Below are 57671 nucleotides of genomic sequence, written 5' to 3'. Positions count from 1 at the left end.
GCTAAGCTACTCGAGGTGACAATATCCACCCGACCATCGGCATTGACATCCCCGATGGCCAACGCGTTGGAGCCACCTCCGACGGCTAAGTCCGTACGGGCGTAGCCGCCAGTTGGTTGAGCCAGTAAGACGCTCACCCGGCCACCCGTGCCCAGTGGGGTCACCGTCACAATATCGAGTCGGCCATCGGCGTTGACATCACCTACCGCAACATCATAGGGCCCGTCGGCTACGGCATAGTCAGTAATTGAATAGCCTCCACCGGGCAAAGCCAGATGCACCCGCACTTTATCCTCGTCCAGGAGGGTCGTTACCAGATCCATTCGCCCATCAGTATTGACATCTGCACTTGTTACATCACCGGAGCGGACATTCTGGGTGATGTCGGTAGGTAAAAAGCATTGAGCCCGCAATGGTTGATGAGCCATCGTTAGCAACAACAGACTTGTCAGCAGCCAGTATTGATACCTGGAGCACTGGGAAGGGAAAACGCCTGAATAAGTCGGAATCTGCCTGACCCAGTGTCGATACAGGGACAGGCGCTTCCGATTGGCGAGCGCTCTCAGTAGGCCGTGTGAGGTTCTTTTTAACGGGTAAACGTGTTGCATGTTAATGCGGACAGAGTAAAAATGGCTAAACAGAAATCCGTTGATCAATTAATAAGGGCAGAGGCTTAAAAAACTGCACAAAACTAAGCGGGCCTGGCCCCGGGGGGTTATAACAGGTGTTCCAAATACTACCACGCTTGTGCCATTTTTGACCACAATCCACGTTTTTACCCGTTAGCTACGAGACCAACGAGTGGTAGGTGAAGCCCTGCTGTCTCAGGGAGGTGGCTTTCGTGCGATCTTATAGTTAAACCCCATATGACGGGAACACGGTTAACCTAAGTACCACAGGATTGGAGACGGTAAGCCCCGTTCTTATATCAGTCGCTTTGGGGGGACGATAAACGTCAGTATGCTAACGGTAGTCAGCCGTGGTACAATTTGCCCGGATCAAGGCTGTATTTTCCTCAAAACAATAATGCTGAGTCGGCAGTAGGTAAGCAGGGATAGGTAATTTAGACGGGAGGCTAACCAATCAGAGGAGCTTCAATATCATCCAGTACAAATTGCTTACCTTGAAGAATAAAAAATATGCTTCGATAGAAGCACAAACAATTACCATTTGGCATAGCGGCAGTCCTGCCATGTTAACCGAACAGGTAGCCAGTAAATACGGTCTAAACAGAGGTCAACAGGTTACCCGGCAGCATAGAAGCCCAGCGAAACGGCGAAGAGTGTGTAGCCCTTTCTGACTTACTTTCTCCTGATGGAATCGCCTTCGCCACGCACAGTAATTTCAGCTCATGTTAAACAACATAATTCCTGGACCAGTTATAAAGCCGTTCATCATTATTCATTCACTAATAATACGAGTAGCAATGAGAAATTATCTGGCAGGTATGCTTTTGCTGGTGGCCATTTCAGCTTCAGCCCAGGAGTACAAACCTTTTAAAGTAAACGTATCCGTTGGGTATGCCAAGCCCTTTAAGGCTGGGGTGTCGGGTGGCTTTCTGGCTGCCGTCGAACCCAAATACGGTCTTTCCGACCATTTCGACCTGGGTCTTCGACTGGAACTGGCGTCGGTGGCACGAGGCATTCAGCAAAACGGTAATGTGGTCACGGGTGATGTAGGCACTTATACGTCTTATCTGCTGACCGGCAACTATCTGTTTACGGCAGGGAGCGTGCGGCCTTTTCTGGGCATAGGGCTCGGGTTGTATACGATTGGCGCAGCCGGTACGGTCGTTATTAGCAACAACGGGCAACCTAACCAGAATATCCAACTGGTGAGCGACACAAAATTTGGCGGACTAGCCCGGGCCGGTCTTAAAGCGGGCCATTTTGTCGCTTCGGTCGAATTCAACATCATACCGAGTTCCGATAATCTGTCCAATGTGCAAATCACCAGCGAAAACGCTTATCTGGGTATAAAAGTCGGTGCCGATATCGGTGGAGGCCGTCGCTAGGCGAATGCCAGCAGGATTCAGGCGCGTATGCTGGCGACAGCATACGCGCTTTTTTGTAAAGGCAGTCTGAACCGAAGCAGTCCCTCCAGCGGCTTCGGTTCAGACTGCCTTTACAATTTGGGGACAATTGCTGTCAGATTTAGGTCATTTGGTCAGCCTTCCGCAGGAAGCATCCTATATTTAGGCCGTATAAGGTGCTTTAGTCACTCCGCTCATTGCTTTTACGTTCATCTATTCCATTCCTCTTAGTCTGTAACGAAAATGATACACAAACCAATTGTCCGGTATTTGACCTGGGTATTCATCGCAATAGCGCTACTGGATTGTTCCGATCACCGGATACCAGCCGTCACCCCTGGGGCATCGGATGTCCGTCTTCGGGTCAAAACGATCACTCATGTGCTTGGTCTGGGCAATGATCAGGTAAAGGTCAGTGCGTTTCAGTATGACCTTCAGGGACGACTTGGTTCGATCGTCGCTTATCTGATTCCCGATAGCAGCCAGGGTCCTGTCGAGCGTAATACCTACCAGTACGACGCGCAGAACCGCCTGGTTCTTCATCAACGCACGATTACCCGACCCTCATTCTATCGCGGCACGACGGAGCAACACAAGATAACGTACAACGCCAATGGGCAGGTTGAAGCTATAAAATATTATAATGACAGCGATTCGCCGGGTACGCCTATTTTAACGTATACGGCGCTTCCTCAGTTTACGGCTCAGAATAAGCTGCAAAATTACCAGAAACAGCTAAGCCCTACTTTTCTCACCGGCTCAGGCGTTGTTCGCCGAGACGATCTGACCTTAAGTAACATCGTTTTCACAGGTGACAACCTAACAGCTTTTCATCGCCAGCGTACAACCAATGACATTGGCAGTTTTATTTCCACCGTCGACTCAGACGATTCGTTTACCTACGATGATCAGTTAAATCCGTTTTACGGGTTGTACTTTATCCCTGAACCGCTGGGTTATATCATAGACATTCGGCAACAGCTTCCTACTAATCAGATCTATTACTATGGCGGGCTGGACAACTGGCTCAACCTGAGCCGAAACAACATACTGACCTATACAACCTCGAATGCCCCATCGGTAACGACCTATCAGTACAATTACAACGCGGCTCATTTACCCATTTCGCGCACGATCAGTACGTCGAATACGATCTTGGAGCGGATCACGTACCAGTATGAATCCTATTGATCGGCGTACGAAACGTTTTATTTCTGTCCACTTCGCGACTGCCGGTTATCGATCTGATAATCGGCAGTTTCGCTTTAATCCACAATCTATTTCGAGTTCACCTCCCCGTCGGACCGGTGCTTCTGGCTGAAAGCCTGAGTAAGTAACGTTCACTTTATCCTTTCTTTCAGTGAACACTAACCCTATTCATCGCTCTTCCGGGAGGTAGGGCACACTACTAATTATGTCTTTCCATGTTTCAACAGTAGGCCTACTCCTGTGGTTTGCCACGACGGCTGTTCAGGCTCAACAGCTCAACACCCTATCGGCACAGGAAAAAAAGGAGGGCTGGAAGTTATTATTCGATGGCCATGATCTTAAAGGCTGGCACACCTACAACGGCAAGGGCGTGCCCGCATCCTGGAAAATTGAACAGGGGGTATTACACTTGGACGTACCGGCCACGGCAGGCGACAAACCGCGCGACGCCGGTGACCTGGTGACAGACGCCACCGTTTCGGGTGATTTTGAGTTCAAAGCCGAGTTCAAGATCGAAAAATATACCAATAGTGGCTTCTTTTTCTTTGTCCAGGAAGCTCCGCAGTATCCCAAAGTGTATACCACGGCGCTGGAGGTTCAGGTTGGCGACGACGCGCTATATCAGAAAGCGGTAGAACATGGGCATAGCTCCGGCGATCTTTTTGGCATAGCGGATGTGCGCATGCAGGAGCCCAAACCCCTGGGTAGCTGGAACCAGGTAGATGTTATGGTGAAAAAAAATAAGCTGACGGTTACCCTGAACGGCTTTGTGGTTCAGGAACATGACCTGACCAGCACCGACTGGAAACGGCGCGTGGCCGCCAGTAAACTGAAAGATGCTCCTTTCAGTAAGGGCAAATTGGCCGGGCGAATTGGTTTGCAGGATTGGAATACCAATGTCTGGTTCCGAAATATTAAACTGCGTACGCTTTAAGCGTGTGGCTGTCAGTTGATACGTGCTGTTCAACGAACGTGTAACCTTATGGCAAAGCCATCGACCGGCTAGCGACTCTAATCAGCATATCCCCTATCAGACAAGCCAGCCCAGGTCGACCTGGGCTGGCTTGTCTGATAAAAAGACCGTTCAGTCAGTGCAGCGAATTGGTTTTCCGGGTCAGCTCCCTGCGAACTTTGTCGGCTGCGGCTAAATCGGTCAGGGTTATGTTAAGCTGATGGCGCAGGGTCGGCGAAGCCGATAAAATTTCGCTGGCCATCTGAATCAGCATTGCGGCCGTGGCGGCTCCATCGACCTTACGGCGGGTAGCACGGGCGGGCTTGGCATAAGCTGTTTGCGAAAGGTTAAGTGACTCCATTATCGCTTGTTGTATGTTGTTTACGTTCTACCAATAGAACAAAAAAAAGTCTGTTTTCATCGCAGAAATAACGCTTTTTGGGCAGTTTACGGCTGTTTTTTTTCGATTAGCCGGCAGAAAATTCGCCTTTCAGCTAACAGAAAAACGGCCTCGTCAATCGCGAATGTCGAACGAATAAGAGCCCGAAGTCAGCGGTATGATAACCTGGTCTCTTTCCTCTTTTACCCCTTTCCATTGCCGGATGGCTCTGCCTTTTTCTTTGACCTGCCCGATATCCTTAGCTGGTAAAAAGAGCGTGGCCGTCGTATTGGCCGGAATGGTCGTTTGATACGTCCAGCCATTTCCTGTGAGTTTCCATGCACTGCTGATGCGGCCATAAATGGAATCGTAATACCCCTTCGCAAACGTCATTTTTTTGGTTGGATCGGGCGTCGGTTTCAGGACGATTTCTTTGAAACCAGCTCGTTGCGGATGCCGCTGGATACCGAGCGAATAATTGTACATCCAGGCGGCCACCGCCCCAAACGAATAGTGATTGAAGGAGTTCATGCTGTTGTTGCCGCCAAATCCGTTCTCAACCGTATACGAATTCAGGCGCTCCCAGATGGACGTTGCCCCATTTACTACCGAATACAGCCAGGACGGGTAATCCTGCTGTTGCAGCAGCCGGTAAGCCATGGCCGACTGGCCCGATTCAGAGAGCGCTTCAGTGATCGAGGCTGTTCCGATAAAGCCCGTCATCAGCGAATAGGCGGGCCGCTCTACTCCACCATCATCTTTGTTTTTCCGCTGGACGGATTCAGCTAAATACTGGGCAGCAAACGGCTTCGACTCGTCGTCGAACACGCCCAGCGCCAGCGGAATGGCATAGGAAGCCTGCGTGTCGATCGGTTGACCCTTGTCTGATGGCTGGTTCGGTGGCTGCTGGCTGGGCGGCCCCATAAACCCCGTCTTCATGCCCGACTTAACGGTTTTGTGGGTCTTTTTATCAACATAAATCTCGTTCCAGGCGGACTTAATCTCCTGGTGTCGTTTCCCGAACTGAACAGCGTCCTGCTGTTTACCCAACAGCGTGGCTACCCGGGTCATGATGTCCAGATCGTAGGTAAAATAGGCCATCCAGAACAGGGTGTTGTCGTTCTTAGCTCCTTCGGGGCTCAGCCAGTCGCCCAAAGGCCCCTCGTTCAGGATACCGGTCTGCCTGTCGATTTTGGTTTCCAAAAACTGGATGTACTGTTTCATGGCCTCGTAATGCTCAGTTAGGAGTTGTAGGTCGCCATATTGGCGGTACGTTTCCCAGGCTACGACAATACCCGCACTGCCCCAGAGCGTGCCGCCAAAACCACCGCCTATGGGGGCCACGTCGGTAAAACGGCCATTTTCGGCCTGCACGTCGCGCATGGCCAACAGGTGTCTTCTCAAAAACGAATCGGCATTGGTCAGGTAGGTGGCACTTTTCGAAAACACGGAAATATCTCCGCTCCAGCCCATGCGTTCATTGCGGGCGGGCGTATCGGTCGGGATCGAGAGAAAATTACTGCGAAGCGACCAGGTTATGTTTTGCCATAGCTTATTGACCAGCGCATTGGAGGTTTTATACTGCGACGCCAACGTGGATACAGAACTGATAACCAATCCTTTAATATCAGCTACGGGAATGGCCTGCTCAACCCCGGTCAGTTCCAGATACCGATAGCCGTGGAAAGTAAACCGGGGCTGTATGGTTTCCTCCCCCCCTTTCAGCACGTAGGTATCCTGCGTCAGTGCCGCGCGGATGTTTTCGAGCATGATCATACCCGTGTTACCTTTATAATCTGCCAGGTCCGGGTATTTTATTTCGGCATAGCGCATCGTAATGACCTGCCCTTTCTTACCTTTCCGAATCAGAATCCGGGGGAAACCGACCATATTCTGGCCCATGTCATACACAAAAACCGCTGGCCGAACTTCCGTTACACTTTGCGCCGACAGGCTTTTCACAATTCCGGCATTATTGCCCAATTGCCCGATCAGCCGAAAATCGGTATAGTCCAGCGTCGATTTCCGGCCCATAAAGTCGGTGAAGGTTCCTTTGTAAGCGGTTCCGTCCAGAGGCACCTCGACGGCGGGTTTCCAGCCAGCATCATTGTAGCCGACTGTGGTCCAGTTTTGTACCAGCGCTTCTTTCGTCGCATCGTAGACCTCACCCTGAAAAAAAGACCCGTATCGGATAGGCCCATCCGTAAAGATCCTCCATTCCTTCGGGTTCGAGGTAACGATCTGCTCAGTCCCGTCTGCGTACGTAATCACCAATTTGCTCAGCAGCGACTGTCGGTCGCCGAAATAATTCCAGCTTTCGCCACTATAGGTGATGTTGCCGCTCCACCAGCCTTCGCTGAGCCAGGCCCCCAGCGCCTGTTTCTGCCCCGATTTCAACGCGTTCGTCACGTCGTAGGTCTGGTACATGTGGTGTTTGTTGTATTGGGTCAGTCCCGGATTGAAATAATCATTGCCGATGCGAATTCCGTTCAGATACAGTTCGTAGATACCGCGGGCCGTAGCATAAAGCCGGGCTTTGGCGATGGGTTTAGCCTGCGTCGTGAATGTACTTCTGAGCATGGGAGCCGCATTTCGGCTCGGGTCGGCCGTGGTCAGCATCGGCCCTTTGATGGTGTAATGGCCATCGCCGACGGATAGATTGCCCGATTTAAAAATACCGTTGTAAGGCTGACTACCCAGGGTTTCGGTAAATAAGGCATTGGCCGGAAAGCGGAAGTTTCGGATTTCGACTTGCGAGAAATAGGCTGTCTGGTTGGCGTCAGCTTTAAACCCGACATCGGCTACCATCGGAAAACTAATGAAATTATTGCCGCTACCGACAGGATTGAGGTTAATACCGCGCGGACCAAAAGGCGACTGAGGCTCCATTGTTTTTTCCCGGAGTTTGTTGGCTTCTTCTTTACCATCCACCCAAATTTCGAACAAGCCAAAATTGCATTCGATCAGCACGGTATGTTTGTCGTATTTATTGGTATTTGAGATCAGTTTCTGCGGAATGTCGAGGCTTTTCACGGGAACATCCGCCCGATCGTCTTTTGTATACCCAGCCCGGTATAGATTGAGTCGGGCCACCCCTTCGCCCGATTCACTAACCCCCGATATATCGAGTTCAACAGCGATGTAGCTTTGGTTCCTGGCATTCTGAACACCCATTAGGTTTAGGTCTTTGTTCATCAGCCGGCGGTCATTGGCTCCCAAAATAAAAGCGGCTTTCGTCGAGTTTGTCGCTTTATCGAGTTGTAGTCCATACTGAATTTTAAACACCGACAGGTAGTGCGAATAAAAGACCAGATCGTCGTTACCGCCCCCTATCCAGGTAGCTCCCGACCAGGCCGATATCGCCGGGTTCATCAGGCCCGTTTCGAACCACGAGCCACTGGTAGCCAGCTTGTCTGAGTTGTCCCAGACCGACACGGTCCAGTCGTAACGGGTGGTAGGCCGGAGAGCATTGCCCGCGTAGGAAATGCCATGCGACAAACCCGAATTTATTTTTCCGGAATCCCAGACAAGCTGCTTTTTCGAATCTCTGACGACAAGGCGGTAGGCTTTCTGATAGTATCCCCGCTTGGCATCGAGCGCGTTCATCTGCCAGGAAAAATGTGGATTAGGCTGGTCGATCCCTAGCGGAGTCGGCTGATAATCGACGGCCAACCGATCGATCGAAACATCGGCAAGCGCCGGGTAAAGCAGGCTCATCCAAAGGAAAGTAAGCAGGAGTAGACATTTCATGGATTGTTGTATGGTTTACTGATGTAGGTTATAAGGCCAATTTTAACTTACTGGTGTGCGACAGTTATCTTTGTAAAAGTCCTTAGCGTACTGGTTTCCGGCCCGGTCGTCCGTTGATTTTTTACCCGATGCCATCCACTCAGACAATTGCCTTTTTACGGGATGCCAGCCAGACACCGGTGGTCCGGAATTACTACGAAAACTGGTCCATCCGCTCCTTCTGCCTCGATTTGTCTTCGGCCAGCAATTATCTTTCGCCCAACCGGCGGGACTTTTATAAAGTGCTGATGCTCACAAAAGCAAACGGTCTGTATACCGTAGGCACCAACACGTATGCAATTCAGGAACCCACGATCCTGTTCATTCCGCCTTCAGAAATCATCTCCTGGCAAAGCCGGAGTAATCAGTTTTTATCCTACTACTGTCTGTTCAGGAAATCCTTTGTAGACGAGTATCCGAACCTGCGGACCACGCTCGACCGCTACCGGCTCTTTGCAGACCCCGCCAAGCATGTTATCCGGATCAGCACCAACGACACGCCGGTGCTGATCCGGTTGTTTGAGCAAATGCATGAAGCCGAACAAGCGGGCGGACCACTCATGACCGATGCCATGCAGGCTTACCTGCAACTGATCCTGATCGAAAGCATCAGGGTCGGTAATTTTCCCACTCCCGATGCCGTCACGGACGATTACAAGCGTATACATCAGTTCTTCGATCTGCTGGAAAAAGAAACCGCTAACCTGCATTACGCCCATCCGGTACGGATCAGAACAGCCCGGGAATTTGCCGACGATCTGGGCGTATCGCCTAATCACCTGAACGCCCTGCTGAAAAAACATACCGGTCAGCCGGTCAGCGCACACATAAAAAACCGACTACTGGACGAAAGTAAAGCCCTGCTGCTCCAGACGGACTGGACCCTACAAGACATCGGCTATACGATCGGCTTTGCGGATCAGCCTAATTTCAGCGCCTTCTTCAAGCGAGCCACCGGGCTGACCCCGGCCAGTTTCCGGAAACAGCACCATCGTTGATTTTCATATAAACCCCGTTGGTTTTCTTATAAGCCCTTCGCTCCTTCCCTGGGACCTTTGTTTTGTTAAAGCAACCCAACATGGATAAGTCAACGAAAACCGTTTTAATTACCGGTACATCCTCCGGCTTCGGCAGAGCCGCCAGTAAACTGTTTGCCGCGAATGGCTGGAATGTTATCGCGACTATGCGTTCGCCCGAGCAGGAAAACGAACTAACCCAATTCAACAACGTACTCATTACCCGGCTGGATGTGCAGGATCTGACCTCCATCGAACAGGCTGTTAAAGCAGGCTTTGACCGCTTCGGCAGCCTGGATGCGCTGGTGAATAATGCCGGATATGGCTCCATCGGCATTTTTGAAACCGCCAGCCGCGAGCACATTCAACGACAGTTCGACGTCAACGTATTTGGGTTGATGGATGTCACACGCGCGGTGCTGCCGTATTTCCGCGCTCAGCGAAGCGGAGTAATCATTAACCTGTCGTCATTTGGCGGCCGGGTGGCATTACCGACCGGGACCCTGTATAATACCTCCAAATTTGCGGTGGAAGGCTTTTCCGAATCGCTGGCGTACGAGTCATCGGCCATCAATGTTCGGGTAAAGCTTATCGAACCGGGGGGCGTGTCAACCAATTTCGGTGCCTCACTCGATTTCATCACCAACACCCTGCCCGAATACGAAGACGTACGCACACGTTTTTTGAGCCGGTATGCTTCTCCCACAGCGCACCTGCAGCGGGCTACCGCCAACGAAGTTGCGCAGGCCATTTACCAGGCAGCTACCGACGGCACCGACCAGTTGCGCTATGTCGTCGGTCAGGATGCGGAGTTTTACATCAACACCCGGCAACAAAACCGCGATCAGGACTTCATCGACCAAATGCGCGCTTATTTTATCGACTGATCGGGCAGGTCGGCCGACAGAAGCTGACGTCTTGTTCCTGGCTCAGCTTCTGTCGGGAGTTTGCGGCTAAGCGTTTAGAGCATTCCGGCAAAAGTTTACGCATTTTTTCACCTCGGCCACCGCGTTCGATCCCGATGGAATCTGGTACTCCAGCTCGACCGTAGCCGGAAACGTATATTTCTGTTCGCGCATCAGCTTCAGCACCTGGGTCAACGGCGTATCGCCCTGGCCCCAGGGCAGGTTGCCTTTGCCATGATCGGCGGTCTGCCGGTCTTTGATGTGCATGCTGGCAATGCGGTCGTGCTTCTGCTTGATGAAAACCAGCGGATCGGGATTGCCAGCCGCTACGTAATGCCCCAGATCGAAGTTGATGGCGTTGGCCGGTGACTGCGCCAGGGCCGTATCCCAGAATGTGGGGGTTTGCTGCTCATGCCCATGGTAAGCAACCCGAATGCCGTGTTTTTCAGCCATCTTCCCCAGTTTGAGCGTGTGGGCATCGTTGCCTGGGTGTTCGAGCGTAACCTGATTGGCGCCGAGCAGCTTTGCCGCCCGCATACCGTATTCGATTTCAGCGTCGGAGCTTTGTACACCAAAGGCATCGGGTTTGAAACCGTAAATTTTCACCCCGGCCTGGTTATACATCTTGCGAACCTGCTCGAATTTGGCCATCGGTGCCGAAAGTCGCCACTTAGCCACTTCGGCCCGGTACGCTTTCATTTGTGCATCCACATCGGCGAGCTGTTTTTTCTCATCTTCGGTTAATTCCTGCTTCTGGAATCGTTTCCGCATCAGAGGGGAAACCGCTTTCATATCGACCGTATTTTTTGGGGCACCCACAAACGATTCGGCCGGACCACCCATGAGCTCGATGGCGCTGACGCCACTGTCCAGCACATACTGCAGAGTAGCTTCGGCGCTTTGATCGGGCATATCCCGGAACGAATAGGTGATGACTCCAATCTGCACTCCGTCGATCAACGAATTAGGCTTATCCAGTTGGCGAATGATGGCTGGCGCTCCGAAAAGCTTGTTACTACTCATGACCGCTCCCGAAACGAGTGTTGCCGTAGCGCCCAGAAACTGGCGACGTGTTGGCTGATTTTTCATGGCTTGAATGCTGTTGGTTTTATAGGTTATAGGAATATGTACTACCAGATGCGACTCGATCAGACCGATAAAGATAGTCGGCTGATTTTAAATTAAAAGGAGAAGCACAGCGCCGGGCCGGTATAATCGTCAGACACGCCGTGATTCCAGATGGGTAACCGATTTTTACCGACGAAGGCCGGTATCCTACGCAGATCCCGGCCAGTACGCTAACGCCTTGGTAGCATCGGCAGGGATAGCGTTGGTTATGAGTAGGCAGGATCTACGTTTCGTTCTGTTTCCGTAAAGCAAAAAAATGTTATTTTGCTAGCTATACCCAAAAGTACCCCGTGAACGTCCTCAACGATAAAAAATTACGAATAATCGGCCCGCTGGTTTTGTTCCTCGTGGGCACGTTGTTCTTTCGGCTGGACTGGTACTTTGAACTGTCGGCCGGTAAGCTGGTCCGGTCAGACCTTATTGCCCTGACGGCAGGCTACATCTGCTGGAATGTGGCTCGCTGGGTGGCGCTCCGGCTGCAAAACCGGTATCCGGGCTTAGCCAACACCCGTCGACGACTGCTCCGGATGGCTCTGCTCCTGCCGGTACTGGTCAACTTTGCCTGGCTGATCCGGCAGATAGCTCACGTGATCGTCAACGATGAGCTTTATATAAGCCAGTCCTTATCCGATTACACCTACGCCATCGGTATTCAGCTTTTTTACCACAGCATTTATTTCCTGATCTACGAAGGGAGTTATGTGCTCGACGCCTGGCAGCAAACATACGAACATAATGAACGGCTGAAGCGGAACAAACTCCAGCACCAGCTCGACACCTTGAAAAGCCAGATCAATCCGCACTTTCTGTTCAACAGCCTGAACTCGCTATCGATGCTGATTTACGATAATCCAAAGCAGGCGGAGAAGTTTGTGGATGAACTGAGCAGCGTTTATCGATACCTGCTGCGCGCCAACGACCAGGAATTAACTACGCTGGATCGGGAACTTCAGTTTATTCGCTCGTATTATCAATTGCTCAAGACCCGCTACGGTGTCGGAATCGAACTGCGCGTAGCCGTCGAGGACTGGGAGTTGGCGTATCGGATTCCCCCGCTGACGCTACAGCTACTGGTTGAGAACGCCGTTAAACACAACGTTATTCTGCCCAACCGACCGTTGATCATCGAGATTCTGACCCGCGATGGGCGTCTCATCGTGCAAAACAACCTGCAACGAAAAACGATAGCCGTTCCCTCCGACAAGGTTGGTCTAACCCATATTGCGGCCAAATACCGGTTGCTGGCCCACCGCGACATCACGATCGAGGAAACGAGTGGCCAGTTTGTCATTACCCTACCGCTGCTGGCCACCCAGCCCGAATCTGAAACGGCGCCATGAAATCCTTCGACGACCTCCGACTCCGTTTACTCGGCCCGGTGGGGCTCTATATCTTCGTGAGCGTTTTTTTCCGGCTCGACCTGTATCTCAACCTGTCGTTTCACAGGTTTCTGATCAATGTTACGGTAGCGGTCACCTCCGGAATTATCTGCTGGCAAATAGCCCGGGAAGTTGTGCTCAGACTTCAGCAGTACTACCCTGGCCTGGCCAACACGCGCCAACGGCTGTGGTGGCTGCTGGCTTCGCTGCCCGTATTGGTGGGGTTTGCCTGGTTCCTGCGTCATGTGGTGCGCTTCCTGATTCAGGGAACGTTTCAGTACTTCAGCACGCCCGTCGAACTGAGCCGAAATCTGGGTATCCAGATTTTCTACCATTTCATTTATTTTTCCTTGTACGAAGGCTGGTACGTGTTGCGGGAGCTCCAACGCGAAACGGTAGAAACCAGTATGCTGGAAAAAGTATCGCTGCAAAGCCAGCTCATGTCGCTACAACAGCAGGTGAATCCGCATTTCCTGTTCAATAGCCTCAATTCACTCTCGTCGCTAATCGGCGACAATCCTGTTCAGGCCGATGCGTTCCTGAACGAGTTGACGGCGGTTTTTCGCTACCTGCTGCAGGCCAGCGAACACCGGCTGGTGCCCCTCCGCAACGAGATTGCCTTTATTCGGTCGTATTTTCATCTGCTTCAAACGCGCTACCAGGCCGGTCTTGTTCTGGACTTAGCCATCGACCCAGCGGTCGAACAGGGGCTTATCCCTCCGCTGACGTTACAGGTACTGGTCGAAAATGCCGTTCGTTATAATGTGATTCTGCCCGGCAAACCCCTGCATATTCGCATTTACACCACACCCGATCAGCGACTGTTTGTAGCCAATACACTCCAGCGTAAAATTCTGCGTGTCGAAGTAGCCGGAGCAGGGTTAGGCAACCTGGCTACCCGTTATGAGCTGCTCAACGAAGGCAAACTGGTTATTGAAGAGCAACCCGGATGGTTTGTAGTGAGTTTACCCCTGGTTAGCGAAGGCCGCCTGGCCGAAGTGGGAGAACGTGATGCGTCTGATCATGTATCCATTGGCTAAGGGAAACAGAGTATTACTCCACCGATGACTCACGAATTTTCGTTCTGATCCCCTCAAGCCAGATCCATCGCCGGGCAACAATCAGCAAGTCATACTCGCCCGGTTTTTGGGTTGGCCGGACAAAGCTCGACGTATTGATACTGGCATGCTGAAAAAACAAATTAGCCAGCAGATGCGTGGGGTTGCTGTGGGTAGCCGTTTTGGCGGCACCGATAAGTCTGATATCCGTTCCCTTTAGCGATTCTTCTTTCCAACCGCGCACATTCCACACCCACATACGAACCGCTTCAACTGGAAAAGTTGATTCGGAAATCCACAAAAATGAGTGCTGACCCATCAATTCGGTCAGGGTGCGGTAGAGGGACATACCTTAATCGAACCTCCGGTTGAAAGCTCTAAGCTATCATTTATAAATGAATTATTTACTGTTTTATTCATGCTTTAGTATGGCATAGCTATCCTATCATTGCGGCCTTATACAGAATGTTTCTTCTTCTGTCGGTTTGTATCATCCTGCTCATTGAGTCGTTCCAACGTTATGGTATATATACTGTTTTCGAGATCATAAGGACCATCGTTTCGTGACATTACCATTCATTCAGCGTTATAGAGGTGATAGCATTCAGAGCACAAGTCCGCTATTCGTCAAGCTTATGCCTAAGAAAACTATATCCGGAGTGATTCTATTTTTAGTGAGCCCGTTTACTTTTGCTCAGCAAGTGGCCAATTACTCATACGGAAAACCCGGTAGCGACACGTACGAAGAAATAGGCTTCTGGGTCCGCAGCAATAAACCTTCTGACATAAACTACCTGTACGGCAAAGATCGAAAAGAAACGAAGCTGCGGTATGCAGGCAAAGGGCGCTTAAACGGTGAGGCCGGTTTTAAGGTAAGGTTCCCGAATGGCCTGACTCTTTATGTCGTTCCTAAGAAAGCGGATCTGTTGCTTTCCGATTTAGCCGGCAAGTACGTTAGGCGGTTCACCTGGCATTACGAGGGGCCAGTCGATGGTATAGGCACGTTTTGCCAACCCTGCGCTCCCGACCAGAAAGCGGCAATGAACCTGATGAGGCACTACTTTCTCAACTGAGTGAGGCAGGAAAGCATCGCAATTCCGGCTTTGGGAAAATCAAAAATCAGCCTCCAACCAACAGGGAGTTAGTTTGGGGCTGATTTTTGATTTTTCCAGATGACCGTATCGTTTATTGCTGGAAGTAGTCGATTTTGTCGGCGTCGCTGTTGTTATCGAACAATACTTCGCCCCCGCTACCCGCCTTAATGACAACACTTGCAGTCAGTGTACCGGTTGTAGCACCGGGCGTCAGTGCACCCGTCAGACCGAAAGAAAGATGCTCTCCGGCAGCAATGACTTGATTGGTTGTCAGGACATAGAATCCGTCGGACAGTCCGGCGAAAGTCCAGCTACCGTTCTGTACCGGACGCCCGCCTACCATTGTCAGCGTATTGTCGAAGCTCAAAGCCGTTTTAGCGTCCTTGCTGACCCGGACGGTGATCAGACCGTTGGTAGCCACGCCGTTCAATTCAAACACATCGATTACGTAGGAAATAGGCGTCGTACCCGAGACTGTGGACGGACGGGCATAAATAATCGGGGTCAGATCCGGTACGACGAAGAAAGGCATGGTGACCAGGGCTGGTGGGCTGTCTTTGCCTGCGGCATCCCGCTCGGAGTAAGTGAAGGTCACACTCACCGGACCGTCGGCCGGATCGACCGTCAGCAGGCTGGGATCGTAGGCTGGAATCACCTGGCCGACCGTCACTGCCGTACTGTTGTAGTACAGAGTCCCCGTCGATCCGGTCGGCAGCGTCTGGATGACGACCGTGTTGGTTTTGCTGGTGCCCGTGTAGGTGCCGTCCTCAGGATCCGAACCCGTCAAGGTCGGTACCGTTACTGTATAGTCTTCCTGAGGGTTTGCCTGGCTGGCCGCCGTTTTGGGATCGGCCGTTGGCAGCCGCTCTACGCCAAAGTTGACATTGGTCACATTCGATGTACCAACCGCCACGGCGATGACTCCGTTGGGCAGCCCGTCGTTGCCCGCTGTGGCACCGATGTTCTCTCCCGTGTTGATCACTCCCCCCGTCAGGGCTGCGCTGGGTGGGGTAACCCCTACCGTGCCCGGCGTGTTGCTCAGCACTACCGAGTACGAGCTGTTCTGTGTAACGCCCGTAAACGTAAATGTTCCGTTGGTCAGTAAGGTCGTAGCAACGACGTTGCCGGTACTGCCGCTTACCAGATTGGCCGAGAAAATATTTCCCGAAAGGACACTGACCGGTGTGCCGTTGATGGTATTATCTACCAGGCCGTTGGCATCGTTGAAGACATTACCAGTAATAATGACCGTAACGGGCGCTGGATTGATAAACGTGATGGTGACCAGGGCTGGTGGGCTGTCTTTGCCTGCGGCATCCCGCTCGGAGTAAGTGAAGGTCACACTCACCGGACCGTCGGCCGGATCGACCGTCAGCAGGCTGGGATCGTAGGCCGGAATCACCTGGCCGACCGTCACCGCCGTACTGTTGTAGTACAGAGTCCCCGTCGATCCGGTCGGCAGCGTCTGGATGACGACCGTGTTGGTTTTGCTGGTGCCCGTGTAGGTGCCGTCCTCAGGGTCTGAACCCGTCAAGGTCGGTACCGTTACTTTGTTAGTACCTCCTGGATTCAGTTGACCCGATAAGGTTTTGGGATCGGCCGTTGGCAGCCGCTCCACGCCGAAGTTGACGTTCGACACACTCGATGTACCAACCGCCACGGCGATGACTCCGTTGGGCAGTCCGTCGTTGCCCGCTGTGGCACCGATGTTCTCTCCCGTGTTGATCACTCCCCCCGTCAGGGCTGCGCTGGGTGGGGTAGCCCCTACCGTGCCCGGCGTGTTGCTCAGCACTACCGAGTACGACGTATTTTTAGAAACACCCATAAACCCATACATGCCATTGGTCACCAAGGTGGTCGATACGACTTTTCCTGTGCTGCTATTGACCAGACTGGCCGAAAAATTATTGCCGGCCAGGCTGCTCACCAGGGTACCATTGACGGTGTTGTCCACCAGACCGTTGGCATCGTTGAAAACGTTCCCCCAGATTGCCACCAGTGCATTGGTCAGCGACAGGTCCGCATTGAAGGGGTAATGGTGCATTTCCCCACCGGAATGAACGAAGGAGTTGGCAATCAGCTGACCTTCGATATTAGCCTGATTGCCCGTTTTGATCACATCGGCCAACGGAGCGAGGAGGCTCCCCTCGATCGTCGCACTTCCTGCAATCGTCAGTTGGGTTGTATTGTAGAAGTTCCACAGTATAAAGGGTGCATTGCCGCCCCCAACGCCACCAAGGCTGGGTGTCGTCCAGGTAAAGGCACCGGCGGCATCGACATTGATTACCAACACCTGGGCGGAACCCGGAGAGTCTTTGTAAGTTAAATTCTGAATCTGATTCAGATCGGCACCCGTTACATTCCAGACGTTGATTCCCGAATACAACCCGATTTTAACCTGACTAGGCAGGTTGGTGCTGCCGATGGGTTGTTCGTTGGCATTCAATAATTTAACCCGAGCGGCCAGTTGAGAGATACTGATTGAATTATTCTTTAGGGTAGTAAAAGCGCTGGCAAAGTCGACGACGTTCGACTGGCAGACCAGTCCAGCGTTTTCGATGGCGGCATTCGCGTTCTTGTTGATGAGGATATTCGGCGAATCGCCGTAGCCAGCCGCTGCTTTCGTAATTCGGATAGTCGAGTAGGTGTTGTTATTATCTTTATACCACACCTTCAGCGCATCGGTGGCGGCATTGCCCCCACAGGCACCGATCTGTGCCAGCGTACTACTGTTCACCTGAAGCGTGCCATTCTGAAGTTTTACGCCCCCCCCTACCAACAGGCCAAGTGTGTTGCCGCCAATCGTAACCCCACTGTGTGTAGCTACCTGATAATTACCGTTGACGGTCAGGTTGCCACCTACACCGACAGCCCCGTCGGTTTCATTGGTAGTCAGTGTCGCATCGTTGGCCAGAAACACGTTGAAGTTCTTTGCTTCAACGAGCGGGTTCTGAGCCTGAATCGTCTTCGATTGGCTCAGCAGAACCAAGAAACTGAGTGATAGAACCCGAAGTAAAATCTGATTGAACTTCGCTATGGTTACCGTACTAAAATCTAGATAACAAACCGATTTAGTAGTGAATAGAGGTAGTTTATTTGTTTTCATCAAGACAGTTTGTACTGAGTAAGACCAAGTTTACAGAACCCTATTAGGCATTCATGTTGATTCTGCATTTGCAATAATTGACGTCAAATTCAGCTTGAAGTCACTATTAATTCAAAAAAAACTGTCCTGTTTTATTTCTATTTCGCAAAACATGATATTTATACCTAAGTATTTAATAATCAATGACCTGAAAGTATACAGAGCGTAGCTTATGACAAGAAATTGTTATAAAAACTGCTATAAATTATTATTGTGTTTAAAGCTTTTATATATCTTAAACTTGATACAGGCAGGAGGTTAAAAGAATGCAAAAATGTTTTCAGCTCAGTATAGCGTTTTAAAAAGCCTATTCTTGTTTTTCACTTATTTTATCGCGATATATTAGTACATTTACCTATGTCAAATCTGATTTACTCATTGTAGTGTCGATCCACTTGGGTTTATTCTTAAACTTTTATTTTGCGAAAAATTTTTCAGTCAAAACATAAGCGTTCGCTTAGCGAAAGTCAGTCCTGTTTCTATGGCTGCCCTAGTTTGCCTGTAGACTGATGCTCTGCCTGCCCTGTTTTCTCACCTTTTCGGTACTACTTCCCCTCAGTTATTCACCATCCCGTATGGTCGAAGTTCAAGCAGATTTCCTATGGGATCATGAAAAAGGCAGGTATTCGTTCCTCGGGCAACGGATGAGGCCACTTCTTCCGGGCTGAAGTGATCAGCAAGTACCTGGAAGGCATCCTTAGGAAGACTAATCGACAAATGACTGGGCGATACGCATCTGTCGAGTCGGTGAAAGGTCAGCTGAGTCCATCCGATCAATACGGTCAACTGAGTCGCCGTATGGGCCAGCAAAGGCATTCCTAACCGACGGACGTAGAAAAGGCGTATAGACTCCAGATTTGTCGTGTAAAGCTCGAAGGTTTTCATGCTGATAAGACGAATTGGTTTGATTCGTCAAAACTGAATCAGACACCCTCCGAAATCAATCTGAACCTGTATGAAGCTCAGAAAACGACGAATGAATTGTGGACGTGCTTACTTGGTTGGCCGAAATAGTTTGCCGAAGCACTATCTACGAGCGAACAAACCGACTGATCGCTACTCTCGGACCTCTACTGGCAGTCCGACTCGGCAAGGGTTCCGGGCAAGTCAATATGGCTATACGTAAGGATTGCCGACAGGCGGGCGGGCGCCGACGATACAAGCCAGTTCGGATGTTGTATCAGCACAGGGTGAGTTTTATTGTTTTCAGAGGGCTGTAGGCTTCAGATAGTAGTTTCCTGCCAGGGGTAAGACAGCGCTGAGCATTGGTCACCCCTGGCCGAAAAATAGATCAGGTCAAACCGCTGAACGGAGCGCAGAAGCGTTTCCGATCGGTTAAGCTGGCTACGCCTGACTGAAGCGGTTTGCCGCCGGAAATTAGGCCCTGACGATACGCTACTCTATTTTACGAGCGCTTTTGTACGGTCTGAATTGGTGATTTTTGCCCTGACTATCGGTTATTTTATTGTTACTTTTATTTTATTTAGTAACGAACCCTAGTAGGTTGATAGATTCTATGTAACTTAGACCATTATTTTTCACTCAACGGCAAGCTGTTATGAATAGTACCCACAAGGCCCAGGATAATTATAAACGAGCTAAGCTTTTCGTCATCGAGGACAGTATCGACCATTGGCTGCTAATTCGAAAAGCCATGCAGCAGTGTCTTCCAGAAGTTACTCCCGTACATGTTCATGGTTCTGAAGATGCCCTGACGTTGCTGCGTGAATGGGGTACTCAGGAATGGGAACTGCCCAAATTGATTATTCAGGACTTATATCTTCCTACCCGGGAAGACGGCTGGAGTCTGCTTAAACAAATAAAAAATCTGAGCGCACCCTGCAGTCGTATCCCGCTGGTTATGTTAAGTTCGTCCAACGACCCGAACGATATCGACGAAGCCTATCAATATGGCATCGCTTCGTACATGATCAAACCAACTGATTTCAGTGGGTGGCTGATGTACTTTAAAGAATTACGCAACTACTGGTGGGAAACGGCTACTCTGCCGCCTGTGCAGTTCTCGATTTGACAACCTGCTTCATTAGCGATTTGCTCTCGGCAGCGTGACAACCTGCAGCCAGAAACGGCAAATCCGATCGATCATTTGCTCAAAGCGTATCGGCTCCGGCGGCATGGCAACAACCGAGTTTGCCTGTTGCTGGTATCCATCGATAACCAGTTGGTCTGTCGGCAATACCAGCAGGATGACCGGAATCGTGCCAAAGGCTTTATCTTCTTTCAACTTCTGGAGAGTATTTAACCGCTCCCGCGTTGCCGTTGTGGCATCCAGCAACAGCAGAGCCGGATAATCCGATTTAGGCAACTGCCTCAGCAATTCGGGCAGTGCCGAACTTTGCTGAACGCTATGAAACTGGTAGGTTGGCCAATTCTGCCGAACCAGCTTTTTGGTTAGCCCGGCTTTTTCTGCGTTATCAGTAACGAGCCAGATCGATGTTGTGGCCGGCAATGACACAGGTACGACTGCGGGCACATCTGGTAATACGGTAGCCCCCGTCGTCCTGATCGCATATTGATTGGCAGACTGATGGTTTTGTAATCGTTCGATTACTTCGGTTAATCGACGGCGACTAACCGGAAACGTTTCCCCATTATCCAGACATACCTGGCCCGCCATTTTCTTACGAGCGGGCTGATGCAGGCTTTTGACGCAGGCCGGATTGATGAGTACCGTCTTATGGATTCTGATAAAATCAGGCAATTGACTCTCCAGATAGCTGATGGGCTTGGCTAGCAATTTTTTCTCGCCATTCTGGAAATACAGCCAGCAATAGTTACTGGCACCCGCGAAGTAAGCGATTTGTTCAGGATGTTGAAGAGCAGGCTTAATAACACTCATTAGCAGATGGATATGATGTTGGAACGCGTGTGGAGGTTCCAACTTTTGTGCTTACACATTGACAGATCGCCTAATTACTCAGCCTTGGTCAGCCAGGATTCCGGCTTAACCACAGATTTTTCATCGATCTTTACAGAAAACGTTTCCATAACTATATCTGTAACCGTGTTCCAGAAATGAAGGTTATTCGATGCCCGGTAGTAGGGCATCAGGACGAAAAATAGTGAGGTAACGGCCCTGAAGACTGCCTTAGCAGATCGTTCGAACCCGGAACGCGGAGACTCCTCCCGGATTGGCAAATCCAGGGGGCCACAATTCCTCCAATGGCAGTATTTTATGAGCTAAACCGGCTTTTGTAAGCAAGCCAGAGCGATTTCGGTTGTTGCGAAAAGCTCGGTACGACCCTTAAAAGCCAATGTAAGAATGATAACGCACACACGATTCCTCTTGACCGCTGCCCTGCTTTCGGGGAGTTTACTAACCCAGGCTCAACGCATTGGCTCCTCGCCCGAATACGTGACCGCCCTGACCGCTAACTGGAAAGGCGAACGAACACCAGACGGCCGGCCGAAAGTAACGGATCTGGTGCTGGAACGCCTGCAAAACTGTACGCTGGAACAAATCTGGGGCTACCTGGGTAATCGCGGCTATCGAAATCAGGTGGAGAAAAACTGGATCATCCTCAAACCCGGCGAAACCATGACCGGCCGGGTCGTAACGGCCCAGTTTATGCCCACTCGACCTGACCTCGATAGCCTGGTCCGGGCGCAGGGTAAAGCCGAAGGCCGGGCGCAGAAAGGCGGTATCAACATCTGGCCGATCGATATCTTGACTAAAGGCGATGTGTACGTGGCCGATGGGTACGGCAAAATTAAAGATGGCACGCTGATCGGTTCCAGCCTGGGCAACGCCATCTACGGAAAAACCGGCAAAGGAGTTATCTTCTACGGGTCGATCCGGGATATGCAGGAACTGAAAGATACCAAGGGGTTCAACGCCTGGGTAAAAGGACACGACCCGTCGTATATTAAAGACATGACGCCAACCTCCATCAACGCGCCGATCCGCATTGGCGACGTAACCGTATTTCCGGGCGATGTGGTGTTCGCCAACGAATACGGGGTTGTGTTCATTCCAGCGCATCTGGTCGAAGGTTTAGTGTCGGCTTCCGAAATGACCGGGCTGCGGGATGAATTTGAACGTGTACTTTTGCAGCAGAGTAAATACCCATCCGGCGAAATCCACGGGGACTGGTCGGATAAGATCAAAGATGAATTCAGAGCGTGGGTGGCCAAATACCCCAAGAAGTTAGCCATCACGCAAAAAGATTTGGAAGCGTATTTAGCCAAGGGCCATTAATTGACCAGACCAATGAAATTCAGAAGTACCTGCCTAATTTTACTGATTACGATTTGTTGCGGGATGAGCGCTTCGTTCGCCCAAACCATTCCGAAAGATGAACTGGTATTCTTCACATCCGAGTGGAAAGGCGACCGCTTTCCCGATGGCCGGCCCAAACTACCGGATGCGCTGCTGGAACGGGCCAAAAATATTGGTATCGACGATGCCTGGACGGTGCTGAAGAACGAAGGATATGTCAACCAGTTTGAAGGCGGCTGGAAACTCATTAAAGACGACGTGCCGGTAATTGGCCGGGCGGTTACGGCGATGTTCATGCCCAGCCGCCCGGATGTCGAGAAACACATCAAAGAGCGGGGGATAAACCAGCAGGGCCGTAAAGGAAACACGAACACCTGGCCCATTGAAGTCCTGACTAAGGGCGATGTGTATGTGGCCGATGCGTTCGGCAAAATTGGCGGTGGCACGCTGGTAGGCGCTACGCTGGGCAACGCGATCTTTAGCAAAACCGGCAACGGGGTGATCTTCAACGGAGCCGCCCGCGACCTTCAGGAACTACAAAATATCAAAGGCTTCAACGCTTTCGTTCGCGATTTCCATCCGTCGTTTCTGGAAGAAATGGTGCTGATGGGTTTGAACGCACCGATCCGAATGGGCAACACCATGGTGTTGCCCGGCGATCTGGTAATTGCCCAGCGGGAAGGGGTTCTGTTCGTTCCGGCGCACATGGCCGAACAGGTCATTACTACCTGCGAGTTCGTTACCCGCAAGGACCAGTTCGGGTTCGAAATGGTTAAGTCGGGCCGGTACACGACCGGGCAGATCGATAGCCAGTGGACCGACGAGATCAAAACCAATTTCCTCAAATGGCTGGGTGGCCATCCCGAACTAGGTACTATGACCCGTCCCGAACTGGACAAGGTCATGAGCAAACGTACCTGGTAGCCCCTGACGACCAGCCGCTTAGTCCGGTAGCATCGAACTCAGATCGGAACCGTGGGTCGGATACGCCAGCAGCGTACTGCTTAAGTCTTTCGCAGAGATCTTGTGTTTTATGGCCAGTGTAAACAAATTGATCAGTTCTTCGCTGCCCGAACTGAGCAGATGAGCGCCCAGAAGCTGATCGGTCTCCGCATCAACGATCGTTTTAAATCCTGTAAACGACTCGTTGATGCGTCGGCTGGTATACCAGTCGGCCGTTTCCTGAAAGAGCACCTTTGTTTTCCGCCCCTGCTGCTTAGCCTGCTCTTCGGTCAGGCCTACCGACGCCAGCGTCGGAATCGTAAACACAGCCGTCGGCACGGGATCGTTGGCAAAGGTCATCTGGTTTCCGTTCAGCAGGTTTTGGGCCACAATACGCCCTTCGTAAGAAGCAAGTGGAGTGAGCGGCAACCCCTTGTTTGCAACGTCGCCACAGGCATATACCGACGGATTCGATACACTTTGCAGCTGTTCGGTTACGGTTATCCCCTTTTCGTCAGTGATTACATTGGCCTTATCGAGGGCTAATTCGGCAACGTCGGCCACCCGCCCAGCCCCATGAACGACCAGTTTCGCCGGAACCGAACGGGCTTGTCCTGCTTGCTGGTACTGAACCGTCAGACTTCCTGCTTCCCCTTCGATAGCCACCACTCGCGCTTCTGTTACCAGCTGAATGCCAATAGCTTTCATAGCTTTTGCCAGTAAGTCGACCAGGTCGGCGTCGAAGCTTTCCAGCGGGCGCTTTCCCTCATGCAGAATCGTTACCTTCGCCCCGGCGCGGGCCGCAATATGCGCAAACTCGAAGGCGATATACCCTCCCCCGATCATAACGATTTCGTCAGGCAGCTCCGCCAGGTCCAGAAAGCCCGTGCTGTCGGTTAGTAAGTCTTCGCCGGGAATACCGAGCGGTTTGGGTCGCTGCCCGGTAGCAATGACGATGCGGTCGGCGGTCAGCTCATCGGCACCAACACGCAGGGTATTCGGTGATTGAAACCTTGCTGCTCCGTGAAAAAAATGAATGTCCTGGTCTTTAAACTGTTGTTCGGTTCGACCCGGTATCGGCTCCGTAAAGGTCTTTTTGAACGCAATCAGGTCTGGCCAGTTGAGGGTAGCTTTCGTCTGAATGCCCTTTCCGGTCAGCTGTTCCGTTCGGGCAATGAGTTCGGCCGCTCCCACCAGTATTTTTTTTGGGTCACAGCCGCGTTGCGAACAGGTGCCACCAAAGGGTAATTTATCGATAATCGCTACACTTTTCCCGGCCTTCCGGACGGTTTCTGCAACTGTTTTTCCGGCGGAACCCGTGCCGATCACAATAAGGTCGAATGCCTGCATACCAAATAGTCAGTAAGATGGTTTATCTATAACTTCAAAAAGCGGCTATCGGCTAAAAAAAAGCGGCTGATCTGGTGGATCAGCCGCTTTTTCGTTCCAGACCCATGGCAAAGCTCATGGCGAACAACCTGCTTTTTATCGGCTCTAACTGGCAGCCGCGTTTTTCTTTCGCGTAGCCGCTGCTTTTTTAGCTGAAGCCGAACGTTCTTCTGCCGATCGGGATGCCGATGCGGCTCCTCCTCGCTGACCACCTGTATGAGCGGGTTCTTTATTTTCGGCATGACCGCGTCCCGAACCACTTTGCTTCCCGCCCCCCGATGTTTTGTTGACGGTTGCCCAGGCCCGGCGTTCTGCTTCCTCTTCGGGTACGCCCCGGTCTTCGTATCCTTCCTCGATGTGTTCGGCCTGCCGCTTCTGCTTGTCGGTGTAAGCCGATTTATCTCCTCGTGGCATCGTTGTATCTGGTTTGGTTTAAAGACTATTTGTGCCGGTAAACTACGATTTATCGGAAAGTGTTTTTCCTGAACATCTCTCGACGGTGGTCAATCAGACAACCCAAAATAAGCTTTAGAAACAGCACGGTATCACGCGTTCGAATCCCCGCAAACGATGCGTATCGTCGACGAGGGAGTTCGTAACCCATCCTTGCCAACGGGAGTCAATCAACACTTTTTAATCCAAAAAAGACTCCGAATAAACTTATTGGCCCTATTAAATTCAATATTATTTCCCCAAGAATCGCTTGTACAATTTAACTTTTCAATGAAAAATTAGAGGCACTTTTTGTACTTTATTGATAATCGAAAACTATTAAGCTTGCTCATTCGGTTATGTTGCTGAAAGCGGATAGTGAAATACCAATTTCTTTTACTGCTGATTATAAATTAATTATAGAAGCCATGAACTCATCATACACACTAAAAATTGAAAATAGCGTACAGGCTCTCTGGACCGGCATTTGTACTTTTTTACGTTCGCCTATTCTGAGCTTTGTCAACCGCAACAGCGCGGTATTTAAAGGGCTATCGCGCCTGTCGACTCCGTTCGGCGGCAACCTGCTGAACCGCGACTAATCACCTACAGCTTTTCGATTCAGATCATATTCAGGAACCAGGAAGTGGCATAGACGTGTCGGCTCTCATTCGTCGAGCCTACAGGCAAGCCGCTTAAACTTTGCCCCATTTCCTGTTGTCAAAAGCAGCAAACGCTGTACATAAGTCAGCTATCAGGAATCGCCTGCATCAGGGCGCAAACATTCACCGGTCTACCGTCGGATCAGCCTAACCGGCCGACGTCGGTAGCCATTACGAACCATTACAATGAAACGTTTTTCAGTTATATACACGCTCAAAGGTCAGTATCACCAAATTTATTCTGCTACTCAGGCTGAAGCAAAAGCTATTTTACAGCAGCTGTCAGGCAAGAACGGACGGACCGGCATCGGCATTTACGATGCTAAAACAGAGCTTTTTCTTTGGGAACCGGGTCGGCAGGATAATTATGATCATGCCGATATCGAGGAGCAGGGAAAACTAGGCAACCAGATCATCAATATTGCGCAGGCACTGCGGTATCGGGACCTTGAATGGCAACGGGCTGGTACGCCAAACTGGCTTAGCTTCTTCGCGAAATAGCACTGCACCGGTTAGGCGGCTGTTATCAGCAACTTATGAGTCTTGGCTCGTCAGGCGGGAGCGGCTAACGGCTAGTATTCCTTGGCCTTCGTACTGGTGTGCGCGTAGCTCACTTTTTCGAACCATCCTCTCGGGGCACGGTTATTTTATCGGTGCTCTATTGCCGTAGCATTACGCAAAGTCAAAGTTTTAATTTCTTTAGATTTAATAAACTCGAAGTGACTTACGGGACGTTTATTTCGTCTAACGAAGCAATTGGAGCGCTATACTACGTCGGATGTATATAAACATCTACAGCGTACAGAAAGCCTTCGCTCCGGTTGATTAACCAAAATTTGATTCATCATGCAGACCTATAATCAGGATGTTTTGAGCGCATCGCATACCATGCTGGCTTATCCGGCTTTTCTGGCTGGCTACCGGACCGTAGATGACGCGCTGAACGATCGTCTGTTTACCAATTATATCAGTGCTTTTTTAGATCAGGACGTTGCTCACTTGCTGGATTCGGATGAAAATACCGAGCTGGTCAACCTGCTGAGCAAGTCGGATATGAGCGACTCGCTGACGCAGCTATGTTTTGAGGGAACGTCTCGCCTATCGGCTGTTGTGCTGCCGACTTTGTGTGAGTTGCTGGCTAAAAACGGGGACGTTCACCGAATCGCGTTTTTGCTGGCGGCTTATGGACACTATCTATCCACCAGCACCGACGATCAGGGAGTTGCCTATGAGATCAACGATCCACACCTCGATCACACCGACTGGGCTAAAATCAACGACAGCGATGTAGTTGCGCTGCTGGGCATTTCACCCCTGGCTTCGGCCCGACTGCAGACGTTCTCTCACTTCGTCACGCTGTACAAGTCCTACAGAGCACAGATCGCTCAATTAGGGGTCGTTTTTCTGCTGAAACAAATGGCTTATAACCGGCTGGCTATGCGGTAAACAGTCTCTGACGGATGGATGATCCGCACTATGGTTCTGAACCGTGGTGCGGATCATCCATCCGCCAGAGACAACTCTAAAGCTACTCGTTTACGGCAATAGCTTAGTTCATTTTCAGTTTAAACTTGCCGTCGGTGATCACGACGGTATCCGTTTTATCCTGTTTCTTATAGCCATTTCCCTCAGGATCGATATCCGAATCGTAACCGGTGGTTTTGGTAATGACCTTGTCTTCCATTTTGGAAACCAGTCGGCCAACCCCGCCGAAAACCGTAGCGGTCCCTTTTTCTTTCCAGTAAGTACCAGCTAGTTTAGCGTTGAACGTGGCTTCCAGCGATCCATCGGCCGCTTTCGTTACCGTTACGGTTTCGGTGTTGTTTTGCGATAGCCCAACGTGATATTCCATACGGGGCTCTCTCGTTTCTTCGACATATTTGATCGCGGCCAGCCCTTTGTAGGTACCCAGGTCCTGAATGCGCTTCCAGTTTTCTTTAGTATCGGGCTTGTCGGCGTCGACAACCAGATACGTTCCGGGCTCGACCAGATCTTTGTTGTCGTAACTAGCCAGCCAGAGCCGGATCGACTTATCGGGTTTGATGGCGTTGGCAGTTACGTACCAGTACCGACCAATGCGAATCCGGCGCGGTTGGGTCGTATAGTCTTTACCGTCTACTCGGGCACTAAAGGTATTCTCATTGGCAATTTGTGCAAAGGTTGCCGAAATGGTCAGTAAAAAGGTAAGGGTCAAAAGAGCTCTCATGGTTGTCTGTGTTTACGCTGGCAAAAATCGAGGGAATTGCGGGAGGATACCATCGGTTATTTATGAAGCGGTAAGTTTGGTGCCTGAATTAGCGTAAAGAGCGCATCAATTGATAGCAGACCGGGTCGAGCCCACACTATTCTCATTTGAGTTGCCTCAAAAACAACAACCCCTGGATGACTCGATGTACATCCAGGGGTTGTTCTGCCGGCCTTTTACCTCCCCTGATTACTGTAACGCGGGCGACAGCCGGGTGTATTCTACCTTGTGGAGGGTAATTCCGGTGGTCGACTTAAGGGTTAGTTTAGTCAGTTCAGCATCGGGAAAAAAGATGCTGGTCATCACGCTAAGGCCACCATCGGCAAACAGCTCAGCCGAAGCGACATCGACCAGCAGTGTCAGTGAGATGGTTTTGTCAGTCGATAAGCGGGGAGCGGTATTGCGTTTCCCGAAATCCTTTTCGAAGGCCGTCTTTCCCGATCGGGTTCGGTCGATGTAGTAGCTGTTGCGGGCTTTGTCATAGCCAATGATCACCTCGTTTCCCTGTTCGTTGGCCAGCACGATCGAAAAATCACTGGTTGCCGGGGCTGACAGGTCGAGTTTAAAAAGTCCGGCGTTGTTTTTCACTTTCCCGGTTAGGTCATAGCTGTTTTTTACAGCGATATTTTTTAGTGAAACCCGCTCCCCGTCGAGTAGGCTCAGTTCTTTGACAGGTTCAGAAGTGAGATATAGTTCTTTGTCGACTGCTTTTAAGCCCAGTTCGCGTGGTATGGTGGTGGCGCTCCGCCAGGGCGACGTCGGTACTTTGTCGGCATATTGCCAGTTGCTCATCCAGCCCATCAGAACGATCCGGTTGCCCATGTTCGAGAAGGTTACTCCCGCGTAATTATCTGGTCCATAGTCCATCCATTTCGTTTGTTTCGAATAGGGTCTGAACGTTTTTCCGTCGAAATCACCCAGAAAGTACTGAGCCGCCGAACCCTGATTAGGGCCACCGGGATTGATATTGACGATCAGCGCCCAAACCTGTTTGCCGTTGTGCTGAAGCGGAACCAGATCCGGACATTCCCAAACACCCCCGTGCGCCCCCGCGTCGCTGCCGAAATCGCTTTCCTTCGACCAGGCTTTCAGGTCGGGCGATGAATAGAAGGTAACCCGGTCCTTCGTCGCCAGCGTCATGATCCACTTTTTCTGCGGCTCGAACCAGCGCACTTTCGGATCACGGAAATCGACGATTCCAGGGTTGGGCAGTACGGGGTTTCCGGCATATTTGGTCCATGTTTTTCCCGCGTCCAGGCTATACGCAAGGCTCTGGTACTGAAACTTGTCGGACTTCTGTTTTTCTAACGTCGGATTATGGTGGGTGAAAATGGCAACCAAAGGCACCTGCCCATTTTTACCGAAACCGCTGGTATTGGCGACATCGACTACGGCACTGCCCGAAAAAATATACCCCAGGCTATCAGGATACAGCGCAATGGGTTGTTCCTGCCAGTGTACCATGTCTTTGCTGGTCGTATGGCCCCAGTGCATAGGCCCCCAGACGCTGGCGTCGGGGTAATACTGATAGAACAGGTGATAGGTTCCCTGGTAATAGAGCATCCCGTTCGGGTCGTTCATCCAGTGCGCTTTCGGCGAAAAATGAAAGCGGGGCCGGTATAGTTCTGGCTTCGAATTGGTCTGTCCTACTACCGACTGGCTCAGGAACATAAACCACCCAACAACTAAGAATAGCTTTTGCATTTGGTTATCGTTAAGAGCGAAAAAGATACAGCAGGAAGTCAGTCGAGTATGACCGCTCCCTACTGTAAACCACATTACCAACCTAAAAAAATAGGTCTTTTAACTTCTTGATCTTATTGGCCACTCCGTCCCCCTGGCCTCAGGCTATAAAGCGGTTTACTGGGACGAAAGCGCCGGTTTTACGATAGCAGCGAGGATGGTTTCTTCCGTGAATGCAGGAGTAGCTCCGCGTTGCGTAGCGACATAAGCCCCCGTCGCGCAGGCAAATTCAAGGATTTTCGGGGGTGTTTCGCCCTGCAGGGTTTTATACAGGAAAGCCGCCAGAAAAGCGTCGCCACTGCCGATGGTATCTTCCACCTCCACCGCAAAGCCCGGCTGCTGAAAAAATCCGGCTTTATCCAGCAGGGCGGCTCCCTTCTCACCCAAAGTCACACACAGCGTTTCGAGCTGGTACCGCTGACGCAGTTGCTGCATAGCTCGCTGCAAATCAGTTTCGTAGGCGTACCAGCCCGACAATTCGACCAGTTCATGTTCGTTTAGCTTGGCCATATCGGCCTGCTGTAGCAGTGCCTCGACCGTATCGCGGTCGTAATGAGGGGCCCGCAGATTGACGTCAAACACTTTCCGGCGTGCCACCGCCAGTAAGGCCAGCAGGGTTTCGCGGGTTAGCGGGCTCCGGGCCGCCAGACTTCCGTAAACAAACAGATCGCTTTTCTGAACGGCATCGATCAGATTCGGTTCGAGGTGGATGTAGTCCCAGGCGACGGGCTGAACGATTTTATAAGTCACCTCATTGGAATCCGATACATTGGCCTTGGCAACACCCGTGAGATGCGTCTGTCCGATCTGGATCAGGTCGAGCGGCAGGCCTTTCTGCTCCAGAATCTGGAGTAACTCCCGGCCCAGTTCATCGCTTCCTACGCGGGTGATTATCTGCGCATCAAGACCCAAATTCCGCAGATCGGCCGCTACGTTCATGGGCGCTCCTCCAGCCTGTTTACTGGTGGGCAGAACATCCCAAAGTGTTTCACCGAAACAGGTTATGGTTTGTAACATGGTTGTTGGGGTTAGGAGTCCATGAATTGTCATTAATAGTCATTTGCGCTCATTCATAGTCATTCCCCGTAAAACAAGCAATGACAATTCATGATCACAAATGACTACTTATTCAGTGGACAACGAATGTCTTCTCGATTTGTTCCAGGCTGGTTCCTTTGGTTTCGGGCATCATCCGCAGCACAAACAGGAGTTGCAACACCATCATAGACGTGAAAAAGAGGAAGGTATTGCCACCGCCAAACTGCTCCGCCAGATACGGAAAGGTGAAAGTAATGATGGCCGCCATGAGCCAGTGCGTAAAGCTACCCAGCGCCTGTCCGCTCGCCCGCACTTCGTTCGGGAAAATCTCGGAGATAAATACCCAGATAACGGCTCCCTGCGAGAAACCGAAGAAGGCGATATAGGCAAACAACAGGAAGGGTACGGTCATACCGCTGAAATCCTCTACGTAGAACGCCCGCGCTACCAGAGCCAGGGTAATGATCAGGCCCACCGAACCGATCTTCATCAGCGTTCGCCGTCCGAATCGGTCGATCAGGTTGAGCGAAATCAGAGTAAAAATAAGATTGATCAGGCCAACTCCCGCCGACGAGAGCAGGGCTGAGCTTTTCCCCAGTCCGGTCATTTCGAATATGCGGGGGGCGTAATAAATGATGGCGTTGATACCCGATACCTGATTGAATACGGCAAACAGCACCGCCAGCATGACCGGAGTCCGATAAGCCGCCGAGAACAGCCGGGTCGAGGCTGTGGTATGATGGCTACTCTGCTGAATGGCCGCCAGCGTTTGTTCGGCCGTGGCCGGGTCGATCATGTTCAGCACGGCAAGCGCCTGAGCGGTATCTCCTTTTTTAATCAGTAACCAGCGAGGACTCTCGGGAACGTTCAGCACGGCAATCAGAAAAATAATCGAGGGTAGCGCCTGCACGCCCAGCATCCACCGCCACGACTCTCCTCCAACGCCCTGTAGCAGGTAATTAGACAGGTAAGCAATCAGAATACCCAGCACGACATTGAACTGAAACAGCGCCACCAGCCGACCGCGCGACCTGGCGGGTGAAATCTCGGTAATGTACATCGGAGCCGCTACTGATGAAGCACCCACCCCCAGCCCGCCCAGAAATCGAAAGATCAGAAAGACACCCCATGCGTGTGCAAAAGCTGTTCCGATCGACGCGACCAGGTAAAGCAGGGCAATCCAAAACAGCGTTTTCTTTCGGCCCAACCGCTCTGCCGGAATCCCGCCCAGCATCGACCCCAGCACCGTTCCGATGAGCGCGATGGAAACCGTTAGGCCGTGTTCCCATACGTTCAACGACCATAGCGACTGGAGCGACTGTTCGACGCCGGAGATAACCGCCGTATCGAAGCCAAACAGGAACCCACCCAGAGCGGCCGTAATGGACCAAAAGAAAATACGCTGCTTCTGTATCATAGGTTGACTCACCAATCGCCTTGCCAAAGATTGGTGAGTCAAACTTAGTCGGTAATTAGTCGGAAAGCTTTGGGAAATTGTTCAAATACTTTCGAATAATGTACACAGATCACTCAACTGATTACCAAGAACTTATCGAACATATATCCGCTACTGATTTTACATTTTGTTACGCCGATTTTCACTTTTGTTTCAGGTCCGTCAGTAGCTGACCTTCGAGACGGCAGGGCGGCTGAAGATAGATCGTCAGCCGCGTAGTTCCATCCGGTAGCCTACGCCATGTACGGCTATGATTCGAACCGTCGGATCATGCTGAAGCAATTTGCGCAGCCGCGAGATAAACACGTCGACGCTACGACCGACGACGATCCCTTCGTCTTCCCAGACCGATTTAAGAATGAAATCGCGCTCCAGTATCTGGTTCGGATGACTGATAAAAAACTGAAGAAGTTTGGCTTCGCGGTAGGTCAGCTGATATCGATTTGCGCCGGAGATCAGGGTTTGTGTCGTGCTATCGAAAGCCGACTCGCCAAACACGATAGCCCGTGATTCGTCTGCCATGACCGGAGTATCGGGCTGATTCAGCCGTTTCGATTTTTTCCAGACGACATAGCCGAGGCTTGCCAGCAACATAGCTGCCAGCCCCCAGCCGGCCATGGAAGACCGGGCATCCGGCTGCGTACTGGCGAACACGAGCTGCAGGTTATAACAACCGGCTACCTGCTTTCGGCCGCCACAGGGCACGCTGTCTCCATCCGTCAAATCGCGGAAGTTATACCCAAGCAGTAACTCGCCCCGGGCGCAATCCAGAACCGCCACGTCGTAATTCCGCCGGATGCCATACCGATTCAACGACTCCTGCAGTAAACCCGGCAGTTGGCTGTACGAAAATGAATGGCTTAGCCGGACGGTAAACGTATGCGCGTTCGGTTGCTTTACGGGCGGCACCCGGGAGCTGTCGTCACCGGATTTAAGCAACAACTGATGTGCCGTTCGCCGAAGGGCCAGGTTCGCTTTTCGGGCAAAATCCTGGGTTTCGGCCGCCGATTCAGCAGCCGTCGACCGGATAAACTGCGTAAAAAGCAGCCCCGTCAGCACCAGGGCAATTGCCCCCATTACTCTTTCTGCTTTGCCCATTCGTATCCTGAATTAAGTGACCTTTACTCGTCGATTCAACCGGACTACGGTTTGTTGGCGCAGCAACGAAGTATGATCGAATCGACGAGCGAAAACTCAACAGCCGCGCTGCGGAAACAGCCAGAATATGCTTCTCACCCGGATTATTCGCCGGGCGGCCCCATCAGTTCGGCGAACCGGATCGATGACCAGTTCATCGCCGACCTGCGCCAGCGATAGCACCGTAGCGACATCGATATCGTAAACTTCCCGACTGCTGTCGGAAGCCCCTTTATGGATCAGCATGCCATCGCGCCGGAGATAAATTCGAAACGGAATTTTTACGAGCGTCTCCGATTCGGCATTACCCGCCACAACCGACAGCGAACCCCGGCTGATCAGTGAAAAGTCTGCATACTCAAGGGGTTTTCCGTTCAAAATTAATGGATTAGCCGAATAATTATTCTCTCCGGGGCTCTCCTTTTGAGGCCGTTCGCTGACCGAGACGATGCCATGAACCAAGCCGGTGCTACACGTTAGTAACGTCAGTAGCACGGCGACGGATAGATTGCGTAGGTGCGTATTCATGAGATGACAGCAGTTTATGGATTAGCGGACCAAAATTTCGTTATGCGGCAGGCTGTACTGTTTATTTCGCGTAAGCAGCACGATATGATCACCCTTCCGGCAGTTGGCCAGCACAGTCTGAATGGCAACCTGTTTGACGGCTTTTTCCGAATACTGAGTCAGCGTCCGGCTGTCGCGGTCGCGAATCGCTATGGTAAATGGGATTCGGTTGAGCGCTTTGTTCGCCGTTGTCGACAGCGCGACGGCGTTCACCGTCAATTCGCCGGTAGCGTTCGTCGGTACGATGCACTTACCCTGAGGGGTGTATTCACTGACAAGCATTTTACGGCTTAAAAAAGCCGCCGAGCAGGTGCTGAATGGGTGCTGAGCCAGGCATACATTGGCGAAAAGGCTGCCCGCTAACACGATAACAAGCTGAGGAATGTTTTTCATGAGTCCGGTTTTAAAATAGTCCGGAAGCAAATGTATAGCAACCCCAGTGACGAGCCGGTAAAGGCTTGTAAAACCTTGTAAACGAATTGTAAAACCTTATTTAGTTTACTTATTTACCTGAAAATCAAATAAGTCTGGCCGGCTGTAATGCCCGATCACGTCGAAATCGAGCTTATTTTTCAGTACTTCGTCCAGGTCAAGATCAGCGATCAGGATACCTTCCTGGTCCCACAACGGACCGGCGATAAACTCGCCCTGTGGGGATACGATCGCGCTGCCGCCCCGGCACAGAACCGTATCTTCTTCATCCAGAAATGCCTGATACGCTTCGGGATAATCACTACGCTGAAAAAACTGATTGCTCCCCAGCACGTAGCATCGCCCCTCGCAGGCAATATGCTGGAGCGTGGCAGGCCAGGTCGGGCGTGCGTCGGCGGTGGGAGCTAGATATAGGTGAGGAGCCTGCTGGTATACACTCATCCGGGCTAGTGGCATGTAATTTTCCCAACAGATGAGCCCGCCGATCCGGCCAATTTCCGTGTCGAACACCCGCAGGGAATCGTTGCCGGTTCCTTCCGCCCAAATCAGCCGTTCGACACCCGTCGGTTTGATTTTCTGATGCTTACCCAGGTAGCCTTCCGTGGGCGAGACGTAGATCAGCGTGCAATACAGGCTTCCGTTCAGCGCATCGCGCTCGGTGATGCCCACCGCCAGGTACACCCCATTCTCGTGGGCAATCTGTTCGATACGGCCTAGTTCGGGGCTGGGCAACTGAAGGCTGTTTTGCCAGTACGTTTTATACAGTTCACGACCAGCGTCGGTGCGTAAGCCAATCGATGCGCCAAACGTAAATTTTCGGGGATAACCGGGAACGAACGACTCCGGAAAGAGAACGAACTGGCAACCTTTCCGGGCCGACTCACGAACCAGGCCTTCCAGTTTATCGAGGGTTTTCGGAAGATCGAAAAAAACGGGCGTGGCCTGTACGACAGCAACTTTTACGTGCATAGATGGCTAGAAGCTAAAAGGTCTTTCCCCATCCGTTGTCGCTTCGATTTGCCAGACAACGGATGGGGAAAGACCAAAGGTATCGATTTGCCGGGTGTCTACCCGCTTACTTCGACTCAACCACCTGATTATTTGCCTGTGGTTTAGGCGAGATGAACAGGGTCAGCCAGGTACGACGCGCCATCCGAAAGAAATACGGCGTCAGCAGAATCAGCGTCGGAATCAGCCCGATCAGGTAATAATCCAGATCGATCTGCAACCCCTGCACGAAGATAAAGAATGTCAGAAGGGTGTAGATGGTATAAAACGCATAACTCACGAACATAGACGCCCAGTAAAAACCCGGTTCGGGCATGAAATTTTCACCACAGTGCGGGCAGTGATCGTGCATATCGTCGAAATGACGGCTGAAGGCACTGTTGGTTACGAAAAAATCACCCTGATGACAACGGGGGCATTTATTAAAGACTATGCTGTAGAATCGGCTATTGGTAGACATGACTCGGGAGCCATACGGAAGGTAACTTTACCTTTCTGATGATCTGCGGCTCAGGCAGCTTTTACTGTACAAAGGTAAGCACCCAGGCTGCCTCCAGAAATGACAGACCATGTCATATATGGTACAAATCAACGATGGTCGACCAACGCCAGCCGAAACTCAGCGGGTGTCCGATCTGTATGTTTTTTAAAGAACCGAACGAAATAAGACGGGTCGTCGAACCCCAGTTGAAAGCCGATTTCTTTAACTGATTGTGTTGTATGGGTCAGCAAGCGTTGCGCTTCGATAACCACACGTTCGTGTAGCAACTGGCTGGCTGTTTTTCCCAGCACTTTCTTACAAATATGATTCAGATGATTTGGCGTAAGGCTCATCTGATCGGCATAGGCGCTCACTTCCCGAACCGTCAGAAACTCCTTTTCGATCAGCTCTTCGTACTGGCGAATCCGATCGTAGAGATGCGTGTCGGTGCCGATCCACTGCTGGTTGTACAACCGATTGGCCGATTCCAGCAGGATATGAACAAACGACAGAAACACATCCGCGCGGTTGGGCAGCCGCTGTTCATATTCGGCGTAAGCGTACGTAAACAGATCGGCGAACAAAGGCTGCTGGCTGGCCGCAATTTCCAGCAACGGCTGATGCTGGTGTGAGTGAAAAAAAGGGTACTGATGGAGTCGATTACCGAAGCGACCCCGGAAAAAATTAGCGTCGATAAACAGGTTGAAACCCTGCGTATCGGCAGATAGCTCCCAGCTGTGAACCTGGCCGGGCGTCAGGAAATACAGTTGGTTTGGCGCAATGGGATAAGTGCGGAAGTCGATGGTGTGCGTACCGCTGCCCTGCACCAGCCACATGACCAGATAAAACGTATGCGAATGCGGTTTATCGATCCCCTTAAATTCCCGCACCAGTTGTTCCAGCCGGGTCATATAGAAAAGCGCATCAGGCTCATGGCGTGAAAACGACTGAATTTTATAGACAGGAACAGAAAACGACATAGGCTTACAGCAAAAGCGGTTTGCCGTAAATAGCGAAACAAACTATTCACGACAAACCGCTAAGATAGAACGATTGCCGGATTAACTATGTACGGGCTCGGGTTGCATCACCTTCAAAGCCTCTTCCGGTGATTGTAAATAAAGTTCGTAGATCAGTTGGGTTTTGCCGACGCGAATTTCGAACGTATCGGTTTCCAGCGCCTGGACAAACTCCTGCGCCACCACCGATGGCGCAATGCCCGTGTGCCCGCCGATCATAGTCGAAAATTCGGTGTCGACCAGGGGCGGCATCAACTCAAACACCGCGACGTTGCTGGTCCGGCGCAAGGCAACTCGTAGCGACTGGGTGTAGGAATGCAGCGCAGCTTTGCTGGCCGAATAAGTTGGTATGGTTCCAGGAACAAACGCCACGATTGACGACACGTTGACAATGGCCGCTTCGGGCTGCGACTTCAGCAAGGGTAGCAGGTATTCGTTCAGGCGAATCACGGCTAGAAAATTGGTCAGCATTTCATCCTGTGCGCTCTCAAAAGCACCTTCGCTGTTCGCGATATCATACAGAATTGCCCGGCCAGCGTTGTTGATGACCAGGTTCAGGTCTGGAAAATCGTGGGTTAACGTAGCCACTAAGGCCGCGGTGTCTGCTTCTTTACTGACGTCACTGACAATACCGGTGGCGTTTTCTAACTGGCTCAGTGCCGTATCAAGCCGCTGCTGGCTTCGGCCGGTAATGATGACTTTGTTTCCCCTGGCCGATAATTCTTTAGCGATTTCAAGACCGATGCCTGCACTGCCGCCTGTAATCAGGACGGTATTCTGTGTCGTTTTCATAGCTGTGTTTTCTGCGATCAATTTAGACTTTAAATACCATATGGTATTTTTTAGTTCATTACCGATCATTTTTTTATGACTGCTTCCCTAACCTCTTGTCTTAAGAAAGCGTAGATCAGACGCAAAAAGGATAAACGCCCGAAGCCAGTTTATTGTAAGTCAATAACTTAATAAACAGAAAAGTATTTATGAGCCTACGACAAAAAAAATGTCCAACGGCATCTACAATCCGCCGTTTGCCGAAGGCATTAGAACTAATAAGCTAAAATATACCTTTTAGTACGAAAAAGGTGGTTTTTATCTATAGTTTAATACCAGCTAATGTTACACCGAGTTGTTATTACCGGCCTGGGTGCATTGACGCCCATGGGCCACGACATTCCGACCTTCTGGCAGAACCTCGTGGCCGGGCGAAGTATGATTGCGCCCATTACCCGTTTCGATCCCTCTTCGTTCAGAACGCAGTTTGCTTCCGAACTCAAGCAATATGATCCCTCCCCCTATCTGAGTCATGCCGACATCCGGCGTACGGATCTGTTCACCCAGTATGCCCTGATTGCTTCCGATCAGGCGATTCGAGATTCCGGCTTCGAGCTGACACGGATGGACCCGTTCGACGTAGGGGTCATCTGGGGGTCTGGTCAGGGCGGCATGGATACTTTTGAAGGACAGGTAACCGAGTATGTGCTGGGCAATGGTCAACCGCGGTTCAGCCCGTTCTTTATCCCTAAACTCATTGCCAACATGGCTTCCGGTATGATCTCGATCCGGAATGGCTACATGGGAATCAATTACACGACGGTTTCGGCCTGCGCTACGTCGAATACGGCGATTATGGATGCCTTTACGTACATCCGGCTCGGAAAAGCCAAAATCATCGTAACCGGCGGTTCGGAAGCGCCCATCACCCCCGCTTCGTTCGGCGGGTTTAGCGCCCTGAAAGCGATGTCAGCCCGCAACGATGATCCTGCCACTGCGTCACGCCCGTTCGATGTTAGCCGGGACGGCTTCGTAATGGCTGAAGGAGCCGGAGCGCTGGTTCTGGAAGAGTATGAACATGCGGTTAAACGCGGGGCGACCATTTATGGTGAGATTACCGGTGCCGCCATGACCGCTGATGCCTACCACATGACGGCTACCCATCCGGAAGGCATCGGAGCGGCCAAAGCCATGCAATTGGCCCTGACCGAAGCGCAGTTATCCATCGCTGATCTGGATTATCTGAACACCCATGCCACGTCGACCTCCGTTGGCGATCTATCCGAAATGAAAGCCCTCACCCAACTGACCGGCCCCGGAAAAACGAAGCTCCACATCAGCGCGACCAAGTCGATTACAGGTCACCTGTTGGGTGCGGCCGGTGCTGTCGAAGCCATCATCTGCCTGCTGTCTATGCGTGATAACCTGGTCCCGCCGACCATCAACACCACCGAAATCGACCCGGCGATTCCGACAAACCTGAACATCGTTTTGAAAGACGCCTTATCGACTCCGGTCAATACGGCCATGAGCAACACGTTCGGTTTCGGTGGGCACAATGGCATCGTCGTCTTCCAGAAAATCTAGCAGGTCGTAACGCGGCCGACCGTCCGCGTTACGATCGTTTATTGTCCACAGAGGCACAGAGAAGACAGCGTTTCCAGTTATTAAATGCTTAGTGTTCTTTGTGCCTCTGTGGGCGTTCAATTTTTTCCTTCAGAAATTCGGGTCCGGTTCGCGCGAGTAGGATCAGAGCGAAACGGGTTTCTTATCGAAAAGACAGTTCATGACCCGGTTCGGCTCCGTTTCGCTCGCTCTCGTTACTATTTTCTGGCTGCTTTCTGGGTTTGCGGCTCAGGCCCGTATCATTCGCATCGAGATTACCAGCCGACAGTCGCCAACGTTTGAGGGCAAGGTGTTTGGTCAGGTTGGCGCCTACGAAAAACTGCGTGGGAAAGCCTACGGTGAACTCGACCCGGACAGTCCGCAGAACGCGCTGATCACCGACCTTCGACGGGCTCCCCGTAACGCCCGCGGCAGGGTCGAGTATGCGATGGATATTTACATTCTCAAACCCATCGACCTGACCAAAGGCAATCACAAGCTTTTTCTGGAAGTCAATAACCGGGGTGGAAAACTGTTTGGCGGACTAAACAACAGCAGCGGAGGCAACGACCCGACCACAGCCGCGCACGCAGGCAACGGGTTTCTCATGAACCGGGGCTACACCCTGGTGTGGAATGGCTGGGATCCGTCGGCAACTGCCGTGAATAATAACCTGACCATCAGCGTCCCGGTAGTTAACAATCCGGATGGAACGCCCATTACCGGCCCTTCCTATGAGTATATTGTGTACGACAACCCAACCACACGTCAGCATTCGCTTGCTTATCCGGCTGCAACGCTGAACAAAGGCCAGGCTACCCTTACGGTGCGCGATCAGCTACAGCAGGCTCCTGCTCCCATTCCAGCGGATGGCTGGGAATACGCTGATGCCCGAACGATCCGATTGCTACCCGCCGGAACCCCGTTTCGGCAAAGCGCCATATATGAGTTCAGCTACACGGCGCGCGATCCGATCGTGGCAGGCATAGGCTTTGCCGCTACCCGTGACTTCGTTTCGTTTTTACGCTATGCTGTAGCCGACGACTTTGGCAATCCCAATCCACTGACTAATACGATCCAGTTTACGTTCTCTTATACGGTTTCGCAGCCCGCCCGATACCTGAATGATTTTCAGACGCTCGGGTTCAACGCCGACGAGAGCGGCAGGCGCGTGATCGACGGAATGGAGAACTGGCTGGGTGGTGGCAGCGGTATTGGCCTGAATGTCCGGTTTGCGCAACCTTCCCGGACCGAGCGCAACCGGCAGAATCACTTGTACCCCGAAGCAGTCTTTCCGTTCGCGTATCCGGTCCTGACCGACCCATTGACGGGAAAAACCGCCGGGCGCATGGCCGCCTGTTCGGTCAGTAATACTTGCCCCAAAGTAGTTGAAATCAATTCGGCGAATGAGTACTGGGTCAAAGCGGCTTCGCTCCTGCATACCGATCTGGCCGGAAATGATTTACCCGATCCGGAGCATGTGCGTTTTTTTCTAGTGTCGGGCGCGCAGCACGGCACGGGCAACGCAACCTCGCGCGGAATGTGTCAGCAGTTTCAGAACCCGACCAATGCCGAACCGCTGCTTCGGGCACTGTTCGTTGCTTTGGAGGATTGGGTAACCAACGGCATCGAACCGCCCAACAGCTCGGTTCCCAGGCGGGCCGATGGTACGGCAGTCCTGGCCGTTTCTCAGGCTGGCGCTCAGACAGGATACATCCCGCAGAAGGCGCTGAACTGGCCAACCCTTCCGGGCATAACCTACACGGGCCTGATCACCACGCGTTACCAACTGGACTTTGGCCCTGCTTTCGATCAGGGGCTGATAAGCCTATATCCACCTGCAACGGCCGGACGGCCTACCTACCCCATATTTGTTTCTAAAGTCGACAGCGATGGTAACGAGCTGGCGGGGGTTCGGCTCCCTCCGGTGGCGGCTCCCAGGGCCACTACCACTGGCTGGGCCCTCCGACGGGCTGAATTCGGAGAAAACGAAGGCTGTGAAGGGGCTGGGCAGTTCATTCCGTTCAGAGCCACGAAGGCCGAGCGTATGGCCGCTCACGACCCTCGTCCGTCACTTGAAGAGCGGTATCCTACTCATACGGCCTACGTCGAGGCTGTCCGACGGGTAGTTACGGCCCTGGTTAGCCAGCGGTTACTCCTGGCAGAAGATGCACGGCAATACCTCAGCGAAGCAGAAAGCAGCTCCTTACTCACCAGGTAATAGCTAAAGAAAGACCGAAAGGAAGCCTGTTTATTAGCTAAAGCAGGAAACAGGATAAAACCGTTTTTCCTGGCTTTTTGATGGTGCTGAATGAACCGATTTTAGACTTGGTAAATTATTTATCAACTGGTACTTTTTTAACACAAACCATCACAATTTATACACATAATAAGCGCATTATCAACTCATTAACCGCTTACTCAACATATCGATTCCTTCTCGTTCAAGCGGGGCTGCCAAACAACAGCGTTAAACATCCTACCCGAAATTGTGTTTTTACATGAAGTCCCGCATGCTTATCTGCAGGATCGGACTTAGGCAAAAGGTAACATTTGTCTAATTTATTCATGTAAACTTATTCAACGTATGGCCCATTTAATTCGCACGTACTTCGTACAGAGTACGCTTCTGATGCTGCTGGCAGCCGCTCCTTTTTTCTACAGCTGCAAAAACGATACGCCCGATCCGAACGGCGGCACCACTCCTCCTACTTCCGGAACGACGACCAATCCGGGTTCAGGTACTACCACAAATCCGGGTTCAGGTACCAGCACCAATCCAGGCTCAGGCACTACCACGAATCCGGGAACAGGTACGACAGTGGTGGTAGCAACCGCCGACTACATCAAGCAGAAAAGTAATCTTACGTTGCTGAATGCAGCCATTACCCGCTCAGGTCTGACCAGCGAATTCAACAAAGGGAACGTCACGGTCTTCGCACCCTCGGACGATGCGTTTAAGGCTGCGGGTTATGCGGATGCCAATGCCGTATCGGCAGCCCCGGCGGCCGATCTGGAGCGTATTCTGCGTTACCACATCGTGAATTCACGGCAGGACATATCGTCGATGCCAACGGCGGTCAATACCTCCTACCAAACCGATCTGGCCGATAACTCAATTTCGGTATACAAAGCGAGTTCGACCGACGTTAGCGTCAACCAGGCTAAAATTACGGAAGGCGACAATCCGACAACGAATTCGGTGGTGCACGTTATCAATAAAGTGCTTATGCCACCTACGAGTAACATCATAACGACGATCAAGGGAAATACGAACCTATCTTTGCTGGCAGCGGCTATCGATCGAGCCGGATCGACAACGCAGGACCTGCTGAACAAGGCGACGCAGAATGGATACACGTTCTTTGCTCCAACCAACGACGCGTTTAAAGCGGCAGGCTATGCTGATGAAGCCGCTATCAAAGCGGCAGATCAGAAGAAAATCTCCGATCTGGTGCTTTATCATCTGCTGAACTACCGCGCCTTTACCCAGACGTTCCAGAATGGAGCTGACATCGTTACGGCGCAGGGGACCAGCGTCCGGACCAGTGTCAGCGGTGGAAAAGTTACCCTAACGGGTAAAGGAAACGGCACCAATGCCGCCAACATTACCCAGGCTGACGTGGTTGCTTCCAATGGTATCATCGATATTATCGACCGGGTACTGCTGATTCAATAACAACCGCTAGTTTTCTTTGGCACACCGGGCCGGATTGTATAATCCGGCCCGGTGTGTTTTATCGATATTCAGGGCAATCTAATCGGTTTTGTAGTGGCCAATTAAGCGCTAACGGGCGATTTCCGGTATTCGGTCGGCGTTTTTTTGGTATGCTGCTTGAAGAAGGTAGTGAAGTAAGCCGCTGAATTAAACCCGGTTTCGCCAGCAATATCGGCCATGGTTCGGGTGGTTTCGCGCAACAGGTATTTGGCCCGTTTCAGCCGGATTTCGGTCAGGTAATCCATCACATTCATATCGAGCAGCGCCTGCACTTTCCGGTACAGCTGCACGCGCGACAGGCCCATTTCCCGACTTAGTTTTTCGACCCCAAACCCAGGATCGCTCAGGTTTTGCTCGATCAGGGCGGTCAGTTCGTTCAGAAATTTTTTCTCTTCCCGATTACCGACCGCCGGAACGAAATCCGATGCAAACCGTTGCTGCCATTTCTGCCGGTTAGCCAGGGTAGTCCGGAGCGTTTCGAGCAGAAACGTCGCGTTGAAAGGCTTGGTCATGTACACATCGGCTCCGGCCCGGGTGCCTTCGATGTGGTTTTCGGGCTGATTTTTGGCTGTCAGCAGCACAACGGGAATATGCGAGGTCCGCAGGTCGGTTTTAAGCCGGTGGGTTAGTTGCAGGCCATCCATTCCGGGCATCATCACATCGCTGATAATCAGATCCGGAACGATGTCAAGTGCCCGTTCCCAGCCTGCATACCCGTCCGTTTCGGCAACGACATCGAACTCGCTGCTCAGCCGATTCACCAGAAACGTTCGCAGGTCATCGTTATCTTCCACGATCAGGATCGTAGCTGCGTGTCTGGCTATTACTGGCGTCGGGTGCTCCTGGAGTCCATCGGTTTCAGTGTCCGGCAGATAGCCGGCGATCAGGTTCCGATTACCCGGTCCAGCCATTTCATCTTCCTGCAAATGTGCATTGCCCAGGGGTAGCCGAATCGTAAAGGTAGTTCCCTGGCCGGGTTCGGAACGGACGACTATTTCGCCCCGATGCAGTTGAATAAACTCCATGGACAACGCCAGCCCTATCCCCTTAGCCAGATTGAATGGCTTGCTCCCGCTGTAAAACAGATCGAAGGCGTGGCTTTGCTCATCGGCACTCATACCCTGGCCGTTGTCTACCACCTGGAGCTGTACCTGATCTGCGAGTCGATCGAGCCGCACATGGATCAGCCCACCCCTGGGTGTATATTTAAACGCGTTCGACAACAGGTTGAACAACACCTTGTCCAGCTTCTCGGCATCGAACCAGAGAGGTTGCTCAGGCAAAGCGGTAATCAGTTGTAAATCGATACGCTGGCTTTCGGCCTTACGGTTGAAGTCAGAGACAATCTCGCGAACAAACGCAACAAGATCCTGTTCTGCCGCCCGTAGGCGCTGCTTACCCGCATCCGATTTGCGCAGATCCAGCATCTGGTCGACCAACCGAAGGAGCCGGTAGGCATTTTTCTGTACCAGCAACAAATTACTTTTCAGCTCATGGGTGCTAACACTTTTCTTACTCAGCAAGTCTTCGGTCGGTGTCAGAATCAGGCTTAGCGGGGTGTTGAATTCGTGCGAGATGTAGGAGTAAAACCGGAGTTTTTCTTCGGTAGCCAGGCGGGCCTGTTGCGACACGGCTTCAATTTTATTCTTCTGATCCAGAATTTCCTGGTTCTGGTTTTCCAGTGTCTGGTAGGCAGTCTGCTTCGAGCGAAAGAGATACAACGCCCATCCCCCCAGCAGCACGGCCACAATCAGGCTGCCGATCGTCAGATAGAGCGTATTTTGCTGCGAAAGGTAGGTTTGTTTCAGTTCGTCGATCCGGCGAATCTGCCGCTCAATATCCAGCTGCTGCTCCATAACCTTCTGATTCTGAAGCTTCATGGTTCGCACGTTCGACGAATCGATAAGGGTGATGGGCAGGCGATTTTCCCGTTTGAACGGTTGTTTATGCAGAATGGCAACTGCCGTACGAATGGCTTCTTTGCCGCCGGTCGGATACAGTACGGTGGCGTCCAGAATACCGCGTTCGACCAGATCGATGCCTTCGTTTTTGCCGGGAAGTCCGTCAACGCCTATAATCTTCACCTGGCCTTCTAAACCCACCTGCCGACAGATCTGGTACGCTTTCAGGGCCGTCCGGTCGTTCTGCGCAAAAATGAGCTGAATGGCAGGCTGCGCCTTTACTAGATGAGTCAGCTCGTCGGCAAAGGAACGCTTATCCCAGTCGCCTTCCAGCTTCCTGACCAGGTGAACATCCGGATACTGCCGAATGGCCGCCATAAACCCACGGTGCCGGTCGATGTCGGCGGAAGAACCCGGCGACTCGCCAATCTCGATCACGTGGCCTTTCCGGCGCAGAAGCGCATAAGCGAACCTCCCCGCTGTTTGCCCAACTTCCAGGTTATCGGCCCCCACATAAGCCGTGTACTGATCCGACGCGGTACGCCGGTCCAGAACAACCACCGGAATTCCCTGCTGGTAGGCTTTTTCGACCACGGGCGTGATGGGCAGAGCCGCATTGGGCGAGACGATGAGCAGGTCGACGTGCTGATCGATCAGTTCCTGAATCTGGCTGACCTGACGATCACTTTGTCCACCGGCATCTTTCACCAGAAGCTCAACGTCGGGGTTGAAGGACAACTCCCGACGCATATCCTCCAGCATGGTTTTCCGCCAGGTGTCGGCCTCCGTCCGCTGCGAAAACCCGATCCGGTACGTTTTAGTGGGTTCCTCCGTAGAATGACAACCGCCCGTCAGTAGCCCGACAAGTATCACCCACTGGCTGGCCACTTTCAGCGAAGCGCTTCGTTCAGCTAAAGTAACCAGAAAATAGCTGAGCGATTTTTTAAGGTAGGTCATACGGGGTGGGTGATCGAACGGCATTGACCAAAGATAATGTATAAGCATTTGAATACAAGTTGCCGCAAATCATGCACCGTTCCGGCTCATTGGTTCTTTTTTCGGACTAAACGCGCTCATGATGACCGCAAAATCCTATCAGTTTTGGAAAAGATAGTTTATAAAACAAGAAAGAGTTTGTTGTACTTTTGCCGAGTTGCAGTCATTAACTAATCCGCCCTAACCTTCTTTCAATCAGTACGTAAACTAGGTTAGTCTAGTAATAATCACCCACTCCAACGTAGTTTAACCCCTCATTTATGCAGCGAAAAATCCGCCGGGAGGATGCCTTGGAATACCACGCCAAAGGGCGTCCCGGTAAACTCGAAGTTATTCCGACCAAAGATCATAGCACCCAGGCCGACCTATCGCTGGCCTACTCGCCCGGCGTAGCCGAACCCTGCCTGGCCATTGCCGAAAACCGCGAAGACGTTTATAAATACACGGCTAAAGGGAATCTGGTAGCGGTCATTAGCAACGGTACGGCCGTATTGGGTCTGGGCGATATCGGCCCTGAGGCCAGCAAACCAGTCATGGAGGGCAAAGGCCTGCTGTTCAAAATCTACGCCGATATCGATGTGTTCGACATTGAGCTGGATACCAAAGATGTCGATGAGTTTGTCCGGATGGTAAAGATTCTGGAGCCGACCTTCGGAGGGGTTAATCTGGAAGATATCAAAGCGCCGGAATGTTTTGCTATTGAAGAACGCCTGAAGGCCGAACTCAACATCCCGATCATGCACGACGATCAGCATGGCACCGCCATTATTTCGGCTGCCGCCCTGCTGAATGCGCTCGAAATCGTGGAAAAAACCATTCAGGACGCCCGAATTCTGGTCAACGGAGCCGGAGCTTCGGCCATTTCGTGTACGAAGCTGTACATCGCGCTCGGGGCCAATCCAGCCAATATCGTTATGTGCGACAGCAAAGGCGTTATCCGGGCCGACCGCACGGACCTCGATGAACGTAAACGCCTGTTTGCTACCAGCCGCGACCTGCATACACTCGAAGAAGCGTTCGTGGGCGCCGATGTGTTCGTGGGTTTGTCGAAAGGCAATACCGTCAGCCAAAACATGGTCCGGTCGATGGCCGAGTACCCGATTGTTTTTGCTATGGCCAACCCAACACCCGAGATCAGCTACGAAGAGGCTACGGCAGCCCGGCCCGACATTATCATGGCCACAGGCCGCTCAGACTACCCGAATCAGGTCAATAACGTTCTTGGTTTTCCGTACATTTTTCGGGGAGCGCTGGACGTACGGGCCACCGAAATCAACGAAGCTATGAAACTGGCGGCCGTGCGGGCGCTGGCGGACATGGCCAAAAAACCCGTACCGGACCTGGTCAATATGGCTTACGGAACGGATAACCTGCTCTTCGGCCGCGATTATATCATTCCCAAACCCGTCGATCCGCGCCTGCTCGAAACCGTAGCGCCGGCAGTAGCCAAAGCGGCTATGGAATCGGGTGTGGCAAAGCAGCCCATTACCGACTGGGAAGCCTACGAGAGTCAGTTGGCGCGTCGGCTGGGACAGGATACGCGCATTTCGCGGGTCATCAACAACAAAGCCCGTACGAATCCGAAACGGGTGGTCTTTGCCGACGCCGAGAACCTGAAAGTGCTTAAAGCGGCTCAACAGGTTAAAGACGGCGGGATTGCGCACCCGATCCTGCTGGGCGAAAAAACCATGATCCAGGCCATGCTCGACCAGAACAACCTCGACCTGGGGGATGTGCCGATCATCAATCCGCGCGAACATCCCGAACTTATCGAACAGTTCGGCGACGTGTTTTATCAGAACCGGTATCGGAAAGGCGTCAGTGTGGCCGACGCCCGCAAGCGTATGTATTCGCGCACATATTTCGGAGCCATGATGGTCGAAACGGGCCAGGCCGACGCGCTGATTTCGGGACTGACACACAACTACCCCGACACGATTCGGCCGGCATTACAGGTCATCGGTAAAGAACCGGGTGTGCAGAAAGTGGCCGGCATGTACATTCTGCTGACAGCTCGTGGACCGCTGTTCTTCTCCGACACGACGGTCAATATGGACCCGACGGCCGACGAGATCGTCGAGATTACCGAACTGACAGCACGGGCCGTGGAGCGGTTCAACATTAAACCCCGAATTGCGCTGGTCACCTACTCCAACTTTGGCAGCGCTAAAGGCGAGGACGCTGACAAAATGCAGCAGGCAGCGGAGATTCTCCAGCAGAAGCACCCCGATCTGGTGGTCGATGGGTCGATGCAGGCGCACCTGGCGTTCAACACGGATTTATTACGGCAGAATTACCCGCTCAGCAAACTCGTCGATGAAGGAGCCAACACACTGATCTTCCCGAATTTGTCGGCGGCTAATATTGCGTATAACCTCATGCGTGAAACGGCTGGTCCCCGTTCGGCTGGCTTCGACGCCATCGGTCCGATTTTGCTGGGCATGCGCAAGCCGGTGTACGTACTGCAGTTGGGTTCGTCGGAGCGGGAAATTGCCAATATGGTGGCCATTGCCGTGGTCGAAGCCCAGAGCGGAAGTTAAGTTGGTTGGTTAAATGATTAAATAAACACTAAAACCTGCTGGTAGACTCGTCATCAGCGACGAGTGGCCTGTCGTCAGAAAGGTAGTAAATCTGTTTTCCATACCTGTTCGGCTACGTTCAAAATTGACCAAGGTTGATGCCCAGGAACAAACCTTTATATACACAGACGGCCAGACTCTCCAACCATAATTTACCAACTGTACTTTGTTGCCGGAAGCCTGCCTTAAAAAGGTGGGCTTTTTGCTAACCAAAAACCATAAAGAGCGTCAGAAGCACATACCCACTCAACTGTTCCACAAGGTAACAGTACTTATTTTTATGGTTGACAGAAACTATGAATGAAGAACAACGCAAACGAGTCCTTGTCAATGTTCGAACGCAATTAGCTCGCCTGCAACAATACCTCCGAGACGCAAGTGAGCGCATGGAAGAAAAAGAGAAGAATAAAATTTTAGACAAAATGATAACACGGACTAAATTTCTGGACGGGTTGGAAAAGTGAAACAGGGTCGCAAAGCCCTGCCTACCCGTTTAACGATGAAAACAGCACCGAAAAAACAAATGGCTTCGGCCGGTACACCCGAGCGGGACCGATTTCAGGAATTAATGGCCGAAATAGATGCAGTGATCCAAGAGGCAATTAGTTCTCTTCAACAGAATGGCTAACTCCTGCCGAATATGCCAAGCGGTTTGGTCTAAAATCAACAAACGTAGTTAGCAACTGGATTCGACGGGGCATTATCCCGGCTGAAAACAGCATGCATGTGCCCGTACTGAATGACATACGCCTAATCAAAGCTGTGCCCTACCACGAGTAACCCATCCCAGCATGCAGGCTTGAGGGCTGGTAAGAAACCAAGATTTGACGTTCCTGCTTAATTCTGCGTGATTCCTTAGCTTATCAGGGTTATGCTCAATCCCTGCCGCAGGGTGTTATGGATTTCGGCGATTCGGTCTGTGTGCGCAATCAGCTCGGCAATCGCTTCGGGCGGGGCATCGGCAACGACAGACGCCTGGTAGCTAAAGTTGCGGCCGGGTTCGCCAACATCCCCAAACTCGCCGGTGACAACGACCTTTACTTCCGATACGGTCATGTTTCGCCGGGCTGCTTCCCGGTAAATGTCGTTGCAGAAACAGGTGGCTAAAGACAGCAGCAGCAGTTCGCCCCCGTTGATGGACGAGCCGTAGCCCGACGGTTTCGCGGCTATTTGCACGGTTTTCGAGTCGCCGTTGGTTTGCACCACGATTTCGTGGTGCTCGAATTTGCTGGATATGGTAGCGGACATCTGCATATTCAGAATAAGTAGGGTTAAAGAGACCAAAGTACGGGTGGGACGACGATCGATTACTACCGCAAAATAAAGTGTTTACGCCCTCGTATTGAAGCCATTAGCGATATGACTACATTTAGTCTGAATCCTAATCTTCCATCAAAATCCTATACTACCATGAAAGTTCTACACTGCAGAGATGTTGGTTTCGATTGCCCCGGTATTGTGCGGGCAGAAAGCGAAACGGAGGTGTTGCAGCAAGCGGCTCAGCACGCTCAGGAAGTTCATCATGTAACGATCTCCCCCGAAATGGCCGAGCAGATCAAGCCGCTGATACACGACGAGTAAGCGTAAACGAAACCCCTGGTAAACTGCCGTTCGCTCAATGATTTTCTCCTTGTGCCGAGCGGCCGTTTAGTTTGCAGCCTACATCCGTCAAATTCCTTCTTTTTATGGCTCGCATCCTTGCTGCTTACCTCATCGTGTTGACAAGCGCCTTCCGCCTACCCTATGCGGACGGTGTTGCCGGAACCTGGAAACGCTCCGCCATGACGCTGGTAGACGCTAGTGGCAAAACCACCGATATGCTGCCCATGCTGTCGAAAACGATGCCCTGTGCAAAAGATATCACGTACACCTTCTCCAGCGACGGACAGATGAAAACGAACGTGCCGGATGCGTGTGGATCGATGAAGAAAACCATCGAATCCATGAATGCAGTGGGCCGGTGGTCTCTTAGCGGGAACCAGTTGACCGTTACAACCACGATGAAACAATTCCCGCCGGCTATTTACGAGGTTAGCTTTACGGGAAATACCATGAGCTGGGTTTTTAATTACGAAAACAACCCCAAAACACCTAATCCGACCAAAGCGCAACGAATGACCATCGTTTATCAGCGGATTTAAGGCCGCATAAACGGGAAGCGGATCAACACGGATCGATTCGTTCGCAGCGTTTTTATATGACCAGGGTATCAGACTGGCCGCGAACGCCAATGCTGTTGGCCCCCAGCCAGGACTTGGATCATCGGTCACGATTAGTACGCACGCAATCAGCATTATGGCTCGATCGAATCCCGTCTTCGGCCCAAAAGCCTTTCCTGTTATCCTTCGGGCCGGTTTGGTTGCCGGCATGCTGGATGCGCTGGGGGCCATGAGTACATTTATGCTCAGGGGAGGCAAAGATCCGCTTATGGTCTGGAGATACGTCGCCAGTGGAGCTTTCGGCAACGAAGCGCTCAAGGGTGGCTCTGCCCCGGTAGTATGGGGCCTGGGGTTTCATTTCGTTATTGCGCTGACCTTTGCCGCCTTTTTCTACCTGATTTACCCATCGCTCCGCCGGCTGATCAGCAACCCAATCCTGACCGGCCTGCTTTACGGTGTATTCGTCTGGGTAGTCATGAATCTGCTTGTACTACCGCTGAGCCAGGTTGCTCCCCCGGTTTTCGAAATCTCCCGGGTGCTCATTGGCCTGAGTGTACTGATGCTGTGCGTCGGCTTACCCATCGCACTGATTGTCAACCGATATCGCGGGTTTTAATGAGGCTGTAACCAGTAAATCCGTGCGGGAAAGTTATAGTGAAAAGTGACTGAACCGGCAATGCAGCAGACGCTCTGCGTTGCCGGTCCAAGAGAATCCCACAAATTACTGTGAGCCTGCCACGAAAGCGACCTGTCTCATGATCGGGAAAGAGAATTCGTTCAACCGATTAAAACGATGGTGCATTCGCTACCCGATGCGCAGGAGTTCCTGTACCTGATTATCTCCGCATCAGCGCCGTTCGGCGGGAGTCGAGCCGGAGGAAAATAAACAGCAGGATCGAGAACGACCAGAGTGAGGAGCCGCCATAACTGAAAAAAGGCAGCGGAATCCCGATAACCGGTACCAGCCCGATAGTCATGCCAATGTTGATGATGACGTGGAAGAAGATAATCCCGGCAACGCAGTAGCCGTATACCCTGGCAAATTTGGTGCGCTGTTTTTCGGCCAGGATGATAATCCGGGTCACGAGCGCCAGAAACAGGGCGATCACTACGAAACTGCCCAGAAATCCATGTTCTTCGCCAACGGTGCAGAAAATGAAATCGGTGCTTTGCTCCGGCACGAAATCGAACTTTGTCTGGGTTCCTTCCAGAAACCCTTTGCCGTATAGCCGCCCGGAACCGATTGCGATTTTTGCCTGGGTGACGTTCCAGCCCACCCCCAGCGGATCGATGGTCGGGTCGACGAGCACTTTGATCCGGTTGCGCTGGTGCTGTTGCAGTACGTCGTTTACGAAGAAATCGACGCCTATCACCACCACCATCATTCCCACACCCACCAGACCCAGCGAAATCAGGTTCTGAGCCGTTCGGCTATACCGGGGCATCAGCAATACGATAATCAGCAGCAGGGCAACGATACCGATAAAAATATACAATTTCGGGAACACGAGCGCCAGAATGAACAACACCACCACTGTCAGCCCGACGGCCGGAATCCAGGCGGGTAGCCCCTCCCGGTATAACATGATCACGAACGACGCAAATACGAGGGTCGAACCCGTTTCGTTGGAGGCCAGGATCAGCAAACAAGGCAGCACGATGATGCCGGCGATATACATCAGATCCTTCTGTTTGGTCAGGCTAACGCCCGGTATATCCAGGTATTTGGCCAGGGCCAGGGCGGTAGCCATTTTAGCGAATTCGGCGGGCTGAATCTGAAAACCGCCAAACTTGATCCACGACCGCGATCCGTTGATATTCGCACCGGCCACCAGCACCAGCAATAGCAGGACAATCATAATGCCGTAGAAAACAAAGGCAAACGTATCGAAAAACGTGTGGTTGACGACCAGAATGCAGATGATCAGTACAACGGTCGTGCCAATCCACATCAATTGTTTGCCGGCATTGGTCGATAAGTCGAACAGACTGGTCTGATCCTCCGGGCTGTACACAGCCGCATACACATTGATCAGGCCGATAGTCACGCAGCCCAGGTAAAGCAGCAGCGTGATCCAATCGATGGGTTGCGCAAAAGGGTCGTTACGACGCGCCATAAAAGGAAACGGAAAAAGCGTACGGAAAAATTACTGGTTGCCAGCACCCATCGTCGGGACAGCCTGGCGCTGAATGGCCGTGACGAAGGGCTTGGGAGCGATGGGCTTCGGCGTAACGATCCGGAGGGTGTCGCGCCGGCGAGCCGAGTCTTTCTTCATAGGTGCAACCCGTTTGTAAGGCGTTGTTCCGCCCATGGGTGGCAGGTAGGTCGCGTTACGAAGCCGTTCGGCCAGGTGTTTCGACTCCGTGCGTCCTTTGATATAACGCTCAGCCACCAGAGCCGCGATGGGAGCGGCTACGTCGCCCCCCCAACCTGCGTTTTCGACAAAAACCGCGACGGCAATTTTAGGCGCGTTCATAGGAGCGAAGCCGACAAAAATCGAGTGGTCGTACTTATGACCGAATTTGGCGTTCTGCGACGTACCGGTTTTTCCGCACATGTCGAGACCGTACAGGTTGGCCGACTTGGCACTACCACTGATAACCGCCCGGCGCATACCGTCGATGACTGGCAGAAAATATGGTCGATCGACACCAGTTTCGTGACGTTCCAGGTACTCGCGGGGCAGATCGCCCCCCGGCTTGCCGAACCCTTTGATGTAATGCGGGGTAATGTACCAGCCCCGGTTGGCAATGGCCGCGGCCAGGTTCACCAGCTTCAGCGGGGTAATGAGTAGCTCTCCTTCACCGATGCTGAGCGACGAGACGTACGAAAATTTCCACCGATTGGCGCCTTTGTACATCCTGTCATAGTACGGAACGTCGGGCAGATTTCCGGACCGCTCCGAAGGCATGTCGACGCCCAGCCGCTGACCGATACCGAACTTCTCGACCCGTTCGTGCCATTTTGCCAAACCAATAGCCGATGCCTTGAAGGTGTTTTTTTCGAGGTTGTTATACATCATCCGCCGGAACACCTGGTAAAAATAAGGATTGCAGGAGTTTCCGATGGCCCCGCGCAGGTCGTTTCCGCCCCGGCAATGGCACCGCATGGGCGAACCCGCATGGCCGTATACCGTATTCGGGAACAGCGTACCATCCTGCTGAGCCACCAGCGCCTGAATCAGTTTGAAGGTCGAGCCGGGTCGATAGCTGGCCATGATGGGCCGGTTGAACAACGGCTTATACGGATTTTTAGCCAGCGCCCGGTAATTTTTGGAAAACACGCGGGTAGAAAGCAGATTCGGGTCGTAGGTAGGCGCGGATACGGATGCCAGAATTTCTCCCGTTTCCGGATCGACAGCAACGATCGCGCCGACTTTGTTCTGCATCAGGCTGTCGGCAAACTGTTGCAGATTCAGGTCTATGCCCGTAATAAGGTTTTTGCCCGCCACCGCCAGCGTGTCGAACGCGCCATCTTTCCAGGATCCTTTGTTGACGCCGTGTACATCGTGCATCATAAATTTGACCCCTCGCCGGCCGCGCAGTTGTTCTTCGTACTGCGCTTCCAGCCCTGTCTGTCCGATATAGTCGCCCTGTCGGTAGTAAGGATACTCCTGTTCGTCGAGCTTTTTACGACTGATTTCGCTGATATAGCCCAGCGCATTGGCCAGGGTGTTCCCAGGATAGGTTCGGATCGAGCTGATTTGCGGTTCGAAACCGCGGTAGTCGACCAGAGCATCCTGAATCCGGGCAAAATCTTCCATCGATAACCGACGCATAAACAGCGAAGGCTTGATCATCGAGTAATTTTTGGCCAGGCCTATGATGCTGTCGAAATCGGATTTCGTCAGATTCATCAGCCGGCAGAAAGCCAGCGTATCGGTAATTCTGACTTTTTTAGGCGTTACGTACAGGTCGTACACAGGTGTGTTATCGACCAGCAGTTTGTTATTGCGGTCATAAATCTGCCCTCGGTAAGGTACTTCAATGACCCGTTTGATCGAGTTCTTCGATGCGCCCAGCGAGTAGGTATCATCCAGAACCTGCAAATAAAACAATCGGGCCAGATAGAGCAGGCCAACCATGCAGAACCCCCCGATAATGACCCACTTACGATTCTCCAACATGAGAACTAATTCCTAAAATTCAAGCTACGTACCTCTACAAAGTTAACTCAATAACGATGAAAGCGGTAGGTAATGATGAATTATGAATGATAAAAGATGGATGAAAGTTCGCTCAGCCTATTTAGTGGTTTCTCATCGCTTATCATTCCTAATTCATCATCAATTATTACCATCCACGGGCCGTTGTCCGGATGCGGCACAGGTACATGTCGGCGGTGATGTAGAGTGTAGAGCCGTCGTCGCCCCAGGCGCAGTTGGCCGTAGCATTTCCTACTTTCAGGTGACCCAGAAACTCCCCCGCCGATGTCAGAACAATTACACCGTTGGCACCGGTAACCCATAAATTACCCGCCCGGTCGACTTTCATGCCGTCGAAGCCGCCCTCAAGTCCCTGCTTCTTCATGTCGGTAGCTCCGAAGAGCGTCCGCCCTTTCCCGACTGAGCCATCGGCCTGGAGCGAATACGCCATCACAAGTGGGTTTTTCGGGTCCGACTGGGCTACGTAAAGCGTTTTTTCGTCGGGCGAAAGGGCAATGCCATTGGGTCGGGTCAGGTCGTTGACCAGCAGCGTAACCGCGCCGGGCAGTCCGTTTCGGGAAGGAGCAATGCGGTAGACTCCGTACCCAGTGGTTTCGCGGTTAGGATCGTTTTCGCCTTTCTGCATGCCATATGGCGGGTCGGTGAAATAATAGCTGCCGTCGGAATGGGCCACGACGTCGTTGGGGCTACAAAAGCGTTTACCCTGGTAATTGTCGGCCAGGGTGCGTTTTCCGCCACTGCCATCGAGTGGCATAGCCGTCACTCGCTTATCCCCGTGTTCGCAGGAGATGAGTCGTCCCTGAGGATCGATGGTCAGGCCATTGGAGCCAGGTTCGCCCCCATACGGTCCCAGGCCGGTGTAGCCCGACGGTTTCAGGAAGGGTCTGGCGCCTTCTTTCTCCGTCCACTTGTAAACCGTATTTTCGGGAACATCGGAAAAAAGTAAGTAGTTACCCGGTTCATTCCCGCGGGCTTTTATCCAGATCGGGCCTTCTGACCAGGTAAACCCACTGGCCAGCACGTCAATTTTAGCGTCTTTCGGAATCAGTTTGTCGATGCGCGGGTCGGCCCGCACAATCTGCCCAATGGTTGGATAATTTGGAGCTTGCGCCAGGGCCGGGGTGCCGATGAGGAGCAGCCCACTGGCCAGCCAGAAGTGTTTCGTTTTCATGGTCAGGAACTACCGAGTGCGTGTATAGGGTCAGAATAAAAGGTATTCCCTGCTAAAAGAGGCTCGACGACGGCTTTTAACCTATTCCGATAAAGAAGCCGATCGGAAAGCCATCAATCGGCCCCTGTTGCATGCTCATGCCAGGCGCATACGGAACGCTGAACGCCTATCCATCAGACCAATCCTTTACACTTTCGAGGGGGCGATGCCGTACGTTTTTTTGAAGGCGAACGAAAAGTGCGACAAATCTTCAAAGCCCAGATCCAGGTATACGTCGGAGGGAGCTTTGCCTTTTTCTTTGATGAGGTAATAGGCTTCCTGCAAGCGCCGGTGTTGCAGCCATCGGCTGGGCGACACGTGAAAAATCTTTTCGAAATCCCGCTTAAACGTCGCCAGGCTCCGGCCCGTCAGATAGGCAAACCGGTTCAGCTCTACGTTAAAATGGAAATTCTTGTTCATGAACGCTTCCAGATCGATTTTACCGGGTTCCGAAAAATCGAACAGCACGTCTTTTAGCTCCGGATTGACCTTCAGTAACAACAAAATCGCTTCGCGCAGTTTTAAAGTCAGTAATGGCTCATTACCAGGCTGGGCCAGCTTCTGATAGGGCTGCAACGATTCCATATAGCTCTTGTAAAGCGGATCGGGCTTCAGTTTCAGCAAGGCATCGCCCTGGAGCCGAGGCTGATCTGCTTTATAACCATATTCCAGACTGAACTGACGCAGGGTTTCCTGATCGAGATAAACCGCCAGCGATTTGAATTCACCGCCTTGGGGTGGCATCTTGAGGAACTTAACCAGACTGGCCCGTTTGCTGAACCGGAAATCGCCCTCGCGGCTCTCGTATACATTGTTACCATCGTTCGTGATCAGCGTGCCCGCTATCTGATAGCTGAACACATGTTCCGATACAAACTGCTCGCCTTCGCGGCTTCGGGCATAGTAGCAGGAATAGGCAATGGAGGGCAGCTTCACTCGTTCGGCTCGACCAGTAGCCATATGGTGGAATGGATTATTGGTTTCCCAGACTCTTTAGCATAGTATTTAACCGCAAAGCGTCCCAAGTCGTTCGATGACGATGTCGGGGGCGCTTTGCGGTTAAATATCAGTTTATTACGGCGTAAATCGCGCGAACCGCTGCCGCCCGGAGGTAATGTGTTTTTACGGGTGCGGTTAATTACCCCGCAGAGACACAAATGCTTTACCGGCTTCTGTCTCCAGGAAATTTACGGCTTCGTCATGATCCGTTGACATACTGACAGGCTCCCATTTTTCCAGCTCTTCCTGACGGGCGGCATCCGCCTGTTTCACGATGGCAACGGCTTCGCTCCCCAGAATAAGGTGCACGGGGGGCTCGGGATGATCGACCAGCTCGACCAAGACTTTTGCGGCTTTGTCGGGATCGCCCATCGGCACATAGGCGTCGCCTTTCAGGTGCTCAGCAACCCAATCCACGGTCGATTCGTACCCTTCTACCGGCGAAGCGTAGCTCATGGAAGACCCGGCCCAGTCGGTGCGGAAACCACCCGGTTCGACCGAGGTAACGCGGATGCCTAGCGGAGCTATTTCTCTGGATAATGCTTCGGTAAAACCGCCCAGGCCAAACTTAGCGGCCTGGTACATCGTCAGGCCAGGGCCGCCGACCCGACCACCTACGGAACTGATCTGCAGGATACGCCCGGAGCGCTGCCTCCGCATGTAGGGCAGTACCGCGCGGGTAAGTTCGAT

General features: G+C 52.0%; 50 protein-coding genes (2 of these 50 only partly in view). 22 read left to right on the top strand and 28 right to left on the bottom strand.

Translation table 11 applies throughout. The features are described 5' to 3' along the window. Positions 1 to 428 carry the 5' portion of an FG-GAP-like repeat-containing protein gene (locus tag ACYVC2_RS08435; protein ID WP_461101866.1) on the bottom strand. Its footprint begins 2260 nt before the window's first position, so 428 of the gene's 2688 nt are visible here — the first part of the coding sequence; its start codon is at positions 426 to 428; its stop codon lies off the left edge, out of view. A 998-nt stretch (positions 429 to 1426) separates the two neighbouring features. Here ACYVC2_RS08435 and ACYVC2_RS08430 point away from each other — a divergent pair. The 3 genes from ACYVC2_RS08430 to ACYVC2_RS08420 all read left to right on the top strand — a co-directional run bounded on the left by ACYVC2_RS08430 (position 1427) and on the right by ACYVC2_RS08420 (position 4175). Beyond that, on the top strand, positions 1427 to 2014 hold the full coding sequence (locus tag ACYVC2_RS08430; protein WP_461101865.1) for a hypothetical protein: 588 nt from the start codon (positions 1427 to 1429) through the stop codon (positions 2012 to 2014). A gap of 261 nt (positions 2015 to 2275) precedes the next feature. Then, on the top strand, positions 2276 to 3223 hold the full coding sequence (locus ACYVC2_RS08425) for a hypothetical protein (RefSeq protein WP_461101864.1): 948 nt from the start codon (positions 2276 to 2278) through the stop codon (positions 3221 to 3223). 223 nt (positions 3224 to 3446) lie between these two features. Then, complete coding sequence (locus ACYVC2_RS08420) at positions 3447 to 4175, top strand: 3-keto-disaccharide hydrolase (protein WP_461101863.1); 729 nt, start codon at positions 3447 to 3449, stop codon at positions 4173 to 4175. 154 nt (positions 4176 to 4329) lie between these two features. Here the strand turns inward: ACYVC2_RS08420 and ACYVC2_RS08415 are convergent, their stop codons facing one another. Continuing rightward, complete coding sequence (locus ACYVC2_RS08415) at positions 4330 to 4554, bottom strand: hypothetical protein (RefSeq protein WP_461101862.1); 225 nt, start codon at positions 4552 to 4554, stop codon at positions 4330 to 4332. A 153-nt stretch (positions 4555 to 4707) separates the two neighbouring features. After that, the gene (locus tag ACYVC2_RS08410; protein ID WP_461101861.1) at positions 4708 to 8322 is read right to left on the bottom strand and encodes a family 78 glycoside hydrolase catalytic domain; all 3615 of its coding nucleotides are present in this window, start codon (positions 8320 to 8322) and stop codon (positions 4708 to 4710) included. Between the two features lie 128 nt (positions 8323 to 8450). Here ACYVC2_RS08410 and ACYVC2_RS08405 point away from each other — a divergent pair, with 128 nt between their 5' ends. Both ACYVC2_RS08405 and ACYVC2_RS08400 read left to right on the top strand, forming a co-directional pair. Continuing rightward, positions 8451 to 9359 carry a helix-turn-helix domain-containing protein gene (locus tag ACYVC2_RS08405; protein WP_461101860.1) on the top strand — a complete coding sequence of 303 codons (909 nt, stop codon included), beginning with the start codon at positions 8451 to 8453 and terminating at the stop codon, positions 9357 to 9359. Between the two features lie 80 nt (positions 9360 to 9439). Continuing rightward, the gene (locus ACYVC2_RS08400; RefSeq protein ID WP_461101859.1) at positions 9440 to 10264 is read left to right on the top strand and encodes an SDR family oxidoreductase; all 825 of its coding nucleotides are present in this window, start codon (positions 9440 to 9442) and stop codon (positions 10262 to 10264) included. 66 nt (positions 10265 to 10330) lie between these two features. Here the strand turns inward: ACYVC2_RS08400 and ACYVC2_RS08395 are convergent, their stop codons facing one another. Beyond that, positions 10331 to 11371 carry a sugar phosphate isomerase/epimerase family protein gene (locus ACYVC2_RS08395; protein ID WP_461101858.1) on the bottom strand — a complete coding sequence of 347 codons (1041 nt, stop codon included), beginning with the start codon at positions 11369 to 11371 and terminating at the stop codon, positions 10331 to 10333. Positions 11372 to 11700: 329 nt separating this feature from the next. Here ACYVC2_RS08395 and ACYVC2_RS08390 point away from each other — a divergent pair, with 329 nt between their 5' ends. Both ACYVC2_RS08390 and ACYVC2_RS08385 read left to right on the top strand, forming a co-directional pair. Beyond that, the gene (locus ACYVC2_RS08390; protein ID WP_461101857.1) at positions 11701 to 12750 is read left to right on the top strand and encodes a sensor histidine kinase; all 1050 of its coding nucleotides are present in this window, start codon (positions 11701 to 11703) and stop codon (positions 12748 to 12750) included. Next, entirely contained in the window at positions 12747 to 13829 is a 1083-nt protein-coding gene (locus ACYVC2_RS08385; RefSeq protein WP_461101856.1) for a sensor histidine kinase, read from the top strand. Before ACYVC2_RS08390 ends, ACYVC2_RS08385 begins: the two co-directional genes overlap by 4 nt. Before the next feature lie 13 nt (positions 13830 to 13842). Here ACYVC2_RS08385 and ACYVC2_RS08380 read toward each other — a convergent pair whose 3' ends face one another. Beyond that, positions 13843 to 14196, bottom strand: a complete 354-nt coding sequence (locus tag ACYVC2_RS08380) for a hypothetical protein (protein WP_461101855.1) — start codon at positions 14194 to 14196, stop codon at positions 13843 to 13845. A 310-nt stretch (positions 14197 to 14506) separates the two neighbouring features. Here ACYVC2_RS08380 and ACYVC2_RS08375 point away from each other — a divergent pair, with 310 nt between their 5' ends. Next, complete coding sequence (locus tag ACYVC2_RS08375) at positions 14507 to 14920, top strand: hypothetical protein (RefSeq protein WP_461101854.1); 414 nt, start codon at positions 14507 to 14509, stop codon at positions 14918 to 14920. Positions 14921 to 15032: 112 nt separating this feature from the next. On the opposite strand, the gene ACYVC2_RS08370 is transcribed toward ACYVC2_RS08375, so the two are convergent. Beyond that, complete coding sequence (locus ACYVC2_RS08370) at positions 15033 to 17930, bottom strand: collagen-binding domain-containing protein (protein WP_461101853.1); 2898 nt, start codon at positions 17928 to 17930, stop codon at positions 15033 to 15035. A gap of 711 nt (positions 17931 to 18641) precedes the next feature. Continuing rightward, positions 18642 to 18971, bottom strand: a complete 330-nt coding sequence (locus ACYVC2_RS08365) for a VOC family protein (RefSeq protein WP_461101852.1) — start codon at positions 18969 to 18971, stop codon at positions 18642 to 18644. A gap of 673 nt (positions 18972 to 19644) precedes the next feature. On the opposite strand from ACYVC2_RS08365, the gene ACYVC2_RS08360 reads away from it, so the two are divergent. Continuing rightward, on the top strand, positions 19645 to 20118 hold the full coding sequence (locus tag ACYVC2_RS08360) for a response regulator (protein ID WP_461101851.1): 474 nt from the start codon (positions 19645 to 19647) through the stop codon (positions 20116 to 20118). A 12-nt stretch (positions 20119 to 20130) separates the two neighbouring features. Here ACYVC2_RS08360 and ACYVC2_RS08355 read toward each other — a convergent pair whose 3' ends face one another. Continuing rightward, positions 20131 to 20946, bottom strand: coding sequence for a response regulator transcription factor (locus ACYVC2_RS08355; RefSeq protein ID WP_461101850.1), 816 nt, complete (start codon positions 20944 to 20946; stop codon positions 20131 to 20133). Positions 20947 to 21369: 423 nt separating this feature from the next. Here ACYVC2_RS08355 and ACYVC2_RS08350 point away from each other — a divergent pair, with 423 nt between their 5' ends. Further along, positions 21370 to 22305 carry an RraA family protein gene (locus ACYVC2_RS08350; protein ID WP_461101849.1) on the top strand — a complete coding sequence of 312 codons (936 nt, stop codon included), beginning with the start codon at positions 21370 to 21372 and terminating at the stop codon, positions 22303 to 22305. Positions 22306 to 22368: 63 nt separating this feature from the next. Next, positions 22369 to 23250 carry an RraA family protein gene (locus tag ACYVC2_RS08345; RefSeq protein WP_461101848.1) on the top strand — a complete coding sequence of 294 codons (882 nt, stop codon included), beginning with the start codon at positions 22369 to 22371 and terminating at the stop codon, positions 23248 to 23250. Between the two features lie 18 nt (positions 23251 to 23268). Here the strand turns inward: ACYVC2_RS08345 and ACYVC2_RS08340 are convergent, their stop codons facing one another. Both ACYVC2_RS08340 and ACYVC2_RS08335 read right to left on the bottom strand, forming a co-directional pair. Further along, entirely contained in the window at positions 23269 to 24618 is a 1350-nt protein-coding gene (locus ACYVC2_RS08340) for a dihydrolipoyl dehydrogenase family protein (RefSeq protein WP_461101847.1), read from the bottom strand. 144 nt (positions 24619 to 24762) lie between these two features. Continuing rightward, on the bottom strand, positions 24763 to 25071 hold the full coding sequence (locus tag ACYVC2_RS08335) for a plasmid stabilization protein (protein WP_461101846.1): 309 nt from the start codon (positions 25069 to 25071) through the stop codon (positions 24763 to 24765). 446 nt (positions 25072 to 25517) lie between these two features. Here ACYVC2_RS08335 and ACYVC2_RS08330 point away from each other — a divergent pair, with 446 nt between their 5' ends. The 3 genes from ACYVC2_RS08330 to ACYVC2_RS08320 all read left to right on the top strand — a co-directional run bounded on the left by ACYVC2_RS08330 (position 25518) and on the right by ACYVC2_RS08320 (position 27197). After that, positions 25518 to 25691, top strand: a complete 174-nt coding sequence (locus tag ACYVC2_RS08330; protein WP_461101845.1) for a hypothetical protein — start codon at positions 25518 to 25520, stop codon at positions 25689 to 25691. A gap of 246 nt (positions 25692 to 25937) precedes the next feature. Then, entirely contained in the window at positions 25938 to 26252 is a 315-nt protein-coding gene (locus ACYVC2_RS08325) for a hypothetical protein (protein WP_461101844.1), read from the top strand. A gap of 345 nt (positions 26253 to 26597) precedes the next feature. Continuing rightward, positions 26598 to 27197: a mannitol dehydrogenase family protein gene (locus ACYVC2_RS08320; RefSeq protein ID WP_461101843.1), complete on the top strand. Its 600-nt coding sequence runs from the start codon at positions 26598 to 26600 to the stop codon at positions 27195 to 27197. 103 nt (positions 27198 to 27300) lie between these two features. Here ACYVC2_RS08320 and ACYVC2_RS08315 read toward each other — a convergent pair whose 3' ends face one another. The 11 genes from ACYVC2_RS08315 to ACYVC2_RS08265 all read right to left on the bottom strand — a co-directional run bounded on the left by ACYVC2_RS08315 (position 27301) and on the right by ACYVC2_RS08265 (position 37669). After that, positions 27301 to 27957: a hypothetical protein gene (locus ACYVC2_RS08315; protein ID WP_461101842.1), complete on the bottom strand. Its 657-nt coding sequence runs from the start codon at positions 27955 to 27957 to the stop codon at positions 27301 to 27303. A 228-nt stretch (positions 27958 to 28185) separates the two neighbouring features. Further along, on the bottom strand, positions 28186 to 29700 hold the full coding sequence (locus tag ACYVC2_RS08310; protein ID WP_461101841.1) for a glycoside hydrolase family 32 protein: 1515 nt from the start codon (positions 29698 to 29700) through the stop codon (positions 28186 to 28188). A gap of 156 nt (positions 29701 to 29856) precedes the next feature. Then, positions 29857 to 30756, bottom strand: coding sequence for a carbohydrate kinase family protein (locus ACYVC2_RS08305; RefSeq protein WP_461101840.1), 900 nt, complete (start codon positions 30754 to 30756; stop codon positions 29857 to 29859). Positions 30757 to 30868: 112 nt separating this feature from the next. After that, positions 30869 to 32194 (bottom strand): sugar porter family MFS transporter, encoded by a 1326-nt coding sequence (locus ACYVC2_RS08300; protein ID WP_461101839.1) that lies wholly within the window; start codon positions 32192 to 32194, stop codon positions 30869 to 30871. 246 nt (positions 32195 to 32440) lie between these two features. Further along, the gene (locus ACYVC2_RS08295) at positions 32441 to 33310 is read right to left on the bottom strand and encodes a winged helix-turn-helix domain-containing protein (RefSeq protein ID WP_461101838.1); all 870 of its coding nucleotides are present in this window, start codon (positions 33308 to 33310) and stop codon (positions 32441 to 32443) included. Positions 33311 to 33427: 117 nt separating this feature from the next. After that, positions 33428 to 33898, bottom strand: a complete 471-nt coding sequence (locus ACYVC2_RS08290) for a hypothetical protein (protein WP_461101837.1) — start codon at positions 33896 to 33898, stop codon at positions 33428 to 33430. A gap of 21 nt (positions 33899 to 33919) precedes the next feature. Next, positions 33920 to 34330: a hypothetical protein gene (locus tag ACYVC2_RS08285; RefSeq protein ID WP_461101836.1), complete on the bottom strand. Its 411-nt coding sequence runs from the start codon at positions 34328 to 34330 to the stop codon at positions 33920 to 33922. A gap of 105 nt (positions 34331 to 34435) precedes the next feature. Then, a complete protein-coding gene (locus ACYVC2_RS08280; protein WP_461101835.1) occupies positions 34436 to 35338 on the bottom strand; it encodes a carbon-nitrogen hydrolase family protein in 903 nt (300 codons plus the stop codon). 106 nt (positions 35339 to 35444) lie between these two features. Then, positions 35445 to 35837 (bottom strand): DUF983 domain-containing protein, encoded by a 393-nt coding sequence (locus ACYVC2_RS08275; RefSeq protein ID WP_461101834.1) that lies wholly within the window; start codon positions 35835 to 35837, stop codon positions 35445 to 35447. A 128-nt stretch (positions 35838 to 35965) separates the two neighbouring features. Next, the gene (locus ACYVC2_RS08270) at positions 35966 to 36838 is read right to left on the bottom strand and encodes a helix-turn-helix domain-containing protein (protein ID WP_461101833.1); all 873 of its coding nucleotides are present in this window, start codon (positions 36836 to 36838) and stop codon (positions 35966 to 35968) included. A gap of 81 nt (positions 36839 to 36919) precedes the next feature. Beyond that, a complete protein-coding gene (locus tag ACYVC2_RS08265) occupies positions 36920 to 37669 on the bottom strand; it encodes an SDR family oxidoreductase (RefSeq protein WP_461101832.1) in 750 nt (249 codons plus the stop codon). Positions 37670 to 37990: 321 nt separating this feature from the next. Here ACYVC2_RS08265 and fabF point away from each other — a divergent pair, with 321 nt between their 5' ends. From fabF to ACYVC2_RS08250, 3 genes are all read left to right on the top strand, one after another. After that, positions 37991 to 39235 (top strand): beta-ketoacyl-ACP synthase II, encoded by a 1245-nt coding sequence (gene fabF / locus ACYVC2_RS08260; protein ID WP_461101831.1) that lies wholly within the window; start codon positions 37991 to 37993, stop codon positions 39233 to 39235. 199 nt (positions 39236 to 39434) lie between these two features. Beyond that, the gene (locus tag ACYVC2_RS08255; protein WP_461101830.1) at positions 39435 to 41474 is read left to right on the top strand and encodes an alpha/beta hydrolase domain-containing protein; all 2040 of its coding nucleotides are present in this window, start codon (positions 39435 to 39437) and stop codon (positions 41472 to 41474) included. A gap of 366 nt (positions 41475 to 41840) precedes the next feature. Beyond that, a complete protein-coding gene (locus ACYVC2_RS08250) occupies positions 41841 to 42932 on the top strand; it encodes a fasciclin domain-containing protein (RefSeq protein WP_461101829.1) in 1092 nt (363 codons plus the stop codon). Between the two features lie 101 nt (positions 42933 to 43033). On the opposite strand, the gene ACYVC2_RS08245 is transcribed toward ACYVC2_RS08250, so the two are convergent. Continuing rightward, positions 43034 to 45829, bottom strand: a complete 2796-nt coding sequence (locus ACYVC2_RS08245; RefSeq protein WP_461101828.1) for a hybrid sensor histidine kinase/response regulator transcription factor — start codon at positions 45827 to 45829, stop codon at positions 43034 to 43036. A gap of 299 nt (positions 45830 to 46128) precedes the next feature. On the opposite strand from ACYVC2_RS08245, the gene ACYVC2_RS08240 reads away from it, so the two are divergent. Both ACYVC2_RS08240 and ACYVC2_RS08235 read left to right on the top strand, forming a co-directional pair. Next, on the top strand, positions 46129 to 48408 hold the full coding sequence (locus ACYVC2_RS08240) for an NADP-dependent malic enzyme (RefSeq protein WP_461101827.1): 2280 nt from the start codon (positions 46129 to 46131) through the stop codon (positions 48406 to 48408). A 335-nt stretch (positions 48409 to 48743) separates the two neighbouring features. Then, positions 48744 to 48911 (top strand): hypothetical protein, encoded by a 168-nt coding sequence (locus ACYVC2_RS08235; protein WP_461101826.1) that lies wholly within the window; start codon positions 48744 to 48746, stop codon positions 48909 to 48911. Between the two features lie 391 nt (positions 48912 to 49302). Here ACYVC2_RS08235 and ACYVC2_RS08230 read toward each other — a convergent pair whose 3' ends face one another. Continuing rightward, complete coding sequence (locus ACYVC2_RS08230; RefSeq protein WP_461101825.1) at positions 49303 to 49695, bottom strand: OsmC family protein; 393 nt, start codon at positions 49693 to 49695, stop codon at positions 49303 to 49305. Positions 49696 to 49857: 162 nt separating this feature from the next. Here ACYVC2_RS08230 and ACYVC2_RS08225 point away from each other — a divergent pair, with 162 nt between their 5' ends. The 3 genes from ACYVC2_RS08225 (at position 49858) to ACYVC2_RS08215 (ending at position 51222) form a co-directional block, all read left to right on the top strand. After that, positions 49858 to 50028, top strand: coding sequence for a DUF1059 domain-containing protein (locus ACYVC2_RS08225; RefSeq protein ID WP_461101824.1), 171 nt, complete (start codon positions 49858 to 49860; stop codon positions 50026 to 50028). Between the two features lie 104 nt (positions 50029 to 50132). Then, the gene (locus tag ACYVC2_RS08220; RefSeq protein WP_461101823.1) at positions 50133 to 50588 is read left to right on the top strand and encodes a lipocalin-like domain-containing protein; all 456 of its coding nucleotides are present in this window, start codon (positions 50133 to 50135) and stop codon (positions 50586 to 50588) included. Positions 50589 to 50742: 154 nt separating this feature from the next. After that, positions 50743 to 51222, top strand: a complete 480-nt coding sequence (locus ACYVC2_RS08215) for a DUF1440 domain-containing protein (protein ID WP_461101822.1) — start codon at positions 50743 to 50745, stop codon at positions 51220 to 51222. A 220-nt stretch (positions 51223 to 51442) separates the two neighbouring features. On the opposite strand, the gene rodA is transcribed toward ACYVC2_RS08215, so the two are convergent. The 5 genes from rodA to ACYVC2_RS08190 all read right to left on the bottom strand — a co-directional run. Further along, positions 51443 to 52723: a rod shape-determining protein RodA gene (rodA, locus tag ACYVC2_RS08210; protein WP_461101821.1), complete on the bottom strand. Its 1281-nt coding sequence runs from the start codon at positions 52721 to 52723 to the stop codon at positions 51443 to 51445. 30 nt (positions 52724 to 52753) lie between these two features. Then, positions 52754 to 54733 carry a penicillin-binding transpeptidase domain-containing protein gene (locus tag ACYVC2_RS08205; RefSeq protein ID WP_461101820.1) on the bottom strand — a complete coding sequence of 660 codons (1980 nt, stop codon included), beginning with the start codon at positions 54731 to 54733 and terminating at the stop codon, positions 52754 to 52756. A 166-nt stretch (positions 54734 to 54899) separates the two neighbouring features. Then, entirely contained in the window at positions 54900 to 55943 is a 1044-nt protein-coding gene (locus ACYVC2_RS08200; RefSeq protein WP_461101819.1) for an SMP-30/gluconolactonase/LRE family protein, read from the bottom strand. Positions 55944 to 56129: 186 nt separating this feature from the next. Then, complete coding sequence (locus tag ACYVC2_RS08195; RefSeq protein WP_461101818.1) at positions 56130 to 56942, bottom strand: helix-turn-helix domain-containing protein; 813 nt, start codon at positions 56940 to 56942, stop codon at positions 56130 to 56132. A gap of 174 nt (positions 56943 to 57116) precedes the next feature. Continuing rightward, positions 57117 to 57671, bottom strand: the 3' portion of a protein-coding gene (locus tag ACYVC2_RS08190; protein ID WP_461101817.1) for an oxidoreductase. Its footprint extends 333 nt past the window's final position; the window shows 555 of its 888 coding nt (coding positions 334-888); its start codon lies off the right edge, out of view — the gene reads right to left on this strand; it ends in the stop codon at positions 57117 to 57119.

This window comes from Spirosoma koreense (assembly GCF_054777875.1).
The sequence above is the reverse complement of the archived record's forward strand: the minus strand, read 5'-3'. Positions and strand labels throughout refer to the sequence as shown.

What these genes read in the sequence shown, in the direction of transcription:
- ACYVC2_RS08295 (WP_461101838.1), bottom strand. Translation starts at nt 33,310, where the DNA reads ATGGGGGCAATTGCCCTGGTGCTGACGGGGCTGCTTTTTACGCAGTTT.
- ACYVC2_RS08270 (WP_461101833.1), bottom strand. Translation starts at nt 36,838, where the DNA reads ATGTCGTTTTCTGTTCCTGTCTATAAAATTCAGTCGTTTTCACGCCAT.
- ACYVC2_RS08315 (WP_461101842.1), bottom strand. Translation starts at nt 27,957, where the DNA reads ATGAGAGCTCTTTTGACCCTTACCTTTTTACTGACCATTTCGGCAACC.
- ACYVC2_RS08355 (WP_461101850.1), bottom strand. Translation starts at nt 20,946, where the DNA reads ATGAGTGTTATTAAGCCTGCTCTTCAACATCCTGAACAAATCGCTTAC.
- rodA (WP_461101821.1), bottom strand. Translation starts at nt 52,723, where the DNA reads ATGGCGCGTCGTAACGACCCTTTTGCGCAACCCATCGATTGGATCACG.
- ACYVC2_RS08200 (WP_461101819.1), bottom strand. Translation starts at nt 55,943, where the DNA reads ATGAAAACGAAACACTTCTGGCTGGCCAGTGGGCTGCTCCTCATCGGC.
- ACYVC2_RS08230 (WP_461101825.1), bottom strand. Translation starts at nt 49,695, where the DNA reads ATGTCCGCTACCATATCCAGCAAATTCGAGCACCACGAAATCGTGGTG.
- ACYVC2_RS08305 (WP_461101840.1), bottom strand. Translation starts at nt 30,756, where the DNA reads ATGTTACAAACCATAACCTGTTTCGGTGAAACACTTTGGGATGTTCTG.
- ACYVC2_RS08310 (WP_461101841.1), bottom strand. Translation starts at nt 29,700, where the DNA reads ATGCAAAAGCTATTCTTAGTTGTTGGGTGGTTTATGTTCCTGAGCCAG.
- ACYVC2_RS08430 (WP_461101865.1), top strand. Translation starts at nt 1,427, where the DNA reads ATGAGAAATTATCTGGCAGGTATGCTTTTGCTGGTGGCCATTTCAGCT.
- ACYVC2_RS08280 (WP_461101835.1), bottom strand. Translation starts at nt 35,338, where the DNA reads ATGCACGTAAAAGTTGCTGTCGTACAGGCCACGCCCGTTTTTTTCGAT.
- ACYVC2_RS08275 (WP_461101834.1), bottom strand. Translation starts at nt 35,837, where the DNA reads ATGTCTACCAATAGCCGATTCTACAGCATAGTCTTTAATAAATGCCCC.
- fabF (WP_461101831.1), top strand. Translation starts at nt 37,991, where the DNA reads ATGTTACACCGAGTTGTTATTACCGGCCTGGGTGCATTGACGCCCATG.
- ACYVC2_RS08385 (WP_461101856.1), top strand. Translation starts at nt 12,747, where the DNA reads ATGAAATCCTTCGACGACCTCCGACTCCGTTTACTCGGCCCGGTGGGG.
- ACYVC2_RS08325 (WP_461101844.1), top strand. Translation starts at nt 25,938, where the DNA reads ATGAAACGTTTTTCAGTTATATACACGCTCAAAGGTCAGTATCACCAA.
- ACYVC2_RS08340 (WP_461101847.1), bottom strand. Translation starts at nt 24,618, where the DNA reads ATGCAGGCATTCGACCTTATTGTGATCGGCACGGGTTCCGCCGGAAAA.
- ACYVC2_RS08350 (WP_461101849.1), top strand. Translation starts at nt 21,370, where the DNA reads ATGATAACGCACACACGATTCCTCTTGACCGCTGCCCTGCTTTCGGGG.
- ACYVC2_RS08415 (WP_461101862.1), bottom strand. Translation starts at nt 4,554, where the DNA reads ATGGAGTCACTTAACCTTTCGCAAACAGCTTATGCCAAGCCCGCCCGT.
- ACYVC2_RS08360 (WP_461101851.1), top strand. Translation starts at nt 19,645, where the DNA reads ATGAATAGTACCCACAAGGCCCAGGATAATTATAAACGAGCTAAGCTT.
- ACYVC2_RS08420 (WP_461101863.1), top strand. Translation starts at nt 3,447, where the DNA reads ATGTCTTTCCATGTTTCAACAGTAGGCCTACTCCTGTGGTTTGCCACG.
- ACYVC2_RS08285 (WP_461101836.1), bottom strand. Translation starts at nt 34,330, where the DNA reads ATGAAAAACATTCCTCAGCTTGTTATCGTGTTAGCGGGCAGCCTTTTC.
- ACYVC2_RS08405 (WP_461101860.1), top strand. Translation starts at nt 8,451, where the DNA reads ATGCCATCCACTCAGACAATTGCCTTTTTACGGGATGCCAGCCAGACA.
- ACYVC2_RS08330 (WP_461101845.1), top strand. Translation starts at nt 25,518, where the DNA reads ATGAACTCATCATACACACTAAAAATTGAAAATAGCGTACAGGCTCTC.
- ACYVC2_RS08240 (WP_461101827.1), top strand. Translation starts at nt 46,129, where the DNA reads ATGCAGCGAAAAATCCGCCGGGAGGATGCCTTGGAATACCACGCCAAA.
- ACYVC2_RS08320 (WP_461101843.1), top strand. Translation starts at nt 26,598, where the DNA reads ATGCAGACCTATAATCAGGATGTTTTGAGCGCATCGCATACCATGCTG.
- ACYVC2_RS08335 (WP_461101846.1), bottom strand. Translation starts at nt 25,071, where the DNA reads ATGCCACGAGGAGATAAATCGGCTTACACCGACAAGCAGAAGCGGCAG.
- ACYVC2_RS08345 (WP_461101848.1), top strand. Translation starts at nt 22,369, where the DNA reads ATGAGCGCTTCGTTCGCCCAAACCATTCCGAAAGATGAACTGGTATTC.
- ACYVC2_RS08245 (WP_461101828.1), bottom strand. Translation starts at nt 45,829, where the DNA reads ATGACCTACCTTAAAAAATCGCTCAGCTATTTTCTGGTTACTTTAGCT.
- ACYVC2_RS08365 (WP_461101852.1), bottom strand. Translation starts at nt 18,971, where the DNA reads ATGAAAACCTTCGAGCTTTACACGACAAATCTGGAGTCTATACGCCTT.
- ACYVC2_RS08395 (WP_461101858.1), bottom strand. Translation starts at nt 11,371, where the DNA reads ATGAAAAATCAGCCAACACGTCGCCAGTTTCTGGGCGCTACGGCAACA.
- ACYVC2_RS08290 (WP_461101837.1), bottom strand. Translation starts at nt 33,898, where the DNA reads ATGAATACGCACCTACGCAATCTATCCGTCGCCGTGCTACTGACGTTA.
- ACYVC2_RS08265 (WP_461101832.1), bottom strand. Translation starts at nt 37,669, where the DNA reads ATGAAAACGACACAGAATACCGTCCTGATTACAGGCGGCAGTGCAGGC.
- ACYVC2_RS08225 (WP_461101824.1), top strand. Translation starts at nt 49,858, where the DNA reads ATGAAAGTTCTACACTGCAGAGATGTTGGTTTCGATTGCCCCGGTATT.
- ACYVC2_RS08300 (WP_461101839.1), bottom strand. Translation starts at nt 32,194, where the DNA reads ATGATACAGAAGCAGCGTATTTTCTTTTGGTCCATTACGGCCGCTCTG.
- ACYVC2_RS08255 (WP_461101830.1), top strand. Translation starts at nt 39,435, where the DNA reads ATGACCCGGTTCGGCTCCGTTTCGCTCGCTCTCGTTACTATTTTCTGG.
- ACYVC2_RS08250 (WP_461101829.1), top strand. Translation starts at nt 41,841, where the DNA reads ATGGCCCATTTAATTCGCACGTACTTCGTACAGAGTACGCTTCTGATG.
- ACYVC2_RS08400 (WP_461101859.1), top strand. Translation starts at nt 9,440, where the DNA reads ATGGATAAGTCAACGAAAACCGTTTTAATTACCGGTACATCCTCCGGC.
- ACYVC2_RS08235 (WP_461101826.1), top strand. Translation starts at nt 48,744, where the DNA reads ATGAATGAAGAACAACGCAAACGAGTCCTTGTCAATGTTCGAACGCAA.
- ACYVC2_RS08380 (WP_461101855.1), bottom strand. Translation starts at nt 14,196, where the DNA reads ATGTCCCTCTACCGCACCCTGACCGAATTGATGGGTCAGCACTCATTT.
- ACYVC2_RS08410 (WP_461101861.1), bottom strand. Translation starts at nt 8,322, where the DNA reads ATGAAATGTCTACTCCTGCTTACTTTCCTTTGGATGAGCCTGCTTTAC.
- ACYVC2_RS08425 (WP_461101864.1), top strand. Translation starts at nt 2,276, where the DNA reads ATGATACACAAACCAATTGTCCGGTATTTGACCTGGGTATTCATCGCA.
- ACYVC2_RS08205 (WP_461101820.1), bottom strand. Translation starts at nt 54,733, where the DNA reads ATGTTGGAGAATCGTAAGTGGGTCATTATCGGGGGGTTCTGCATGGTT.
- ACYVC2_RS08220 (WP_461101823.1), top strand. Translation starts at nt 50,133, where the DNA reads ATGGCTCGCATCCTTGCTGCTTACCTCATCGTGTTGACAAGCGCCTTC.
- ACYVC2_RS08215 (WP_461101822.1), top strand. Translation starts at nt 50,743, where the DNA reads ATGGCTCGATCGAATCCCGTCTTCGGCCCAAAAGCCTTTCCTGTTATC.
- ACYVC2_RS08195 (WP_461101818.1), bottom strand. Translation starts at nt 56,942, where the DNA reads ATGGCTACTGGTCGAGCCGAACGAGTGAAGCTGCCCTCCATTGCCTAT.